Genomic DNA, 56339 nt, shown 5'->3' with positions numbered 1-56339 from the left:
GGCGACTTCGACAGGATCGCGACGCCGTTGAAGCCCTTCTGCCCATGGATGGCGACGTTATAGCCGGCGTCTTCGATTTCGAGCCGAGGAAACGCGTGATCCTCGCATTTCGTCTCCTGCAGGCAGAGCGCGTCGGGCGCGGCGTCGCGCAGAAAGGCGAGAAGCGGCGCCAGACGCTGCCTTACGGAATTGACGTTCCAGGTCGCGATGCGCACGGTCGGCTCCCAGATCACGCTGGATTTTGGCGAATTCGCCCAAATCCAGATGACGTGATCGTTCACATAAATTTAGAGCGCGCTTCGCGCGAAAAACCGGCGTCCACTTTTTCGCAAGCGCGCTCCAGCGCCGCACGCGCGCTAATCCAGACGATAGGCCGCGTGACAGGCGTTGCAGGCTTGCACGACTTGCGACAATTCGGCAAGCGCGGGACGCATGTCGCCGCCGGGACCGATCTTGGCCGCCTCCTGCGCGAATTTGCCGGCCTGCTCGTGCATCGTCATTCCAAGCGCGCGCATCTCGTCGGGCATGTGCCGCGCCATCATGGCGGGCATGTCGCCGAGCGCGCCGCTCTTGGCGTTCGGCTTGCAGGCGGCCGCGCCGGGAGACGCCATGCTCAGTCGCGCATCGGCGATTTTTGCCGCGGCGGCGCCGTCTCCCTTGCCGAGAGCGGCGAGAATCTCGGCGATCGCCTCCGGCGTGTCCGCGCATATGCGAGAGCATTTGCGCGCGCATCGGCGACGGAACATCGACCTCCTGGCGCGTATCGCTCATCTTGGGCGACATTTTCATATGCTCCATGTTCATGTGCTCATGCATCAGTCCGCCCTGGTCATCGTCATCATCGTCTGCGATGGCGGCGGCGGCGAACAACGACAGCCCGCAAGCGGCGGCGAACAGGAATTTTCTGATCATGGCCTCCCCCTCTTTTCGATCACGCGACGCGAGCGTAACGCGCAACATGGCGCCGCGCGCGAGACGAATCGTCACGGCTGCGCGGTGGTCGGCACATTGATGATTTGCCCTGCGCGCAATCGCTTGGGATTCAGCGCCGGATTGGCGGCGGCAATGTCGCGCCAGCGCTTTTCGTCGCCGTAAAGCCGCTTTGCGATCCCGCTCAGCGTGTCGCCGCGGCGCACCTTATAGGTCCGCTCGGCGGCCGGCGGCGGCGACGTTTGCGGCGCGCTTTGCGCCGGAACCGTGTCGCTCTGAACGCTCGAGGCGGCGGGCTCGGATTGCTGCTGCGCCGCCGGCCGTCCATCGACGACGGCAAACTCCCCGTGCAACATGCCCATCCAGCAGCTCCAGGGAATGACGCCTGTCTTTTCCGGCGTGAAGTCGATCGTCTGCAGTCCCGGCTTGATGTCGAATTCGAGATGTAGGGAGGGAACGACGATCCGATGATTGCAGGTGGTCACTTCCGTCGCGTTGATCACCCATTTGACCGGCACGCCGCGCAGCAGCGTGAAGCGGCTGGGCGTGAAACCGTCGCCATTGGCCTCCATCTCGATGGTCTGAGTCTTCGGCGCGGCGGGCGCGTCCTGCAGGGCCTGCGGAAGTTCAATAGGCGCCGGCCGCCAACGCCGCATCAGCGACGCGAGATCGGCGCCTGTGCCGGTGAGAATCAGTCCGCGATTGATCATCACCGCGCCGAGCGCGACGACGATGACGCCGGACGCTGTCAGTAGACGGTGGGTGACGGCGCCTGAGAGCACCGTCGTCAGCGCGCCGAAGGCCAGCATCACCGGGAGGGTTCCAAGGCCGAAGACGAAAAGCGTCTTCGCGCCTTCGATTGGACTGCCTGTCCCCGCCGCCATCACATACATCGCCTGCAACGGGCCGCAGGCGATCATCAGCCCGTTGAGAAGGCCGATGACGAAGGGACGATGACGTCCGCTCGCTTCGCGGCTCACCCAGTTCTGCAGCGGCCGCGGCAGGCCGAGCCGGAAACGGCGCAGCGGCGCAAAGAGCCCAAGCATGTTGAGCCCGAAGATGATGAGGAACCCGCCCGCCGCGACGCCGGCGATTCCGCGCAGCGTCGGCGTGAAGGCGACGAAGGCGCCGAGCCAGCCGAAGACCGCGCCGATCGTCGTATAGGACAGCGTCTTTCCAAAGCCGAATGCGAGATGCGAGAGCCAGGACGAACGCCCGGCGCGCGCGTCGGCCGTGACGTAGCTGACGACGAAGCCGCCGCACATGCCGACGCAGTGAAAGCCGGTCAGCAGCCCCAGGAGAAACAGGAGGCCGAGACTCATGTGCTGGGCGATGTCGGGCTCGCCCTCGGCGCTGATCCAGCGCGTATCGAAGTGAATAAGGGCGGCGAGGGCGGCGAGCGCCGCGACGATGATCGCCAGCCGCACGATGGGCGACCGCCGACGCTGCGCCTCCTCGGTCAGAACGACGCGATAGCCGTTCTGTTCGACGCTATCTCGGATCGCCGCGAAATTGGTCGCATCGCCGTCATAGTCGACGACGACCGTTTCGGTCGGATAGCTCGCCGAAACGCTGCGCACGCCGGCGAGCTTCTTGATCGCCGCTTCGATGACATGTTCACAGCCGTGGCAATGCATGCCGCGGGCGTGAAAGGTGATCGCCGTTTCGTTCATCTAAGGTTGAACGCTCGCCGCTCGGCGTCGAACCGCGACCGGCGCCGCATAGCGCCAGTCGCTCGATGTCTCTTGTCAGCCATCTTACCCGCGCCATGGCCCTGCGCGAAGCGCATTCCGATCCGAACTATTTGCCGAGCGTGTCAATGCCCAGGAGCTTATAGGCCGGGCAGAAATTGATGAAGGCCGTCGCCAGCGGGATCAGGCCGACAAGCCCCCACAAGGTCTTCGGCCCGACAAAAACGAGGCTGAGCAAAACGATTCCGGCCACGATCCGGATGATCCGATCAGTTTTTCCGACATTGGCTTCCATGACTGCCTCCCTTCCCTGCGGCGTCCCGGCAACCTATCGCTTCGCGCGCATTCGCTCAGCGACTAAGTCTCGCTCGGATGCGCGCGCCTATTCTTCTTTCCCGTCTTCGTCCAATTCGAGCCACATGGCGTTGAGAATCGCGAACGCGCAGGCCAGCCCAAGCCCCAGAATCCAAGAAAAATACCACATGCCGCGCTTACTCCCGTTCAATAATAGTAGTCGTCGCCGCGACGGATCGCCGCTTCGGTCACGGCGCCGCGCAGCACGTAGTAGACCCAGCTCGTATAGCTGAGGACGATCGGCAGAAAGACGATCACCGCGATCAGCATCAGCGAGAGGGTGGCCTTGCTGGACGAGGCGTCCCAAACCGTCAGGCTTTGACCCGGGTGAGTCGATGACGGCAGCAGGAACGGAAACATGCTGAAGCCCGCCATCGTCGCCACGCCCGCCACCGAAAGGCTGCTGGCGAGAAGCGCGAAGCGTCGCGACGAGAAGGCGAACGCCAGCGCCGCCAGGAGGGCGCCGACGTAAGCGGCCACGGGAGCGGCGATCATCCACGGATAGGCGCGGTAATTGTCGAGCCAGGCGCCGGTCTCCCGCGTCACCGTCTTCGCCAGCGGATTGGACGGCCCCGCATGGTCGATGGCGCCAGCGATCCTGTATCCTTCGACGCCCAGCATCGTCCACACGCCAGCGGCCGAAATGAGCAGGACGAGCAGGATCGCGGCGAACGCGCCATAATGGCGCGCGCGGACGGCGACGTCGCCCTCGCTCTTTCCGCTGAGCCAGGCGGCGCCCTGCATCACCAGCATCGCCACGCTCACCAGACCGCACAGCAGGGCGAAGGGATTGAGCAGACCGAGGAGGCCGCCCTCATAGGTCGCCCGCAACTGCTGATCGAAATGAAACGGAACGCCTTGCAGAAGATTGCCGAAGGCGACGCCGAAGATCAGCGCGGGAACGAAGCCGGAGATGAAGAAGACCCAGTCCCAGGTCTCGCGCCAGCCGCTCGCCAGCCGCTTGTCGCGAAAGGTGATCGCCACAGGCCGCAGGATCAGGCCGATCAGCACGAGCAGCATCGCAAGGTAGAAGCCCGAGAAGGAGACGGCGTAGAGCGGCGGCCAGGCCGCAAAGACGGCGCCGCCGCCGAGTATGAACCAGACCTGATTCCCCTCCCAAACGGGACCGATCGTGTTGAGCGTCACGCGCCGCTGCGTGTCATTCCGGGCGACAAACGGATGCAGCATGGCGACGCCAATGTCGAAGCCGTCGAAGATGGCGAAGCCCACAAGCAGGACGCCCAGCAGCGCCCACCAGATGAGGCGAAGCGTCATATAATCCAACATCGCTTTCGCCTTTCCTATCGCGTTGGCGCTGGCGCGGGCGCGGGAATTGCCGGCGCGACGGGCGCCTGAGGCTCAGACTCCGAGCGCGGCCCGATGCGGACATATTTGACGATCAGCGCGACATCGATGATGGCGAGCGCGCTGTAGAACAGCACGAAGGCTGCGAGGCTCGCTGCGACGTTGGACGCCGGAACGTTGGAGACGCCGAGGAAGGTCGGCATCGTCGCATCGATGATCCACGGCTGCCGCCCATATTCGGCGACGATCCAACCGAGTTCCGCCGCGACCCATGGCAAGGGCAGGCTATACATGACCAAGCGCAGGAACCAGGGCTTGCCGCAGCGTCGCTGACTGGACAGGTAGAACGCGACGGCGAAGAGCGCGATGAAATAGAAGCCGAGCGCCACCATGATGCGGAAGGACCAGAACAGCACGGGCACGTCGGGGATCGTCGACATCGCCGCTTCGTGGATCTGCGCGTCGGTCGCATTCTCGATATCCGGCCGAATGCGCTTGACGAGCAGCGAATGGCCGACGTCGCGCATCGACGCCTCAAGCTCCGGCGGAACGGCGGCGTTGGGATGGCCGCCTTCTTTCGCGAGCCACGCATAAGCGGGCATGCCGTTGCGGATGCGCTCTTCAGAGCGTTCGACCAACGCCTTCACGCCTTCGACAGGCGTATCGAGCGAGCGCGTGGCGATCAGCCCCAGAACCCAGGGGATCTTGATCTCGAAGCTGGTCGTTTCGCTCTTGAGGTCGGGAAGGCCGAAGAGCGTGAAGGACGCCGGCGGCGGCTCCGTCTCCCACATCGCCTCGATCGCGGCGATCTTCATCTTCTGGTTCTCGCCCGCGGTATAGCCGCTCTCATCGCCGAGCACGACGACCGAAAGCGCGGAGGCGAGCCCGAAGCTCGCGGCGACCGTGAGCGAGCGGCGGGCGATGTCGATGTGACGACGGCGCAAGATGTAATAGGCGCCAATGGACATGACGAACATCGCGCCCGTGACATAGCCGGCGCTGACCGTATGCACGAATTTCGACTGCGCCACAGGATTGAACAACACCTCGGCGAATGAGGTCAGCTCCATGCGCATGGTCTGCGGATTGAACGCAGCGCCGACCGGATTCTGCATCCAGGCGTTTGCGACAAGGATCCACAGTGCGGAGAAATTAGCGCCGAGCGCGACAAGCCAGGTGACGATAAGATGCTGCACCTTGGTCAGGCGCTTCCAGCCAAAGAAGAACAGACCGACGAAGGTCGCCTCGAGGAAGAAGGCCATCAGGCCTTCGATAGCGAGCGGCGCGCCGAAAATGTCGCCGACGTAATGCGAGTAATAGGCCCAGTTGGTGCCGAACTGGAATTCCATGGTGACGCCGGTGGCGACGCCCATGGCGAAGTTGATGCCGAACAGCGTGCCCCAGAACTGCGTCGCGTCGCGCCAGACGGTTCGCCCGGTCATGACATAAACGCTTTCCATGATCGCAAGCAGCAGCGCGAGTCCAAGCGTCAGCGGCACGAAAAGGAAGTGATACATCGCCGTCAGCGCAAATTGCAGGCGCGAGAGGGTGACGACGTCGAGTTCGAACATTTTTGGCTCCTGCCGCTGTCAGCGCGGCGCAGAGGCGGAAATCGCTTCCGCCATCTGCGCCGGCGTCACTTTGATGCGATGGCCTGGACTGAAAAACATCACGTAAAGCGCAATGAGCGCCAGCAGCTTGAAACCGAGCGCAACGGCGATCTCGCGTCCTAACGGCCTTGTCCGCATCGATTTTTCCCTCACCGCATGACCGAGGCGCCCGCTAGGACAGGGCGCGACGCAGCCGCTCGATGCCGAGCAGCTTCATGATGTAACGCTCATAGACCGGCTCACTCTGGCCTTTCCGGACCTTGCGAAGGAAATATCTTTCATAGGCGATCTTCGCGAGATGCACCCAGCGTCCTTCGCTCGACCAGTTGACGTTACGCGGCGGAATCTGCGGTTTAGCGACAAAGGCGACGCCCCGGTCGCCGAAATCCGCCAAGCAAACCGCATTCCATGTGCCTTCTTCCTTGGCTTCGCGGCCCGCGATCAGCGCGACGATATTATGCGCCGTCGCCGTCACCATCGACTCGATCATATAGCCGGTCTTCGGCGTGCCGGTGGGCACCGGCGTCGCCTCGACGGGCGGAATCGCGACGCAGACGCCGACGCCGAACACATTCGGATATTTTGGATTGCGCTGATTCTTGTCGATGACGACAAAGCCGCGCGGATTGACGAGACCCTCGACGCCCATCAGCGCGTCGACGCCCTTGAAGGCGGGCATCATCATCGCGAATTTAAATGGAACCTCGTGTTCTTTCTTGACCTGCCCGTGATCGTCGAGCTCGGCGCATTTGAGCAGTCCAGGTTCGATGGCGGTCGTCTTGGCGTTGACGATCCATTTGATGTCGCGGTCGCGGAACGCGGATTCGAGCATGCCCTTCGTATCGCCGACGCCGCCCAACCCGAGATGGCCGATATAGGGCTCCGACGTGATGTAGGTCATCGGAACCTTGTCGCGTATGCCGCGCCGGCGCAGATCGGTGGAAAGGATCATCGCGTATTCGTATGCCGGACCGAAGCAGGAGACGCCGGGCGCCGCGCCGATGATGATCGGGCCGGGATCCTTGCAGAATTCCTCATAGGCTTTCGACGCGATCTCGGCATGCTGGAGCGTGCAGATCGAATGCGTGTGTCCGCCGTGCGGCCCCAGTCCGGGCAGTTCCTCGAAGGCGAGCTTCGGGCCTGTCGCAATGACGAGATAATCGTAGGCGACGCTCTCGCCATTTTCCAGTTCGAGGCGGTTTTCCTCCGGCACGACGCGCTTGGCGCCCACCGGAACGAATCCGATGCTCTTGCGCTTGAACACTGGCGCGAGCGGCACTTTGAGCTCCTCGGGCTTACGCCATTGCACGGCGAGCCAGGGATTGGACGGCGTGAACTGGAAATTCTCAAGATCCGAAACGACCGTGACCTGATGCTGCTTTTTGGAAAGCCCTTCGCGAATTTCGATCGCGGCGGCGACGCCGCCGATCCCCGCGCCCATGACGACGATGTGAGCCATTCAATCCTCCCATGCGCTTATGCGCGCAAAAAATTTTGCGCTGATGATCGCGCTCGTTGACGACGACATGCACGCTCGCAGCGCGAATGTCCGCGACTTAGTCACGCTGCGCTTCGCAGAGCGAACGCAATGCTGCGAGATTGACGATCTCCGCGCCGCCGCGCGACAATTTTACCCAGCCTGCGCGCTCGAAGGCTTTCAACGTTCGGCCGACGACTTCGCGCGCCGTGCCGAGATCCGCTGCGAGCGCCTGCTGCGTGGCGGCGATCCTGTCGCCGGCGTCGCGCAGCGCAAGAAGCCGTTCGGCCAGGCGAACGTTGATGCGGGTGCAGACGATTTCCTCGATGCGCGACATCAGCGTGGCGAGACGCCGCGAGTAGCCTTCGAACACCAGCGCGCGAAAACCTTCGGAGGCGTTCATCAGCGCGTTGAAACGATCCGCGGCGACGACATAGGCCACCACGTCGGTCTCGGCGACGCCTTCGGCGGCGTAAGCGTCGTCCGAGAGCAGCGAGGCCGTGGTCAGAATGCAGGTTTCATTCGGGCCGACCCGGTAGAGCACGATCTCCCGTCCCGATTCGGTGACCCGCTGCACCCGCACCGAGCCCGAAACGATCAGCGGAAATTGCGCGCACTGATCACCGGGCCGGAACAGCACGGCGCCGCGCGGAATCTGCTTGCGTACGGCGGCGTCGCGCAGAAGCGTCTTGGTTGCGGCGTCAAGGCTCCGCAAGGAAGGCGTTTCGTCGATCCAATCGGACGGCATCGTCTTCTCTTTGTCGCGCGTCTTCTCTTCGTCGCGAATGTCGGCGACCTAAAAGGCTGCGCCCGATTTGGCGCCGAACCGCTTCAGCGCCATCGCCAACGGGCAGAGGCCGGTGAAAGCCGCCTGCAGCAGATTGACGCCGACGAAGGCGGTGAGCAAGAGCCACCACGGACTGAACAATTGCGCCAGCAGCAGGCTCAGGAGAACCACGGTCCCGGCGAAGGCCATAATGATGCGATCAATGCTCATGACGTGAGTTCCTTTGATTTTGCGCGCGTGCGCGGTTTGGCCGGCTTGCCGCACTGTTCGGAGCAAAACATTTCATAGAGCAGCCCGATGATCCGCGAGACGTTTCCGTCCGCCAGGGAATAGTAGATCGTCTGCGACTCGCGGCGGGTCTTGACGAGCTTGTCCTCGCGCAGCCGGGCGAGATGCTGCGACAGCGACGACTGGCTCAATCCGATCGCCTCCTGCAGCTTTGTCACCGACAGTTCGCCTCCGTGCAGCTGGCAGAGCACCATCAGCCGATGGCGGTTGGCCAGCGCCTTGAGAAAGCTTTCGGCCTCCGCAGCTTTCGGCGCGAGCTCAAGCGGTTTTACATTCATGTTATCTAAATTACGAATATCGAATATAAATGTCAAGCGAGCCCGGCGGCGGCCGCGAAGCGGTTTTTTTGTCGCATTCATGCCGGCGGCGACGGCCGGTATATTACACAATTCTAATTTAAGAAGCCGTCCAAGTTGGGACGCATTGCGAAGGGAGGTTGAAATGGTGGAATTCCGTGCGCCGACGCGCCGCGCCTTGATGCTGGTGGCGGCCGCGGCCTTCGCCGGCCTAGGCGCGCCCTCGGCGGCGCAGGCAAGGTCGAGCAAACGCGCCGCAGCCTACCGCGGCGCGCCGAACGGGCGACAAAGCTGCGCCAACTGCTCCTGGTTCAATCCGCCGTCGGGCTGCGGCGTGGTCAGCGGGCCGGTCAGCGCGCGCGGCTGGTGCAATCTTTGGGGGTGACGCGGCCCTACAAACGCCGATTTCGAGGGCGGCCGGCGCCGCCCTCTCGGTTCTCGGGCGCCGGCTATTAAATTCACTATTGCTAATTTATGTTTTCTGCATATAACTGACGGCATGAGACAAATGGGCCGCCTCCTTCTCCCGCCGACGGCGCTTCTTGCCGTTCTCGCATTCTCATTAGGCGCGCAGGCCGGAGAAGTCACGGTCCGGGTCGCCCCGGTCGAGGACCTCAAGGCCGTCGTCGCGTCGGTCGAACCCGCGCATCAGCTGACGGCGCGGGCGCGCATCGGCGGCACCGTGAGTTCGCTCAAGGTCAAGGAAGGCGACGACGTCGCCGGCGGCGCCGAGATCGCCACGGTCGTCGACCAGAAGTTGTTTCTGCAGATGCAGGCGCTCGACCAGCGCATCCGCTCGCAGCAGGCCCAGCGCGACAAGGCGCAGACCGATTTCGACCGCGCCCAGGAGCTTTTCCGGCGCGGCGTCTATACGAAGGCGCTGTTCGATCACGCCAAGACCGCGCTCGACGTCGCCGAGCGCAATCTGGCCGCGCTGCGCTCCGACCGCAGCGTGATCGAACAGCAGGCGGCCGAAGGCTCGGTGCGCGCCCCCGGGCCGGGACGCGTCCTCACCGTTCCGGTCTCCGTCGGCCGCGTCGTGATGCCTGGCGAAACGATCGCCACGATGGCTGAGGACAATTACATCCTGCGCCTGCAATTGCCCGAACGCCACGCGCGCTTCATGCGCGCCGGCGACAAGGTCGAGATCGGCGGCCGCGGCCTGCATGAAGAGGCGGGCGGCGAACGCAAGCAAGGGCGCGTGCGCATCGTCTACCCCGAAATTCAGGGCGGCCGCGTCATCGCCGACGTCGACGTCAAGGGACTGGGCGATTATTTCGTCGGCGAACGCGCCCGCGTCTACGTCACGACAGGCAAACGCAACACGATCATCATCCCGCGCGCCGCCGCCTATCGTCGCGCCGGCGTAGATTTTGTCCGGCTGGCGGACGGCGAAGAAATCGTCGTTCAGCTTGGCGAGCCGCGCGGCGATGGCGTCGAGATTCTTTCCGGTCTTCAGGACGGCGACGTGGTGGCGACGCCATGAGCGAAGAGTTCCATCCCGGCATTTCGGGAACGCTGACCCGCGTCTTCATCAATTCGCCGCTGACGCCGCTGCTGCTCTTGGCCTCGATTTTCGTCGGGCTGATCGCGCTGCGCTCGCTGCCGCGAGAGGAGGAGCCGCAGATCTCCGTTCCGATGGTCGACATCATGGTGTCGGCCAACGGCTACAAGGCGGAGGATGCGATCGAACTCATCACGCGCCCGCTTGAAGACATCATCAAGGGCGTCAACGGCGTCGAGCATGTCTATTCCCAGACGCGCGACGACAATGTGATGGTCACCGCGCGCTTTTACGTGGGCACGTCGCAAGACAACGCCGTTCTGCGCATCCACGACAAGATCCGCGCCAATATCGGCGAGCTGCCGAAAGGCATCCCCGAGCCGCTGGTCGTCGGCCGCGGCATCGACGACGTCGCGATCGTCGTGCTGACGCTGTCGGCGAAGCCCGAGCGCGCCGATCGCTGGACCGACAACGGCCTCTTTCAGGTCGCCGAGGAATTGCAGCATGACCTCACCAAGGTCGACGACGTCGGCTTGAGCTACATCGTCGGCGGCAGCCCCAATCAGATTCGCGTCGAACCCGATCCCGAGCGCCTGTCGCAATATGGCGTGACGCTCAATCAGCTGATCGACAAGCTGAACAACGCCAACCGTTCGTTCCTCGTCGGCGCGTTCCGCGAGGGCAATCGCTCCGTGCCCGTGGCGGCGGGTCAGACGCTGCAGGGCGTCCCCGACATCGGCCAGCTGCTGCTCACCACGAGAGACGGCCGGCCCGTCTATGTAAAGGACGTCGCCGACGTGCGCGTCGGCGCGGCCGAGCCGGACCGGCGCAGCTGGACGATGACGCGCAGCGCCGCTGGCGGCCTCGACAAGCGTCCCGCGGTCAGCATCGCCATCGCCAAGCGCAAGGGCGCCAACGCCGTGGTCGTCGCCGACGAGATCATGCGCCGCCTCGAGGCGGTCAAGGGCCGCATCGTTCCCGAAGACATCGAGATTGCGGTCACGCGCGACTATGGCGAGACGGCCACCGAAAAGGCCAATGAGCTGCTCTTTCATCTCGCGCTCGCGACCGTCTCGATCGTCATTCTCATCGTGGTGATGGTCGGCTGGCGCGAGGGCGTCGTCGTCTTCGTCATCATCCCGACGACCATTCTGCTCACGCTCTTCGCCTCATGGCTGATGGGCTATACGATCAATCGCGTCAGCCTTTTCGCGCTCATCTTCTCGATCGGCATTCTCGTCGACGACGCGATCGTCGTCGTCGAAAACATCGTGCGCCACTGGCAAATGCGCGGCTCGCGCAGTCTGATCGACACGGCCGTCGAGGCGGTGGCCGAGGTCGGCAATCCGACGATCGTCGCGACGCTGACGATCGTCGCCGCGCTGCTGCCGATGATGTTCGTGTCGGGTCTGATGGGGCCGTATATGAGCCCCATTCCCGCGAACGCTTCGCTCGCGATGATCTTCTCCTTCTTCGTCGCCATGACGATTACGCCATGGCTCCTGCTCAAGATCGCGGGCAAGCGCTTCGCGCAGGAAGGCGGCGACGGCGTCGATCACGCGCATGAGCGCGGCGTTATGGGCAATTTCTACGCACGCGTTGCGACGCCGCTGTTGAAAGGCCGAAAGCGCTCCCAATGGTTTCTGACGATCGTTGGCGTCGCGACGCTTCTCTCGATGGGGCTGTTCGTGACGAAGACCGTACGCGTGAAGCTGCTGCCCTTCGACAACAAGTCGGAGATTGCGGTGGTCGTCGATCTGCCGCGCGGCGCTTCGCTCGAAGAAACCGATCGGGTGCTGACGGCGGCGGCGGAACGCCTCAAGGACATTCCGGAACTCACCTCCATTCAATCCTATGCGGGAACCGCCGCGCCCTTCAACTTCAACGGCCTTGTGCGGCACTACTATGTGCGCAAGGCGCCGGAGATGGGCGATCTGGCGATCAATCTGCAGCCGAAGGGCGAACGCAGCCGCGCGAGCCACGACATCGCCCTCGATATTCGCAAGAGGCTTAAAGACCTGCCTGCGCCCGAGCACACCGCGATCAAAGTCGTCGAGGTGCCGCCGGGCCCGCCCGTCCTGTCGACGCTGCTCGCCGAAGTCTACGGTCCGGACCCGCAATCGCGGCGCGATCTCGCGACGAAAGTGCGCAAGGCGTTCGACGCGGTCGATTTCGTCGTCGATACCGACGACAGCTTCGGCCAGCGCGCCGAACGCCTGCGCTTCGAGATCGATCAGGAGGCGCTCGAATATCACGGCGTCGAGGAGCGCGCCGTCTATGACACGATCGGCGCGCTGGTCGGCGGCGTGAAGATCGGCTTTTCGCAAAAGGGCGGCGGCGCCAAGCCCGTCGACATTTCCGTGGCGCTGCCGCGCTCGGCGATGACGCCCGGCGAGAAGATCCTGTCGACGCCGCTTCCCGCCGGCGGCACCGTCCGCCAGGGCGCCAATGTCGAGCTCGGCGATGTCGTCAAGGCGACCCGCGAACTCGGCTCCTACCCGATCTTCCGCCATAACGGCCGCTTCGCCGAAATGGTCAGCGCCGAGGTCGCCGGACGTTTCGAAGCGCCGATCTACGGCATGCTCGCGGTCGAAAACGAGATCGCCAAGATGGACTGGGGACCCTCAGGTCCGCCGACGATCAAATATCATGGACAGCCGCTCGACGATTCGCAGCCGACGCTGCTCTGGGACGGCGAGTGGGAAGTGACCTATGTCACCTTCCGCGACATGGGCGCAGCCTTCATGGTGGCGCTGCTCGCCATCTATCTTCTCGTCGTCGCGCAGTTCGGCTCGTTCAAACTGCCGCTCGTCATTCTTGCGCCGGTGCCGCTCACGCTGCCCGGCATCGTCATCGGACATCTCTTGTTCAACGCCGCCTTCACCGCCACTTCGATGATCGGCTTCATCGCGCTCGCCGGCATCGTCGTACGCAATTCGATCCTGCTCGTCGACTTCATCCGGCATCTGCGGGCGCGCGGCATGACGTTGCGCGCGGCGCTGATCGAAGCTGGCGCGGTGCGCTTCAAGCCGATCTTTCTCACCGCCGCGGCGGCGATCATCGGCGCCGCCTTCATCCTGACCGATCCGATCTTTCAGGGACTCGCGATTTCGCTGGTCTTTGGCCTTGCCTCGTCGACGGCGTTGACGCTGCTCGTCATTCCCGCGATCTATGTCGTCCTGCGCGACGATGAAACGCCAAGGAGGGCCTCATGACCGAAGACTGGACGGAGCTCGTCAAGAAGCTTTCCGCCGACATCCGCGAATTGCGCGTCGGCGCGCCAGAGGCGATGAAGGCCTTTTCGACGATGGCGATATCTGCCGGCGCGCAAGGCGCGCTCGACTCGAAGACAAAGGAACTGATCGCGCTCGCGATCGGCGTCGCAGTGCGTTGCGACGATTGCATCGCCTTCCACGCCAAGGCCGCGTCGCAGCGCGGCGCGACGCGCGAGGAGGTGATGGAGACGCTCGCCATGAGCATCTATATGGGCGCCGGACCGTCGGTGATGTACGCGAGCCACGCGCTCGCCGCCTTCTCCCAGTTCGACGCCGAAAAGCAAGCCTGAGAAGAAAGGAACGGAAAATGGCTCTGGGCTCTCTCCTGTCGAAACTCGCTGGCGGCGGCGCGCCGACCATCGAGCATGACGATTTCTGCCGCGTCGTCGCGGACAAGTCCTGCGCCGTCGTCGACGTTCGCGAGCCGCACGAATATGGCGCGGGCCATGTGCCGGGCGCGACGAACATGCCGTTGTCGAGCTTCGATCCGACCAAGCTTCCGAAGGGCGACGTCGTTCTCATCTGCCAGGCGGGCGGCCGATCGGCCAAGGCGCTTGCGCAGGCGCAAAACGTCGGCCGCAAAGACATTCGCCATTATGCGCCGGGCACCGGCGGCTGGCGCGCCCGCGGCGGCGCGGTGGAGTGACGCGCCGCGCAGCTCGCTGCGCCTGTCGTCCCCGACGCGCATGGCGCGATCGGGGATCCAGCGCGCAGCCGATCATGAATTTCACGATCGCCTCGGCGCAGCGAAACGATCGGGATCGCGCGGAGGCGCTTACGCGGCCTTGCCGAGCTTCGTCGCTTCGGCGACCTCGTTGATCTTGCCGGTCTTCACATCATAGATGTAGCCGTAGATCGGGATGTTCTTCGGCACCAGCGGATGCGAACGGATGCGCGCAACGTCCTGCGCGACGCTTTCCTCCTGATTCTTGATCGTGTGCCACTTGATGAAGTGGCCGGCTGAGCAGCCGCCGCCATGTTGCGGGTTCGACCAGTCCTTGCCGTCGAAACTCGCCGTGGCGAGATTGTCGTCCAGCAGGCCGCTCATGATCTCGTCGCAGAACAGCTCCATGCCGCAATTGGTGTGGTGAATGACGAACCACTCCTTGGTGCCGAGCAGCTTGTGCGAAATGACGAGAGAACGAATCGCGTCGTCCGACGCGCGACCGCCGGCGTTCCGCACCACATGCGCATCGCCTTCCGACAGTCCGGCGTATTTCGCCGGATCGAGACGCGCGTCCATGCAGGTGAGGATCGCGAAGCCGCGCGCCGGAGGCAGCGCAAGCTCGCTCTTCTTTCCGAAATCGGCCGCGTAAGCATTGTTCGCGGCGACAACTTCGTTCACGATCTGGCTTGCCATGTCTCTCTCCCTTGTTGCGTTTGTTGCTTCGATATTTTTTGACCTGCCTCAACATTGAAGCGCTTCAGCTTTCATTTCAAGCACAGGGAGCGCGCGATCTTCGTGACATAGTCGCTTGACGCTCAGCGATGTATATTTCGAGAACGTTGGCGCTGATACGATATAACGTTTGCGCTGACGCGTTCGCCCCTGAAGGAGATGGTTGTTAGGAATGTCTGATCACGCGCATCTGTTCCCTGGTTTCGCTTCGCATTGGATCGACGCGCCGGTTGGAAAAATATTCGCCCGGGTCCGCGGCGAGGGCCGTCCCGTGGTTCTGTTGCATGGGTTCGGCGAGACGCATGTCGCCTGGCGCAAGATCGCGCCGGCGCTCGCCAAACGTTTCACCGTCGTGGCGATGGATCTGCGCGGCTATGGCTGGTCGTCGGCGCCGGCGAGCGAAAAGGGCGCGCAATACGCCAAGCGGGAGATGGCCGCCGATGTCGTGGCGGTCATGGAGTCGCTCGGCTACGTGCGCTTCGCCCTCGTCGGGCATGACCGGGGCGCGCGCGTCGGCCAGCGCCTTGCGCTCGATCAGCCCGGACGGCTGGAGAAGCTCGCGCTCGTCAATATCGCGCCCGTCGACGACAATTTCGGCGACGGAGATTTGCAGCGGGTCGGACGCGCGCGCTTCCTTGCGGCAGAGGCGCCCAAGCCGGAAGAGCTGATCGGGCTCGATCCGATCGGCTTTCTCGACGATGCGCTGATGAACGCGACGAAAGCGAAGTCGCTGGACGCGTTTGGAGCGGAGGCGCTCGCCGCCTACCGCCAGGCCTTCAACGATCCCGCGCGCATTCACGCCTTCTGCGAGGATTTTCGCGCCGGCGCGACCATCGATCGCGAGCATCTTGCCGACGACAAGGCGGAAGGTAAGAAGCTCGCTGCGCCAACGCTCATCATCGCGGGGGATGCGGCCTTCCCCGCGCATGGCCCGTCGCTGCTCGCGGCGTGGCGCGAATGGGGCGACGACATCGCCGAGGCGCGCGTCGATTCCGGCCTCTATCCGATGGAGGAGGCGCCGGCGGAGACGCTCGCCGCCTTGGAGGCGTTCCTGTGAGCCTGTATCGCGGGAAAACCGTCGCGCTTGCGCTCGGCGGCGGCGGCGCCCGCGGACTTGCGCATATCAGCGTGCTGCAAGCGCTGGACGACATGGGCGTGCGGCCCGTCGCCATCGCCGGCGCCTCGATCGGCGCGATCATCGGCGCAGCCTATGCGGCAGGCCATACCGGCGCGGAGCTGCGCGCCCACACTCAGGCCATGCTCCAGAACCGGATCGGACTTGCGCGCCGGCTGCTGCATGCGCGGGCGCGCGGACGGAAGCGGCTTCTTTCCCGCGTCGCCCACCCGCTGCTGTTCGACGGCGAGCGTTTTCTGCAGGCCTTTTGGCCCGAAGGCATGCCGGAGCGTTTCGAAGATCTGCGCATTCCGCTGCAGGTCGTCGCGACCGATTTTCGCCGCCGCGTCGAGGCCGTGTTCGCCACAGGGCCTCTGCGCCCCGCGGTCGCGGGCTCTATGGCGATCCCGGGCATTGTGCGCGCCGCCCAGAGCGATCACGGCTATTTCGTCGATGGCGGATTGGTCAACCCGCTCCCCTACGATCATCTCTGGGGGCTCGCCGACATCGTCATCGCCGTCGACGTCTCCGGCAATTTCGGCGTCGAGACCGGCAAGGGGCCCCCGTCCGCCTTTGAGACGATGATCGTCGCGAGCCAGATCATGATGAACGCGATCAGTTCGCGGATGATCGCCGAACGGCCGCCGGATGTCCTGATCCGGCCCGAGGTGCATCAATATCTCGCGCTCGATCTGTTCAAGGCGTCGCGCATTTTCACCGCCGGCGACGCCTGCGGCGACACGCTGCGCCACGGCTTGGCGCAGGCGGCGCTGCGGTTGGAGGCTCGGAGCAGGATCGTTTGATGCGGATCGCAAATGCGACTCGCTTCAAACGTGACTTCTGCTCCATCCCCTAAAACCAGGGCGCGCTTGCCGCGAAAAACCGGATTCCGCTTTCGCAACGCGCTCTAACGTCGCGCCTGAAAGAAGTCCTGCAGAAGCTGCGCCGCCTCGCTCTCGCGAATGCCGCCGTAAATCTCGGGCCGATGATGGCAGGTCGGCTGCGCGAAGAATCGCGGCCCATGCTCCACCCCGCCGCCTTTCGGATCGCTCGCCGCATAATAGAGCCGGCGGATTCGGGCGAAGCTGATCGCCGCCGCGCACATGGCGCAGGGCTCGAGCGTCACATAGAGGTCGCAGTCCACGAGCCGCTCCGATCCCAACGCGGCGCAGGCCTCGCGGATCGCGAGCATCTCGGCATGCGCGGTCGGATCGCGATCGCGCAGCGTGCGGTTGCCCGCCGCGGCGACGACCTCGCCACTGCGGGCAACCGCCGCGCCGACCGGGACTTCGCCCGCGGCCACGGCGGCGCGCGCCTGCTCGAAGGCGACGCTGAAAGGATCCTTCCCGTTCATTCCTCGCTCTTTAGCAATCGCGCTTCAAAGCGCGCCTGCCGCCTGCTATCAGAACCCATGAAACAAAAGAACCACAATGATAGACCGGCGCAAAAAAGCGGCGACCGGCCGCTGCGCCGTCGCGCCAGGGAAGCGCCGGTGCCGCCGCGCGAAAAGGCCTTCGAGGGCGAGCGGATCGCCAAGATCATGGCGCGCGCCGGAGTCTGTTCGCGCCGCGACGCCGAGCGCTGGATCGCCGAAGGCCGCGTCGCCGTCAACGGACGCGCGCTGACCAGTCCCGCGTTTAACGCGCAGGACAGCGACAAGATCACGATCGACGGCGCGCCGATGCAGGCGCGCGAGCGCACGCGGCTCTTTCTCTTCCACAAGCCCCCAGGCTACGTCACCACGGCGCGCGACGAAGAAGGCCGCCCCACGGTGTTCTCTTTTCTTGACGAGCGCCACCCAGATCTTCCGCGGCTGGTCAGCGTCGGACGGCTGGACATCAACACCGAAGGACTGCTGCTGCTCACCAATGACGGCGGTCTGGCGCGCACGCTGGAATTGCCGGCGACCGGCTGGACGCGACGCTATCGCGTGCGGGCGCATGGCGCGATCGATCAGGCGCGGCTCGATTCGCTGCGCGACGGCGTGACGATCGACAGCGTCAATTACGCGCCGATCGAAGCGCGGCTCGAACGCGAGCAGGGCGCCAACGCCTGGATCGCGATGAGTCTCACCGAAGGCAAGAACCGCGAGATCAAGCGCGTCATGGCGCATCTGGGGCTCGACGTCACGCGGCTCATTCGCGTGTCCTACGGCCCGTTCCAGCTCGGCGATCTGGCGGAAGGCGCCGTTGAGGAAGTCCGACTGAAAACGCTGCGCGAGCAGCTGGGCAAATCGCTCGCCGAACTCGCCGGCGCCGATTTCGCCACGCCGCTGCGCGAGACGGCGCCGGCGGAACAGCAGGAGATGCGCGAACGCCTCGCGAAACGATCGCGCAAACATGTCTCGACGCTGCGCAAGGAGCGCGACGAGCGGCGCGACGCCGGACCGCGCGCGCGCGTGACGCGCGGCGCCGTCGCCGACCGCAAGGGTCGCGCCGTTTCCGTGGAGCGGGTGACGCCGGTTGGACGTAAGGCGCAAGATGAAAATCAGTCGCGCAACGCGCGGCGGTTCGAATCGATGCGCGGCGACGGCCGCCCGCAACAGACAAGGGCGCGATCCGAGCGTCCGCCGACGGAAAGCCGGCCGCGCGCCGAACGCTTCCTTCGCGACGAGGCGCCCCGACAGGAGCGGGCCGCGCCCGGGTCGCGCCGACCGCCGCGCGCGGAGGAACGCAACGCCGCCGCAAGACCTCCGCGATCGGCGAGCGCGGGTCGGGGATACGAAAGACGCGAGGAACGTCCAGCCGACGCACGGCGATTCCAAAAGCGGGCGGACGACGGCGCGCGTGGTCGCGAAAATCATCGGGCGGCGGAACGGGGCGACGCGCGTTCCGACGCACGCCCGCCGCGGAACGCAAGCGGCGCGACGCGACGGGATGCGCGCGGCGCCAGCGCGACGCGCCAGGAGCGCCCGCGGCAATTTGACAAGCCCCGCAACGTCGAGCGCGAATTTTCGGCCGGCGGCCGCCGAGGCGGCGCAGGCAAATCTGATCGGACTCGCGCCGCCGGAGACGCGCGGTCTTCGCGAAGCCCCGGACCGCACAGGGCCGCCGGCAAAGGTTCGCGCGGCGGACCAGGCAAAGGTCCCGCCGGCGGCCGAGGCCGTCCGCAAAAAGGACCGCCGAAGGGGCCGCGCAAACCCCGTGGCGCATAGGCCATGCGCATCGTCGGCGGCGCGCTGCGCGGTCGGGCGCTTTTCGCGCCGCGCTCCCAGGCGATCCGACCCACCTCCGAGCGGTTGCGCGAATCCGTGTTCGACATTCTTGCGCATCGCTTCGACGATCCGGTTTCGGGCGCGAATGTCGTCGATCTCTTCGCCGGCGCAGGCGCGCTCGGCCTCGAAGCCCTGTCGCGCGGCGCGGCGCGCGCGCTCTTCGTCGACGACGGCGTCGAAGCGCGCGCCCTGTTGCGCGCCAATATCGAAGCGCTTGGACTGGGCGGCGTCACTCGGATCTTCCGCCGTGACGCCGTAAAGCTCGGGGACGCGCCGCCGGGCGAACAGTTTTCGCTCGCCTTTCTCGATCCGCCCTATGGCAAGGATCTCGGGACGCCTGCGCTGATCGCGCTCGTCGGCGGCGGTTGGCTGGCGCCGGGCGCGATCGTGGTCATCGAAGAAAGCGCAAAGGCGCGGATTGATTTGCCGCCGCCTTTGCTGCGCGAAGACGAGCGCCGCTACGGCGACACGCAATTCGTCTTCGCGCGCTATGACGCTTAGCGCTCAGGAGCGCCGTCGCGCGCCTCACTCGAAGGCGACCTGAACTTTCGTCACCGCGCGATCGAAGGCGCCCGTCGGCAAATAGCATAACGCATTTGTCGCGAGTGGCGCTTCCTTGCAGTGATCGTGATCGGTCGTCCATGCGTAGCCGGCCCGCTCCATACAGCCCAGAATGTATTTGCGAATCAGGTGATTTGGATCGAGGCGGCGATTTTCGGGATAGGCCGACTCGCCGTCCAGCTCGCAGGCCGACGTCTGAATCTGTTGCGCTTTGAAGAAGGACGAACTGGATCCGATCAATCCGGCTTCGGCTCCGACGACCATCGCCATTCCGCCGAACAACGCCGTGACGGCCGTCAGTTTGTTTGCCTTAAACTGCACGTCGAGGAGTGAAAGCACGCCGAAGGTCGCCAATGCGACTCCGACGAAGATCAGCACGAGAATCATGACCCATTCTCCACTATGAGAGTAGTTGCGTGGCGCCGTCGCATGCGCGACGGACATGCTTCATGAATGCGGCAGGCGGCGCCGGCGCATCGCCGATCCTTGTGTTTTTCTTCGACGCGCAGCGTTGAAGAAAGCCATGCGGATGCGGCTCATTGAATGGATTGTGTGTGTCGAACGCGCCCGGGTCTGCGACTTAGTCACCAGCCGTCAAAGCTTGGCCGCGACCCCAAAAAATGCGCTCAGAGTTTTTTCTTCAGTTCATAGAGCGCCGCGATCGCTTCGCGCGGCGTCAGCTGATCCGGATCGATCTCTTTCAGCGCTTCGCGCAGCGCATCCTTCGACGCCGGCGCCTCGGCGAGCCGCGCAAACAGCGGCAGATCGTCGATCAATGTTTCGACCGGCGCGCGACGATCGGCCGCCTCCAGCTCTGCGAGAATCGCATGGGCGCGCGCAACGACGCTCGCCGGCAAACCCGCGAGCTGCGCGACATGCACGCCATAGGAACGGTCCGCGGCGCCTTTGATCACTTCATGCAGGAACACCACGTCGCCGGCGTGATCCGTCACCTTCATCGTCAGATTGACGAGGCGCGGCAGTCTCTTGGCAAGCTGCGTCAGCTCATGGAAATGCGTCGCGAAGATCGCGCGCGAACGATTCGCTTCATGCAGATGCTCGATCGTCGCCCAGGCGATCGACAGCCCGTCGAATGTCGCCGTGCCGCGCCCAATCTCGTCGAGAATGACCAGTGAACGCTGCGTCGCGCAGTTCAGGATCGCCGCGGTTTCGACCATCTCGACCATGAAGGTCGAACGCCCGCGCGCGAGATCGTCCGAGGCGCCGACGCGAGAGAAAAGCCTGTCGATGACGCCGATGCGCGCCGACTGCGCCGGGACGTAAGATCCCGTCTGCGCCAGGAGCGCGATGAGCGCGTTCTGACGCAGATAGGTCGACTTGCCCGCCATATTCGGCCCGGTGACGACCGCGATGCGGCCGCCGTCCGCGGCGCCGAGCTCGCAGTCGTTTGCAGCGAAGGCTCTGCCTTGCGTCTGAAGTGACGCTTCGACCACAGGGTGACGCCCGCCGACAATTTTGAAGTCAAGCGATGCGTCGATCGACGGGCGCGTCCAGCCGCGCTTCTCTGCGACCTCGGCCAGCGCGCCGAATAAATCGAGTCGCGCGAAAGCCTCGGCGAGACGCTGCAGATCGTCGACGCGCGCGCACACTTCGCCGACCAGCGCGTCGAAGATCGCCAATTCGCGCGCAAGCGCGCGATCCGCCGCCGAAGCGATCTTCGCTTCCAGTTCGACGAGTTCCCGCGTCGAAAAACGCATGGCGTCGGCCATTGTCTGACGATGCGTGAAGGTCGCGTCAAACGGCGGCCGCAGCAGCTTTTCGCCATGCGCCAGAGAAACTTCGAGAAAGAAGCCGAGAAAATTATTGTGCTTGATCTTCAGCTTCGTTTCGGTGAGCTCGGCATAGCGTCTCTGCAGCTCAGCGATCACCTTGCGGCTTGCGTCGCGCAATTGTCGCGCATCGTCGAGTTCGGCGTCGCGGCCCTCGCCGATGAAATCGCCATTGCGCTTGTCGAGCGGCAATTCGTCTTTCAAGTTTGCGAGTATTCTGTCGGCGAGCGCGACATCCGCCTGTGAGAGCGTTTGAGCTTCCGCCGCCACTTTCGACGGAGATTCGCGCTGCGCGAAAAGACGCGCGATGTCCCGCGCCTCTCGAAGCATGACGCCGACGCTTGCAAGATCGCGCGGACCGCCGCGCTGCAGCGACAGCCTCGAAAGGGCGCGCGAAAGGTCCGGCGCGCGTGCGAGCTTGGCGCGAAGCGCGTTGCGCAGATCGGGCGCGTCGAGAAAGAACGTCACGGCGTCGAGACGCGCCGCAATGACTTGCGCGTCCGTCAGAGGCGCCGCAATCCGCTCGGCCAACAGCCTGGCGCCGGCGGGCGTGACGGTGAAATCAACGACCGAGAGCAAAGACCCCTCGCGCGCGCCGGACAGCGTCCGCGTCAGTTCGAGGTTGGCGCGGGTCGCCACGTCAATCTCGAGCGTCGTCAGCGCGCGCAGGCTCATTGGGCGCGACAGCGCCGGCCGCTGTCCCTTTTGCGTGCGTTCGACGTAAAGAATCGCGGTTGCGGCGGCGGCGAGCTCGCCGTCGCTCAGGGCGCTGAAACCGTCGAGCGTCGCGACAGCGTAGAATTCCTTGAGACGTCGCGCGGCGTCGACGCCGTCGCCAATGTCTCGGCCGATCGGCGCGACGGGAACGCCCGCCGCGTCAATAAGCGCCGAAAGCGACGCATCCCGGCAAAGCGCGTCGGCGGCGACGATTTCGCGAGGCTCAAGGCGCGCGATCTCGGCGCCGAGCGCCGTTTCCTCGCGCTCACAGACCGTGAAAGCGCCTGTCGAAATGTCGACGCTGGCGAGGCCGTAACGCCAGCGGCCGTCTTCTCCGCGCATGCGCGCGATCGCCAGAAAGGCGTTGTGTCGCGCCGGATCGAGCAGCGCGTCTTCGGTGATCGTGCCCGGCGTGACAAGCCGGACGACGTCGCGCCGCACGACCGATTTCGCGCCGCGTTTTTTCGCTTCCGCCGGATCTTCGATCTGTTCGCAGACGGCGACGCGATGGCCGAGCGCAATGAGTTTCTGCAGATAGTCGTTCGCGCGCTCCACCGGCACGCCGCACATCGGAATGTCTTCGCCAAGATGCTTGCCGCGTTTGGTGAGCATGATGCCGAGCGCGCGCGACGCGATCTGCGCGTCTTCGAAGAACAGCTCGTAGAAATCGCCCATCCTGTAAAAAAGCAGACTGTCGGCGTTCGCCGCCTTGATCTCGATATATTGCGCGATCATCGGCGTCGCCCGCGCCGGCGCCTTGTCGCCAGGGTTTGGAATTGGAGCGGGCGGGGCGTGTTTCATCGGCGGCAGTGTAGCGGCCGCGCCGCCCGGGCGCCACGCGCCGCACGCGTTCGCATGTGGACGACGCGCCCGCCCGCGCCTAGAGTCCTGGTTGAAGATCGGTGACTTCGATGATTCACATCGGCCGCCCTGTCGTAATCGCCGCATTCGCCGCTTGGCTGTGTCCCGCCGCCGTTGGCGCGGAGCGCGTGGTGCCGGAATCGCCGACCCCCTGGAGCGTTTCGCCGCCCGCCTTTTCGCAATCCGACGCACGCGCAAACGTCAGTGGAATCGCCTGCGCGGCGGACGCGCCCGACACATGCCTCCTCGTGGCCGACGAAGGCGACAAGGCTGTTTTCGTTCGATTGCAGGAAGGCGGATTGGCGGCGATCGGCGCGCCCTTCGTTCTGCCTGTCGCCTCCGGGGAGTTTGACGCGGAGGGGGCGGCGGCCGACGGCAGGTTTTTCTACATCGCCGGGTCGCATTCGGTGAAGCGAAAGAGCTGCAGGGATCACCCCGCCAACCGAGTCGTGCTGCGATTCGACCTCGATCCCGTGACGCGCGCGCCGCACGCCATCGCGTCCAGCGGCGAACTTTGGAGGATCCTCGCGGGTCTGCCGGAATTCGCCGGTCACGCCGGCCCTCAGGCGTGCCTCGGCGACAATCCTCCGGAAGCACGGCGGGACCTGAGAGGAAAGCAGGGAGTCAACATCGAGGGCGTCGCGGCCAGGGACGGACGCCTCTATTTTGGCTTTCGCGGTCCCGCGATCAATGGCGAGGCGTTGATTGTAGGCGTCGACGCGAACGCGCTCTTCGAAGGCGGCGACCCGACGCCAAGCGTGGCGCGCATCCGCGTCGGCGACAAGCGCGCGATCCGCGATCTGACGATCGCCGAAGATGCGCTCTTGGCGCTTGTCGGTCCAGATTACGACGAAGCTCCGCGGAATTATTCGATCTTCCGAATTGAAAGACCTTATCAAGGCGCCGCGCAAACACGCGAACTTGCGATTCTCGACCTGGACAACGCGCCGCGCGACGGGACCAACAGGCCGATCAAGCCGGAAGCCATCGGCATGCTCAATGCGACGCCGGAGCGCTACCGCTTGCTGGTGCTCTCGGACGGCGGCGCGGACGGCGCGCCGCTGGTCTTCGACATCCCCCGCGCGCCATAGGAAAAACCCCGGAAGACCGATCTTCCGGGGTTTTCGATTTTAGCGCCAGAGCGCCAACAGGATAATGATCGGGAGAGGCACGCCGATCATCCAGAGCAAGACAGACCGAAACATTTTGGACCTCCAGCTAGAAGCGGGACAGCGCCGCGACGCCGATGTTTTGATCGCGATGACGGCCGCCGAGCGTTGCGCCGAACCAGGCCGCGACGGCGCCGATCAGCATGGTCGCCGCGGAAAGAAACGCGAGAACGATTCCGGTTTTGCGCGCCGTCTCCGCCGCCTCCTTCGCCTTGGCGTGATCTTCGCGCAGCCGCTCGGCGGTCAGATCGACGCGCCTTTCCGCCGCGTCCGGCGCAAGACCGGTGCGCGAAGCGAGAACATTGACGAGATAGGCGCGATCTTCTCCGGTGAGGTCGCCCGTCGCCATGCCGCGCGCGACGATGCGCGTCACAATCTCGCGCGGATAGTCGGCGGGCATGTTGACGCCTCTGGCGTTGACGTCGCCATCGCCGCGCAACAGAAAGTCGACGCGTTCGTCGACAGGATTGAGCGTGGACGCCAGCGCTGACGTTTCGGCGCCGGCGCCTCCATCTGAAGCCGCCGCCGAAACGCCCGTCTTCGCCAGCTGGAAGATGGAGACGCCGGTGACAAGGGCGATGATCACAAGCGACGAGGCCCAGAGCACCAGGCCATGCGCGCCGTCGCGAATCTCCGCCTCCTCCTCGGAAAGATCGGTCACGCGTCGCCGCAACCGTCCTGCGACGTAGCCGCCGAGCGCGAAGCTCGACACCACGACCCACAGCACCCACAGCGTCAGCGCGATCAGATGAACCGCCAGCGATCCGCCCTCATATGTCGACGTCAACGACAGTCCGATGGCCGAACCAAAGGTGCCCATGACGAAGGAAATCGCGCCCGCGACCATCGCGCCCGCGATGATAGCTGGCCAGTCCGTGTTGGTCGTGCGGCCTGACATCTCCCGCGCCGTCGACATTGCGGCGGTTTCGGCGCGCGTTGGCCTGAGGTCCAATCCGGTTTGCACAAAATCGGTCATCTTTGTCTCCCTCAGCGCAGACCAAGAAACGACAGGATCGCCATGATGACGACGATAAGTCCGACGAGGTAGATGATGCCGTTCATAGAAACCTCCGAAGCCAGCACGTTTGTTGGCAAACCAATACTGAGCAGCGGCCTGTCGAGCCGCGCATGGTTCTAAAACTCGAACGCTTGGCCATTGTTCCGCGACAGCTTGGCGCGCCGGCGTCACGTCCGAGGCGCTTGTGAACGCGACTATGCTCCGGTTATGGTCGGTTTGCTGCAACGCAGCAGCACTGGCCGAAAAGGGACCGAAATGGCCGACGACATGGCGAACGCCCGCGCGACGAGCAATCGGGCGGAAGGAGAACAGCGCGCGACGATTTCAGACAAGGAAGCGCTGCTGTTTCATACGCGCGGCCGGCCCGGCAAACTTGCGGTCGTCGCCTCGAAGCCCATGGCGACCCAGCGCGATCTTTCGCTGGCCTATTCGCCGGGCGTCGCCGCGCCGGTGCTCGCGATCGCCAAGGATCCTTCCGCGGCCTTCGACTATACGACGCGCGGCAACATGGTCGCCGTCATCACCAACGGCACGGCCATCCTCGGCCTCGGCGATCTCGGCGCGCTTGCGGCAAAGCCGGTGATGGAGGGCAAGGCCGCGCTGTTCAAGCGATTCGCCGACATCGATTCGATCGATCTCGAGATCGACGCAAAGGACGTCGACGCATTCGTCAACGCCGTGCGTTATCTCGGCCCGTCGTTCGGCGGAATCAATCTCGAAGACATCAAGGCGCCTGAGTGTTTCGTCATCGAGGAGCGGCTGCGCGACCTCATGGACATTCCGGTCTTTCACGACGATCAGCATGGCACGGCGATCATCTCCTCCGCCGGCATTCTCAACGCGCTGCTGCTGACCGGCCGCGACATCCGGGAAGCGAAACTCGTCTGTAACGGCGCCGGCGCGGCCGGCATCGCCTGTCTGGATCTGGCGAAAGCGCTCGGATTCGATCCGCGCAACGTGATCTTGTGCGACACCAAGGGCGTTGTCTATCGCGGCCGGCAGGAAGGCATGAACCAGTGGAAGAGCGCGCACGCCGTCGACACGTCAGCGCGCACGCTCGCCGAAGCGCTGGAAGGCGCCGACATCTTCTATGGCCTGTCCGTCAAGGGGGCCTTGACGCCGAAGATGCTTCTCAGCATGGCGGACAATCCGATCGTCTTCGCCATGGCCAATCCGGATCCCGAGATCACGCCGGAAGAAGCGCGCGCCACGCGCGCCGACGTGATCATCGCCACCGGTCGCTCCGACTATCCCAACCAGGTCAATAATGTTCTCGGGTTTCCCTACATATTCCGTGGGGCGCTCGACGTTCGCGCGCGCACGATCAACATGGAGATGAAGATCGCGGCGACGCTGGCGCTGGCGGAACTCGCGCGCGAGGACGTCCCCGACGAGGTTGCGAACGCCTATCGCGGCGCCCGTCCGCGCTTTGGACGCGAATATCTGATCCCGGCGCCGTTCGATCCGCGTCTTATCTCGGTCGTGCCGCCCGCGGTGGCGCTCGCGGCGATGGACACCGCCGTCGCGCGTCGCCCGATCGTCGACATGCAAGCCTATCGCGCCGAACTTTCGGCGCGCCGCGATCCGATCGCGGGTCTCATGCAGACGATCCACGAACGCGTGCGTCGCGATCCGAAGCGCGTCGTCTTCGCCGAGGGCGAAGAGGAGCAGGTCATTCGCGCCGCGCTTTCATTCGTTCATCAGGGGTTCGGACGCGCCGTGCTTGTAGGCCGAGAGGATCGCGTCAAAGAAGCCGCGGCCAACGCCGGCCTCGAACTGGCGCCCGAGATCGAAATCCACAACGCCAAGCTTTCCCAACGCAACGCGGTCTATGCGCAATTCCTCTTCGAGCGCCTGCAGCGCAAGGGGCTTCTGATGCGCGACTGCCAGCGGCTCATCAACCAGGATCGCAATCATTTCGCCGCGGCGATGGTGGCGCAGGGCGACGCCGACGCCATGGTCACCGGCGTGACCCGCAATTTCTCGCATGCGCTGGAAGACGTGCGCCGCGTCGTCGACGCCAAGCCTGGGCACCGCGTCATCGGCGCGTCGCTCATTCTCGCGAATGGCCGCATCGTCGTCGTGGCCGACACGGCGATCACCGAAATGCCGGACGCCGAGGAGCTGGCCGAGATCGCCATCGAGGCCGCGGGCGTGGCGCGCCGCATCGGCCTCGAGCCGCGGGTCGCCATGCTGGCCTTCTCGACCTTCGGCTACCCGCCGGGCGAACGCACCGCCCGGGTGCATCAGGCGGTGAAGGTTCTGGACCAGCGGCGGGTGGATTTTGAATATGAGGGCGAGATGGGCGCCGACATCGCCCTGAATAAGGAGCTGATGAGCGCCTATCCGTTTTCGCGCCTCACCGACACGGCGAATGTTCTTGTCATGCCAGCGTTTCATTCGGCGGCTATTTCGACGAAAATGTTACAGGAACTGGGCGGCGCGACCGTTCTCGGCCCGCTGATTGTCGGACTCGACAAACCGATCCAAATCGTCCAACTCGGCGCGACGGACACTGACATCGTCAATATGGCGGCGCTCGCCGCCTTTGGCGTCGGAGGATGATCCGCTTTTGCGTGAGAGAATGAACCGCTCGCGTCGGCGCGCGGGATCGATTTCGTCCTTTGGACTGGAAACGGGCTATTTTAGCGACGCGGCGTGCGTTCTGCTCCCGGCGGCGACGCCCCTGTGTCCTGAGCATGGGAAGACCGGCGCGTCCTGCGGCGGTCAGCAAAGAGGCGATTGATGAACATTACGATGATTGGCTCGGGCTATGTGGGTCTGGTCTCGGGCGCCTGTTTCGCCGACTTCGGCCACAACGTCATTTGCGTCGACGCGGACGCGAGCAAGATCGAGCGGCTGAAGGCGGGGGTCATCCCGATCTACGAGCCCGGCCTCGACGAACTCGTCGCCAATAACGTCGAACAGAACCGCCTGTCCTTCACCACCGAACTCGAACCGTCGGTTCGCGGCGCAGACGCCGTTTTCATCGCCGTGGGCACGCCTTCGCGTCGCGGCGACGGCCATGCGGATCTGTCCTTCGTCTACGCCGCCGCGCAAACCATCGCCAAGGCGCTCGAAGGATTCACCGTCGTCGTCAACAAATCGACCGTCCCCGTCGGCACCGGCGACGAGGTCGAACGCATCATTCGCGAGGTGAATCCGGACGCCGATTTCACCGTCGTGTCCAATCCCGAATTCCTGCGCGAAGGCGCGGCGATCGAGGATTTCAAGCGCCCCGACCGCGTCGTGATCGGGGTCGAAGATCCGCGCGCCCGCGATGTGATGGAGGAAATCTATCGGCCGCTGTCCCTGAACGCGCCGCCGCTGGTCTTCGTCGGCCGCCGCACGTCGGAACTCACCAAATATGCGGCTAACGCATTTCTCGCGACCAAGATCACCTTCATCAACGAGATCGCCGATCTGTGCGAGAAAGTCGGCGCCGACGTGCAGGAGGTCGCGCGCGGAATCGGGCTCGACAAGCGCATCGGCGCGAAGTTCCTGCACGCCGGGCCTGGCTATGGCGGCTCCTGCTTTCCGAAGGATACGCTGGCGCTGATCAAGACCGGACAGGACGAGGGCGCGAGCTTGCGCATCGTCGAAACGGTGGTCGCGGTCAACGACGCGCGCAAGCGGGCGATGGCGCGCAAGGTCATCCATGCGCTCGGCGGCTCGGTGCGCGGCAAGAAGATCGCGCTGCTGGGGCTGGCCTTCAAGCCCAACACCGACGACATGCGCGACGCGCCGTCCCTCGCCATCGTCGCCTCGCTGGCCGGAGACGGCGCGCAGGTGCACGCCTATGATCCGGAAAGCATGACGCAGGCGCGTCCGCTGATGCCGGAGGTCACCTTCCACGACAACGCCTATTCGGCGCTGGACGGCGCCGACGCGCTGGCGATCGTCACCGAATGGGACGCCTTTCGCGCGCTCGATCTCGACCGGGTGAAGAGTCTGTTGAAGCAGCCGATCATCGTCGACCTGCGCAACGTCTATCGTCCCGGCGACGTGCGCAAGCGCGGCTTCACTTATGTCAGCGTCGGGAGGGTGTGAGCGGGGAAGGTCGATTGTGCCTCTCGCATGGCTCGACGACCATTCGCTTGCCCGGGTACGTGTTGATTAGTCCCCAAGTCGCCATTTTGGCGCGAGACGATCGTTCCCTTTGCACTTCACGTTTTGGCAATACGTCTTCGACGTGAGCGGATACAATACCAGAGCACCCATCACAATTATCAACAAGACGTCGATCTCGTTCGGTCCTGCCCTTCTTGCGGCTTGCGCCACTTTCGAACCGTCGTCTGTTTGGTTCGGTTTGCGTTCTCTTTTATCCGTCTGGGCTTGGTGTCCAGAGCGCTTCTGCAACTGAAATCGTAAAAACAAAGTTGCTCCAGTTAGAAACAAGAGCGGGAAATGCCACACGTCCAGTTGGTCAGTGACTGACCGCCAAACGCCGTCCATAATTGCCCTTTCGAGAGACGCCAAGATACGCTTGCACTAACACGAGCTTTAATAATAACCGAGCGGCGGTCAACTAGTCTGCGCACGCCGGGATTCGAACGTGTCGCGCCTACTGCGCGGCGAGCTTGATCTCGGGATAGCTGCATTTCTCGTCGCTCTTCTCCTCGACATGGAGATGCGACGGCGGCTCGACGAAGGGGATGCCCAGCGTCTGCCAGACGTCGACGAGCGATTCGACGAGGTTTGCGATATGCGCATGCGTGTGCCGCGGCGTCGGCGTGACGCGCAGCCGCTCGCCGCCCTTGGCCACCGTCGGATAGTTGATCGGCTGGATATAGATCGAGTGACGATCGAGCAGCATGTCGCTCGCGGCTTTGCAGAGCTCGGCGTTGCGCACCATCACCGGCACGATATGCGAGCCGTTTTCCAGCACCGGCAGGCCGGCGGCGGCGAGCGCATGTTTGGTGATGTGCGACGCGCGTTGATGCGCCGCGCGCAGATCGGGCCGGCGCTTGAGCAGACGCACGGCGGCGCAGGCGGCGGCGGCGACCGCCGGCGGCAGCGCCGTCGTGAAGATGAAGGAGGCGGCATAGGACCGGATGGCGTCGATCACGACGGCGTCGCCGGCGATATAGCCGCCCATCGTGCCGAAGCCCTTGGCGAGCGTGCCCTCGATCACATTGACGCGGTTCATGACGCCTTCGCGCTCGCAAATGCCGCCGCCGCGCGCGCCATACATGCCGACCGCATGCACTTCGTCGACATAGGTCATCGCGCCGTAGCGCTCGGCGAGGGCGACGATCTCCGCCACCGGCGCAATATTGCCGTTCATCGAATAGAGGCTTTCGAAGACGACGAGCTTGGGACGAACGCCCGCCTCGATCAGCAGTTCTTCGAGATGCGCGAGATCGTTGTGGCGGAAAATCTTCTTCTCCGCGCGCGAACGCTTCACGCCTTCGATCATCGAATTATGATTCGAGGCGTCGGAGAGGATGACGCAGTTGGGCAGAAGGTCGGCGATGGTCGAGATCGCCGCCAGATTGGAGATCCAGCCCGAGGTGAAGACGAGCGCCGCCTCCTTGCCGTGCAGGTCGGCGAGTTCATGCTCGAGTTCGACGATGGCGTGGCTCGTGCCGGAGATGTTGCGGGTGCCGCCCGCGCCGGCGCCGACCCTGGAAGCGGTGTCGATCATCGCGGCGATCACGTCCGGGTGCTGGCCCATGCCGAGATAGTCGTTGGAGCACCAGATCGTCACCGGCTCGACCGAGCCGTCCTCGCGGTGCCAGTTCGCCAGCGGAAAAGCTTCGACGTCGCGCTCCAGATGCGCAAAGACGCGATAGCGGCGCTCGTCTTTCAGACGGGAGACGGCGGCCTCGAAGTAACGCCGATAGACCATGCTCCAACCCTTTGATTTTTTGCTTGTGCCGGAGTCCGACGACTGGGTCCCGTCCTGCCCGTCGCTTAGTTTGGACGTTTTCTTACATAGCCGATCCGCGCCCGGAATGCGAGTGGCCGAATGACGCGCCTGAGGCTCTTTTCTTGCGCTGCGCCGGGCCACTGAGGAAGAAAATAATGGCGCCACGAACCGTCACGAACCGTCATGAACCTTCTTGGCGTCCATCCGCAGGACGCCCGCGCGCCCGCCGTCAGCGAGGCTTTATCTGGAGCGGGGTTGCTTTATGACATGACCCACAGCCTCGCGTGGGGTATCGGACATGCCGGGAGTGCGCATGACGGCGATGAAGCTCTATACGAAAAAAGGCGACCGGGGCCAGACGAGCCTCTTCTCGGGCCGGCGGGCCGCGAAATTCGATCCGCGCGTGGCCGCGGTCGGCGATCTCGACGAATTGTCGGCGAGCCTCGGCCTCGCGCGCGTCGTCTTTCCGGACGCCGGAGATCTTTTGTGCAGCGCACAAAAGGCGCTCTACAGGATCAGCGCCATCGTCAGCGCGGAAGGACGGCGGATCGATATCGTCGTTGACGACGCCGAGATCGCGGCGCTCGAAGCCGAGATCGATCGCGCGACGGACGCTCTGCCGCCATTGCGCGATTTCATCTATCCGGGAGAGGCGGAGGCGAGCGCGCGCCTTCATATGGCTCGCGCTATCGCCCGGCGCGCCGAGCGCAGCATCGCCGCGCTCGAGGAGCCGCCGGCGCCCGAGAATGTTCTCGCCTATCTCAATCGCTTCAGCGATCTGTTGTTCGCGCTCGCGCGCCTCGCGGATCAGCAAAGCGGACACGCGGACCGGATGTTGGGAGACTAAAGCCTCCACGAGCCGCGAAGGCGGCCTCGCGCCGCCCATCATCGACCTTCATCCGGGGTGAGAAGCGCCAACGGCGCCTCGCCCCATCGATCGCTCGATCTTCATTCCGCCTGCCGGATAGCCGGCGGCGTCCAGCGGCCGTCAAGGGCCTGCGGCTTCGGCGCATAAAGTCGCATCGTGATGTTTTCGCTTCCGCTCGCCGGAGAAGGAAGCCAGTTGGACTCCTTTTCGGCTCCCGGATTCGCGTTCTGGATATAGAGATCAAGCGAGCCGTCAGCATTGTATTTCAGCGGATCAGCGTCGCCGAGAGCGAAGCGGTTCAGCGGATTCGCGACTGGAAAGCCCTTGTCGTCGTATAGAGTGATCGACCAGAAGGCGTCGACCGGCGGCAGTTCGGCTTTCGTGAAATGTAGGAGGTATTTCTCCTCGCCCTTGAGCGCCTTGCCGTCGCTGTCGGCGAGATTGAGGGGGTAGATCGCGTCCTCGGGCTGGTTCGCGCCAAGTCCAACCTGCGCGATGATGGCGCGTTTCAAATAGTAGTTTCCATAGACGCCCATCGTATCGGTATTCATCTGCCACCCGTTCACGACGCGCGCCAGCGTCGGCGTCTTTTCCTTCATCAGCGCAAGCCCATCTTGGCTCGCCTTCTCAAGCGCGCGCTTCACGACAGGATCGGCCGACTCGAAATTGAAGCTTTTCCCGGGTTCGATGCCGATGCGCTTTAGTCGCGCGATTTGCGACCAATCCGTCACATGAGGCGCGTTGGTTTTCATCAGTTCGGCGGCATAGGAGAAAAATTTGCCAGCCGGCATGGCGTCGACCTGCTCGACCGGCGGCGTCTTCATGTCGACGTTTGGATCGATCTTTGCCGCCACGGACTTCGGCGGCTTGCGCCAACGCGAAAGGGGGGTGAGCTGATAGCCGTCCTGAACGCTGTGGACGGCGTCATAATCTTTGGGTCCGTTCGTCTGCGTGCGCCCGATGACCCAGGCATAGGGCGTCGGCGCGTCGATCCTCTCGACGCCGGCAGGGAGCCGCCCCTTCCAATTCTGCGGGACAATGGCGAAATTGCCGGCGCTCGTGCCGGTCGTGCGCTTACCGGGAACGGCGAAGACGTCGGTCCACATGTCGAGCAACGGCAGCAGGTAGTAGCGCCCCTTCGTGTCTGGCGTCGAAAGGATGATCGGCTCCTTGGTCAAATCGAACCAGGCGATGGAGTAGAGCGTGTCGAAATTGGGCCGCACGACATCCCGAAACTCCGCTGTCGGAAACGTCCGCGCATGGTGGAATTCGTTCATCGGTCCTGCGCCGGGCTTCTTTCCCGCTTCGATGTTGGTCATGACCCTTCGCGTCACGTCCATGCTGATCAGCGGATAAAGATAGAGATAGGCCTCCTTGCCGATCTCATAAGCTTCCTGTTCGGTGATCGGGTCGGCGGCGGCAAGGGCGGCGTGCTGAAACGCAATCGATCCCAGCCCCAGAGCCGCTATGACGACAATCTGATTTCCGAAATGACGCACCGGCCGCCTCCATCTTCTTGATGCCGAGAACGAGCGCAACAGCCCTCGGTCGCGTCACGATATTATCCGCTTTCTCGCTGAGAAGGGAAACGACGGCGGCTTCGGTGCGCGCTCGCGCGCCTCGCGGGTCAGCAAGCGGACACGCGGACCGCATGTTGGGAGACTGAGGGGGCTCGAGCGGCGGCCGCTTCGCGCCTGAAAACGCGCGAAAGGACCTATTTTTCATGCACCGCATCAATGATGCGGCGCAATCGAGAAGATGCGCCTTATCCGAACAGGCGCGCGCCGCTGGATCCGTGCGGCGTAAGCGATTTCAACTCGTCGAGCTCGCCGCGCGAAATCCGAAAAAAGCCTCGTCCGCCAGCGCGCGTCTGATAGCGATCGCCAACGCGCGCGCAAAGCAGTTTGAACCATTCGTCTTTGGTCAGTCCGTCCGGACATTCGGCGATTTCCCACACGCGGGCGTCCGGCCAGAACCGTGCGTGAATAATGACTGAGTTCGAGGCGGGCAATGACACTGCCGTTTCGCAAGGATTGTTCGAATTATCATTCGCCATCGCTTTTCCTTTCAGTTCTTCGTTGCAATTCGCCTACTTCAACTTTGCGCCTGCGCGCACGCGTCGATCATCGCGCGCCGATCCTTGTGAGATCTCTGCGCGACTCTCGGCGTAGGTTCGGAACCACAGGCTCCGCAGCGACAGATGAAGGGCTGTAGAGGCGGGAATTATAGGCGCGGCGAAAAATCGAGTGAGGCCGACCGCGGGCGCGGCATCGCTATATAACAAGAATACATAACGACTGCAACTCGGATGAGTCGCCCGAGGCGCAGCCCAAAATTGAGCCTTGCGGCTGGCGTTCACGCCGCCGTCGACAAGGCGTCTTCAAACGGGAAGGGCCGAGAAGAGCAGTCCGGCCCTTCTCGGCGGCCGCTACGCGCCTAAACGGGACGCGAGGCGAAAGCTTTCACGGTCGGGCGATGCGCCGCCGCCGCGCCAGCCGCGTTCAAGATCATCAGCGCCGCAAAGCCGCAGAGATTGACGAAGATGAGACGACCGGCGCGGTGAAATGATCAACGCCGAGCCCGGTCGCCGCGGTGACCGCCAACACCAGGCTCTCATAGACGACGAAGGCCGCTAGGAACGCGGCGAATCCGCCCGCGAATCCCTGGAAGCGGCGGGCAAGCAGGCCAGCGCTTTCACAAGAGAGCAAAGCGATGACGCCAAGCGCGCCGCCCCAGAAGAGCGTCATCGGGTCCGTCGGATACTGCAGGAAGAAAAAGCCGACAGCCTGATTGGCGAACCAGACCGCGCCCGTCAGCAGCAGAGCTGCGCGACGCGTGGCTGTAAGCGCCGCCACGGCGGCGAATCCCGCAAGAGGAACCGCGCAGGTCAGCGCGACGCTCGACAGAACGCTTGCGCCGACGAGCGTCGCCGCCCAAAGCGCGAAACGGCGATCGGACGAAATCATGGACAGCGGCATTGTCATATCAGTCTCCTTTCAAATGAACGCCGGCCGCAGCCGGCCTTTCGTCCCGCGGCGCGGGCGACGAAACGGCGCAAGCCTCAGGCATATTTGAAGCGGCTTGCCGAGCGATCGATCGGATCGGGTGCGTGAAGGCCGAACCAGCGCGCGCGTAACTTGTCCCAGAGCGCGAGCCGCGACCAATCCGGCTCTTTGAGAAACCTGTCGGTCTTCGGCTCGAGGAAAGGATTGGGCAGCAGCACGGTGATCTGCTGTTCATCGGCGCCGTTGAACAACTGCAGCCCCCACGACATCGGCACGCATGTCGATCCGAGCCTGCGATAGAGTTCGGCGCGCGATGTGCGCCGCCGCGTCGCGAGTTCGGGAGACGTCGGCCGACTCCGCGGCCCCTTGTTCTCGCCGATGCAGACATGAAAATGCGTGACGCCGAAGGCGACCGTGAGATAGCCGTCGAGCAGCCTGATGCGCGTCGGCGGCCGGTTGGCGTGGATTTCCCACGCCGCGCCCTGAACGATCGGCCCGAAGACGATCTCGTTCCAGTGGTTCTCGAAGAGATCGCGCATGAGTTCTTCGAGACTCGCCGCGTCGGTCGGTAGCGAGAAGACGTCGAGCGCCGCGCCATCCGGCTCGACGATGCGGCGCGGCGTCATGCCTGGCGTTCGGTCTGCGTTCGTTTGCATATCGGTCTCCCTCGTCACCAGGCGTATTTCACGCCGCCATAGAAGGCGCGCGCCGTCGTCGAATAATTGTAGACCTCCTCATAGAGCGCATTGTTGAGGTTCTCGATGCGCGCGTGCAGCGTCAGCGAGTCGGTCAGCTTGTAATTCGCGAAGAGATCGAGCCGCACGTAAGGCGCAAGCATCACGCGCTTGTTGAAGATGAAATCCACGTCATGCGTGGAGCCGACGATATTCGCCCGCGCTTCGACCTCTAAGCCGGGGAGGCCGGTGTAAATGAGCGACCACATCCCCTTGTGACGCGGACGGCGCAGAAGCGTGCGGCCGGCGTAGATGCTGTCCGTGTCGTCATCGAGATTGCGCGCGGACAGAAACGTGTAGCTTCCTCGCGCGAGCAGAGCGCCCGGAACGAGCGCCGCTTCGCCGGAGAATTCGACGCCGCGCGTGTCGGCGCGGCCGACGTTGAAGTAACAGCCGAAGATCTGCGTCGCCGTGCAACTCTCGGCCTTTCCGAACTGCACCAGATTCGTGTAGCGATTGGCGAAGACCGAAACGGAGGCCGTGGCGAGGCCGCCGAAAAGGCTCTGATCGATTCCGGCGTCAAAGCCGAGCACGCGTTCGGGCGCGAGCGTCGGGTCGCCGTATTGGCTGAATCTCTGATAGAGCGACGCGGTCTTTGCGCCCGTGGCGGCGGAGCCGCGCAGCCGCATGCCGATCTCGTCGATGCGGAAATTCGCCATCATGCGCCAGGTGAGAAAGGTTTGGTTCTTGCTCACCGCATCGGCGCGGCCGCCATAGGAAATGTCGAGCCGATCAAACAGCGTGAATTGATGCTGCGCATAGCCGGACCATGTCGTCTGGACGGCCTGCGTCGGCGTGAAATCATCGACGATCCAGGCCTCGCGGGAATTTTGCGCCGTCTCGGTTTCGACGCGCGCGCCGATAGTCGCGAGACCAAGCGGGCCGAGCGCCACATCGCTCTGATATTCGACGCCGCGCCGTCCGCCGAGATAGCCGAAGCGGCAGTTCTGCGAAATGTAGGTCAGCGTGTCGAAACAGGCTTCCGTCGCCCAGACGTCGCGGTTTCCTCGATTTCCGTAAAGCGTCAGCCTGTTGCGCAGGGTCTTGTCGAACAGATCGGCGCCGAGCCGCACATAGCCCTGCATGAAGGTCGCGTGATGATGATTGAAGGGATCGAACACGCTCCAAGGATTGAAGGCGTAAGGATTGTCGTAGCGGATCGCGCTGTCGTAACCGGCGAGGCCCGCCTCGATCCGCGCGTCTTCGGTGAAGTCATAGCCGATGCGCCCGGTGACCCCGACATTGTTCGTCGGATCGTCGGCTGGAAGCGGCGGCAGCGGCGTCGTCTGATCGCCGATCACGATGGGCCGCTGCTGACGATAGCCGTAGCGCGGGAAACCATCGGCATGAAGGCCGGAGATCGAGAGCGCATAGGCGCCCTTCCCGTCGGCGCCCGAGATCGACGCGCGCGACGACGACGTTCCATAGGAGCCGCCCTCCGACATGATCCAGCCTTGCGGCGCGCCCTTGCCGCGGCGCGTGATGATATTGATCACGCCGCCCATCGCGTCCGAGCCGTAAAGCGCCGACTGCGGGCCGCGCAGCACTTCGATCCGCTCGATGTCGGTCGGAAGCAGCCGGCCGAAATCGACGGAGCCGTCCGTGCTCGTCGGATCGCCGATGCGAATGCCGTCGATGAGCACGAGCGTCTGGCCGGGCGTCGAGCCGCGCAAGGCGACGGAGGTCTGCGTTCCAGGTCCGCCATTCGAATAGACGTCCAGCCCCGGCACGCCGCGCAGCACGTCGTTGAAGCCGAGCGACCCGCGCTTCTGGATGTCGCGCGCGTGAATGACGCTGACCGAGGCGCCGGTGCTGGCCACCGGCTGCTCGACGCGCGTCGGCGTGACGACGGTTTGATCCTCGATCGCGGCGCCGGGCGAACCCGGTTCCGCCGGGCCCACCGGGCCGACGTCGATGACCGGCAGGGATTGCTGGGCGAAAGCGCTGGAAACGGAGAATGACAGGGACAGCAGAAACGCGCCGCGCAAGGCGGTCGTTGGATTGCGGGAAGACATAGCTGGACTCGCAGCGAACGTGGGCCGTCACTGCGAAAGGTCTCCGCCCGTACGCCGATCAGGCGAGAGGCTTCGGCCGCATCGGTGCACCCCGCCCGACGCTTTCGCGCGTGACCACGAAGCGACGGCAGGTCTCCTGGCTCGCGGGTTGTCGCCTTAGACCGCCTTCCCAGAGCATTTCGCTCCAGTGGCTGATTGGTCTTCGGCTCGCCGCTTACAGTTGCGGGGGCAGCCGCGGAATCGCGCGCCGAAAGGCGCGCTCACCGCATTCCCATTTTGATCCCGTTGGGAACCGTCTGTCGCAAAATAGACGGCCGATTGTTCTGCGAGTCAAGCGCCTCGCCTGAGCATTACGTTAAGAAATGGACGGCTGAACCGTTCTTAGGTGCAACTTGCTCCCTTTCATCGGGACGACGAAGCAGTCTGGAACGATTGACCTGCTCTTCGGTCCGACGAAAATCCTCGGCGTCTTTTGAAAAACGGGGGTTATTTTTTAACTCGTTAATTGAGTCCTGAATCTGCGCGCGAAGCCATCCAGGTTGAAATCTGGGTGTCTCGTGCATTGACGCCTCCCTGGTTTGTGTACACGCTGATTCGGTTGATCCTACGCTCAGCGATTCCCACTGAAAAGTTAACAATTAGGGCATTGTGCCAATGTCGCGTTCACCAGATCCTTTTCAACTGAACGAGGACTACCCCGACTTGATTTTTGGCTTAGTCGGCGCGATCGGCGTAGACTTACTTTTTGTTGAACAGACGCTGAAAGACTACCTTAACGGGTTCTCCTATGTCGTACACGACATCCGCATATCAGCGCTTATGCGAGAAATAGAGTGCGGAGATCAAGTCGACGAAAGCTCGTTATTCAACGCCTATAATTCAAAGATGGACTATGCTAACCGCCTTCGTGAGCGTTTCGACAACGCGATTTTAGCAGCTTTAGCAATTGCCGCGATCAAAGAAGCACGTGAAAAATCTGGAACAGCGACTGTTGGAAAGGCGTTTGTCATTCGTCAACTGAAGAATCCGGACGAAGTCAGGTTGCTTCGTTCGGTTTACGGAAAGCAGTTCATCCAGATCTCGATTTATGGCGCTCCCTCTGCAAGGAAAGAAAATCTTTCTTCCGAAATCAGAATAGACTCAAACGGCGTAGTTGAAGCGGCCGAAGCTGAAAAGCTAGCGGGCAAGCTCATGGCCAGAGATGAAAAAGAGCAATTAGAGTATGGGCAGGCGTTGAGGGATGTTTTTCCGTTAGGAGACATTTTTGTAGATACTGGCGACAAGAATAATGCTGCTAGATCGATCGAGCGGTTTCTTAACGCACTTTTCGGAAGCAACGAAATATCGCCGACCCCCGAGGAATATGGAATGTACCTCGCGAAATCGGCTTCGCTGAGGTCACTGGATCTCTCGAGGCAGGTCGGAGCAGCTATTTTCTCGCAGGACAACACGGTTATCAGTCTTGGATCAAACGAAGTTCCTAAGCCAGGAGGGGGCACTTATTGGCCCTCCGATGTTGACTCTCGGGATTTTCGTAGAGGCTACGATCCTAATGAACTAAATAAAAGAGAGGTTTTTGCGGACCTTATAAAACGGCTCTTGGAGGATAGGTTTCTCAGCACTGAGTTGCTCGATCTCAACACACCCCATTTGGTCGTGGAAAAATTGCTAGATTCAAGTGAGGGCACGAAGTACAAAGAGTCTCGGGTGATGGATATAATTGAGTACGGTCGAATAATTCACGCGGAGATGTCTGCAATTTGCGATGCAGCTCGAAATGGCCGTAGTATCAAAGACGGGGTGCTTTATTCCACCACGTTTCCTTGCCATCTCTGTGCAAAACATATTGTTGCAAGCGGGATAGCCGAAGTTGTTTATTTAGAGCCGTACCCAAAGAGTTACGCATTAAACCTTCACTCAGACTCGATTAGCCTTACCGACGAAATGGATAAGGTTCGGTTTCGTCCATTTATGGGCATCGCGCCAACGCGGTATCGCGACCTGTTCGAGAAAGGCAAGAGGAAGACTCGCGAAGGCCGGGCGATGAAATGGCAGTCCGATAAGAGGCGCCCCTCCATAAGCTACATGTTCTCGCCTTCAAGCCTAGCTGAGCCGTATGTTCTGGTCGAACTCTCGAAACTAATCCACGACCGAAAGCAAGACGTCTGAGAGGATTACGCCGCCGCGAGCGCGTGCAACACGCGCGCCCAGGAGCGCGCGCCCTTGTGAAACGAGGTGTAGGAATATTTTTCGTTCGGCGAATGAATGCGGTCGTCGTCATGCGCGAAACCGATCATCAGCGAATCCATATTGAGGTCGCGCTTGAAGGCGCCGACGATCGGGATCGAGCCGCCGCAACCGGCGAGCACGGCCTCCTTGCCCCATTCCTCCAGAAGCGCGCGCCGCGCGCGATTGAGCGCCTCCGAGCCAAAGGGGAGCTGCAACGCGTTCGACGCGCCATGCGAGATGAATTCGGCCTTGGCGTCCGCCGGCAGGCGCTCGCGCACGAAACTGTGGAAACTGTCCAGGATCGCCTTCGCGTCCTGCTTGCCGACAAGACGAAACGAAAATTTCGCGGACGCCTGCGCCGGCAGCACCGTCTTCGACCCTGCGCCGGTGTAGCCGCCGATGATTCCGTTCACGTCGCAGGTCGGCCGCGCCCAGATTTGCTCCATCACGCCGCGGCCGGCTTCGCCGCCGACGCGCGTCAGGCCGATGTCCGACAGCCATTTGCCTTCGTCGAAGTCGATGACGCGCCATTGCTCGGCGACGTCCTCCGGAATCTCCGGCACGGCGGCGTAGAAGCCAGGCAGCGTCACCTTGCCCTCGTCGTCATGCAGATCGGCGATGATGTTGGCCAGCACATGAATCGGGTTCAGCACCGGGCCGCCGAACATGCCGGAATGCAGGTCGCGGTTTGGCCCTTTGATGATCACCTCTTCGAGAGCGAGTCCGCGCAGCATCACCGTGATCGCCGGCGTCGACGCGTTCCACATGCTGGTGTCGCAAACGAGCGCGAGATCGGGCGCCGAGAGTTCGTCCTTGTTCGTCGCGAGAAAGCCCGGCAGCGAAGGCGATCCCGTCTCCTCTTCGCCCTCGAACAGAAACGTCACATTGCAGGGCAGCCCGCCATTCGCCTCGAAGGCGCGGCACGCTTCGACGAAGGTCATCAGCTGGCCCTTGTCGTCGGAGGCGCCGCGGGCGACGATGTCCTTGCCGTCCTTGCCGTCGGCGAGATGCGGCGCGAATGGCTCGGTCTCCCATAATTCCGCCGGATCCGGCGGCTGCACGTCGTAATGGCCGTAAAACAGCACATGCGGCGCATCCTTGCGCTTCGCCTTTGCGTGGCCGACGACGATCGGATGGCCGGGCGTCTCGCGCAGCTCGGCGTCGTAGCCGAGGCCGTTCAGCTCATCCTTGAGCCAGTTCGCCGCCTGCAGACATTTCGCCGCATAGGCCGGATCGGTCGAAATCGAAGGAATGCGCAAGAGATCGAACAGGCGTTCTCTCGAAGCGTCGAGATTGGCGTCTATCGTGTTGAGGACGGCGTCGATCGTGGCCATGAATTGCGCTCCTGGTCAGGAGCCGACCCTAGTGCCTATGCATGGCGAGGGGAAGACGCGGCCCCTCACGTCATAGCCGCGCGCCTCGCGGCCCGCCGCGAGGCATGGCGCCTCTTCGCCGTGAATGGCCGGCTCACGGCCGGCGATGACGCAAGGGAACGCTCACGCATTGGGCGCGAGCATATTCTCCGGACGCACGATCTCGTCGAATTCGGCTTCCGTGACTTTTCCGGACGCGAGCGCCTCTTCCTTCAGACTCGTGCCGTTCTTATGCGCGGCGCGCGCGATCTTCGAGGCCGCGTCATAGCCGATCTTCGGCGCGAGCGCCGTGACCAGCATGAGCGAGCGGTCGAGGAAACGCTTGATGCTCGCTTCGTCAGCCTCAATGCCGTCGACGCAGCGCGCGACGAAACTGTTCATTCCGTCAGCCAGCAAAATGACCGACTCGAGCAGCGCGAAGCCGACGATCGGCTTCATCACATTGAGCTCCAGATGGCCTTGCGTGGCGGCGAAGGTGATCGTCGCATTGTTGCCGAAGACGCGCGCGCAGACCATCGTCAGCGATTCGACCTGCGTCGGATTGACCTTGCCCGGCATGATCGACGAGCCGGGCTCGTTCTCCGGAAGCCTCAGCTCCCCGAAACCGGCGCGCGGCCCGGAGCCGAGCAGGCGAATGTCGCTGGCGATCTTATAGACGCCCGCAGCCAGCGCATTGAGCGCGCCATGGGCGAAGACCACCGCGTCATGACTCGCGAGCGCCTCGAATTTGTTTGGCGCCGAAACGAACGGCAGTCCCGTCTGCTCGGCGATGTCGGCGGCGACTTCTTCGCCGAAGCCCTTGAAGGTGTTGACGCCGGTGCCGACCGCCGTGCCGCCCTGCGCAAGCTGCAACAGGCCGGCGAGAGTCGCTCTGATCCGCGCCGCCGCGCCTTCAGCCTGCGCCGCATAGCCGGAGAATTCCTGGCCGAGCGTCACAGGCGTGGCGTCCTGCAGGTGAGTGCGGCCGATCTTGGTGATATCGGCGAATTGCACCGCCTTGGCGTTCAGCGCGATATGCAGGCGCTCGACGGCGGGAATCAGATGTCCGGCGATCGTCGTGGCGCCGGCGATGTGAATGGCGGTCGGAAAACTATCGTTCGACGACTGGCCGAGATTAACGTGATCATTGGGATGAACCGGCGATTTCGCGCCGCGCGGCGCGCCGAGCATTTCATTGGCGCGATTGGCGATGACCTCATTGACGTTCATATTCGTCTGGGTGCCGGAGCCGGTCTGCCAGACGACGAGCGGAAAATGGTCGTCGAGCTTGCCGTCGATGACTTCGCGCGCCGCGGCGGCGATCGCGTCAGCGATCTTGGGGTCCAGCAGCCCTTTCCTGGCGTTGACCTTTGCGGCGGCGAGCTTGATGCGCGCTAGCGCGTGCACGATCTCGATCGGCATGAGATCGCCGCCGATCGGAAAATTCTCGCGCGAACGTTCGGTCTGGGCGCCCCAATAGGCCCAGGTCGGCACGGCGATATTGCCAAAGGAGTCGCGTTCAATTCTCTGATCGTCGGTCATCAGCTCGCTCGCATGGAAAGGCGCGTTGCGCGCGCTTCCCTATGCGGCATTTCCGACCAGCGTTCAATCGCGCGAGGCTTCCGTCAGCTGCTCGGCGGCGGACCATTCGCGCGACCCGCCCGCCGGCGGCGACGCCATCAGCTCGGAAAGCCGATTGCGGGCGCGGTTCACCCGGCTTTTCATCGTGCCCGCCGCGCAGCCGCAGATTTCCGCGGCTTCCTCATAGGACATGCCGGAAGCGGCCACGAGAATCAGCGCTTCGCGCTGGTCGAGCGGCAGTTTCTGCATGGCGTCGCGGAAGTCGAGAAAATCCATATGCGCATGCTGCGATTCCGGCGCGATCAGCCGCCCGGCGATGATCCCGTCCGGATCGGGCGCCTCGCGCCGGCGCTTGCGATATTCGCTGTAGTATATGTTGCGCAGAATCGTGAACAGCCAGGCGGTGAGATTGGTGCCTTCCGCGAAGGTCGCGAGGCTGCCCCAGGCCTTGACCAGCGTCTCCTGCACGAGATCGTCGGCGCGATCCGAATTGCCGCAGATCGACACCGCGAAGGCGCGCAAGCTCGGGATGGCCGAGATCAGCTCAGCCTTCAATCCCTGTCCCGCTGAATGCGCTTCCTGGCCTGCCGTCACTCACTCTTCCTCGGCGCGCTTGACGTCGCCGGGGAGGATAGCACATTCGTTTCGAGTTGGTTCAAAAGTTTCAGAAACCGATCCGGGACCGGCTGAGACACGACATCGTCGTATAAGTTACGGAGTTCCTTGCCAATCGAGTCCTGGAATTCCACCACACGCTGTCCTTGCACACGCTGTCCTTGGGTTGTTTTTTTTGCGCCGCAGCGCGGCTCCCCTACTCCTCGGCGACCTTCGCCGAATTCGTCACGAGTCATCACCCATCCTGCAAACGTCTCCAGCCTACGAGGACCCGGCCTAGGAGAATACCGCCCGTCGCTCGCGAAAGCATCGTCGTCTGCTTTCGCGCGCGCTACTATATTCTCCGGATTCTTGTTCCCCATGGAGCCCTCTATTTTAATATGCATGATTTCTGGAGCCGCCGCGTTATAGTGCGCCGCAAGGACGATATGCAAAACGCGCCGATCAAGGATTGGTTCCCTAAAATGCCGAGCGGTTTTGACGTATTGTCCAAGTTTTGAATCTGCTTAGCCCGCACTCGTCTCCTTTTGGGAGGCTCGAAGCTGCTGGAGTTGTAAGACATGTCGGCGACAAAGGAAATTTCTGCTCATATTCCCTATTTGAGACGCTTTGCGCGCGCGTTGGTCGGCGATCGGGAGGGCGGCGACGCCTATGTGCTGGCCACTCTCGAGACCGTCGTCGCGGAACCGGGCCGCATCGCCAATGCCGAAGATCTGCGCGTCGCTGTTTACCGTCTGTTCCTCGACATCTGGGCGGCCTCGCCCATCAACGCCCATATCGACCGCTCGGGCGCGTTGGAGGAAAGCGGCCGGCGCAACCTCGAAGCTATTTCGCTGAAGCCGCGCATCGCCTTTCTGCTCCACGCCCTCGAAGGGTTCGATCTCGACCAGATTGGGCAGACTCTCAATGTTTCGGAGCTCGAGGCCGGCGCGCTGATCGAGGCCGCAAATGAGGAGATCGCCGACCAGATCGCGACCGATGTATTGATCATCGAAGACGAACCGCTGATTGCGCACGACCTTAGAAGCATTGTCGAGGAGCTGGGCCACCGGGTCGTCGGCATGCCGCGCACCCATGCGGAGGCCGTCGCAGCCATTGAAGAAAGCCATCCGGGACTGATTCTCGCCGACATTCAGCTCGCCGACGGCAGTTCAGGATTGGACGCCGTCAATGAAATCCTCGGCTCGCTGTCCATCCCGGTGATCTTCGTCACCGCCTATCCCGAGCGGTTTCTCACCGGCGAGCCGCCGGAGCCGGCGTTCCTGATCGCCAAACCGTTTAACGTCGAGAGTCTGAAAGCCGTGATCAGCCAGGCGCTTTTTTTCGAACGGCGCGCCGGGCGCCGCGAGCAGATCGCGCCGCGGGTCGGCATGTGAAATCATTGATGCCATTCTGATTTTATTGTTTCCAAGGCCCGATTCCACTCCCCCGGACCATTGCCGGGAGCCCCCAGATAAATCGCCACGGCATAGAAACATTGGCCGCTGCGGCGCGTTATAGCCCAAGGCGCTGGGGGAATTTGAGTGAGGCGGCCCATGGAGGAGATCAAGAAATCCAGTCGCGGCTTCGCGTCTATGGATCCCGAAAAGCAGCGCGCGATTGCGCGCAAAGGCGGCCAGAGCGTTCCTGACGAAAAACGTAGTTTTTCGCAAAATCCTGATCTTGCGGCCCGCGCAGGGCGCAAGGGCGGTCAGAGCGTGAATCCGGCGAAACGAAGCTTCTCCCGCGACCATGCGCTCGCGTCGGAAGCCGGTCGAAAGGGCGGTCACGCCTCCCACGGGGGCGGAGCCCAGAAACGCAGCGCGCCGCTCTAAGGAGCGGCGTTCACTATGCCGCAAACGGCTTCGAGCGCTGTGCGATGAGCGAATAAAGCGCGTCGTCGTCGCGCGTCGCGCGCAGAGTCGCCACGAGGCCCTGATCCCTCAGCATCCGGGCGGCGCAAGCGAGCGCCTTGAGATGGTCGGCGCCCGACGTCTCCGGCGTCAAAATCATGAACACCAGATCGACCGGCGTGCCGTCGAGAGAGCCGAATTCGACCGCACGGTCCAGCCGGCCGAAAATCCCGTAAATGCCCTTCAGCTTTGAAAGCTTGCCGTGCGGAATCGCGATGCCTTCGCCGATTCCCGTCGAGCCGAGCCGTTCGCGATGAAGAAGCGCATCGAAAATTTCGCGCGCCGGGAGGCCGCAGATCTTCGCCGCCTTGTCGCTGAGCTCCTGGAGAAGATGCTTCTTCGTCGTCGCCTTCAGCGAGGCGCACACCGAATCCGGCGAAACCAAGTCCGTTGGCCGCATGCGACGATCATCCTGCTCTCATTGGAGGTCTAGGGCCGCCGAAGGCTTTGACCATCCTTGAAATTCCCGCCGTCTCGCCATTCCGCCAAAACTCGAAGCGATATGGGAATTTGGCAAGATATATGCCGAGGGGGCCCGCATTATGGCCGCCTACGACGTTTTTTCCGTCAACGCGCATCGCTTTCGGTTTCGGGCGTGTCGATCCAGCCGATATTCTCGTCGCCGCGCCGATAGACGACATTCACCCGCCCGGTGTTGGCGTGCCGGAACACAATGACAGGCGCGCCGGTGAGATCGAGATTGAGCACCGCCGCCGAGACCGACAGCCGCCGCAACTGGGTGGTCGATTCGGCGATGATCGCCGGGCTGAACTCCGCCGGCGCCTCTCGTTCCTGATCGGGCGCCTCCAGCACGTGATAGGCGACGACCTCGTCCTGGCCGCCGTCGCCATGACCATGCTCATGATGGCTCTTGAGCCGATCCTTGTAGCGGCGCAGGCGTTTCTCGATGCGTTCCGCCGCCTGATCGAAACAGGCGTACGGCTCCTGCGCGCGGCCGTCGGCCTGCAAAACGATTCCCGAGGCGAGATGCAGGCTGCAATCGGCGCGATAGCCCGAGCCTTCCGGCGAAATGGTGACATGCCCGGTGACCTGGCCATCAAAATATTTCGCCGCGGCCGCCTCGAGCTTCTCCGTCACATGGAGGCGAAGCGCGTCGCCGATGTTGAGGTTTTTGCCGGAGACCCTGAGAGACATTTTCCAACCCAAACTTTCGTTGCGAGCGAAGTTTCGGCCGCGGCAAGGAACGGCTGCGCCGCTTCGCGTCGCCGTCCAACCAACCGCACAATGCGCCCTGTCCGCCCTTGAACTCCGCCTGAGACGTCGGCGAATCGCCGACAGTCTCGCCAAAGTGCGGAAATCGCGCGCAGCGTTAAAAGCCCTAGCGCCCGAAGTCAATGGAGTCCTCAGGCGCGCAGGAACGCGTTTTCCGCAGCCAACCATAAGACAATTAATGGGTTGTCGCACGGGCCTGGGCAAGCTTGGCGCGACGGCGATCGACCGAAGACGGAATTCGCAAACTGTCCCGATATTTCGCGACCGTGCGCCGGGCGATGTCGATGTCGTTCGCCTTCAGCCGCTCCACGATGGCGTCGTCGGACAGAATATCGTCGGGCGTCTCCCGATCGATCATCTGCTTGATGCGAAAACGCACCGCCTCGGCGGAATGCGCGGCGCCGCCGCTCGTCGTCGCGATCGAGGCGGAGAAGAAATATTTGAGTTCGAAGACGCCGCGCGGCGTCATCATATATTTGTTCGACGTCACCCGCGACACCGTCGATTCATGCATGCCGATGGCGTCGGCGACCGTGCGCAGATTCAGCGGACGCAGATGTTCGACGCCATGCGTGAGAAAGGCGTCTTGGAGCCGCACGATTTCAGACGCCACGCGCAGAATGGTGCGGGCTCTCTGCTCGAGGCTCTTGGTCAGCCAGTTGGCGTTCTGCAGACAATTCGAAATGAAGCTCTTGTCCGCGGCGCCGACGGCGCCGGCGCTGACCTGCGCCGCATAGCTATGATTGACGAGCACGCGCGGCAGCGCGTCCGAATTGAGTTCGACGCGCCAGCCGCCGTCCGCCGCCGCCCGCACGATCACGTCGGCGACCAGCGGCTGGATCGGCGCGCCGCCGAACGCCCGACCCGGCTTGGGCTCGAGCCGGCGCAGCTCCGCTGCCATGTCGACGATGTCCTCATGGTCGACGCCGCAGATCTTGGCGAGCTGCGCGAAATCGCGGCGCGCGACGAGCGCGAGATTGGCCACGAACGCCTGCATCGCCGGATCGTATCGATCGCGCTCCTTGAGCTGGATGGCGAGGCATTCCGCGAGGTCGCGGGCGCCGACGCCGGAAGGGTCGAAGGTCTGGATCGTGGCCAGCACGCGTTCGGCCTCCGCGCTGTCGGCTTCGAGACGCGCGGCGATTTCGCCGAGATCCTCGCGCAGATAGCCGCTCTCGTCGATTCCGTCGATGATCGCCTGACCGATGATGCGATGACGCGGATCAGGGCAGGCGAGCGCCAGCTGTTCGGCGAGATGTTCGTGGAGGTTGCGCTGATCGGCGACATAGGCCTCGAGATTGGGCGCTTCGCCGTCGGTCGATCCGCCGCCCGCCGCGCCGGTCCAGGACGTCGCCGACAGGCCGGCGCCCTCCAGGGCCTCGTCCCGCGGCCGCTCGCCGATCGTCGGGCCCTCGGCCTCGAAGGCGTTGCTCATGTCGGCGCCGAGATCGGCGGAGAGCGTCGCCGAGTCGACGGCGAGATCCTGGCGCGCCCAATCGCCCTCCTGCGGCCCTTCCAAACCCTCTGCTGGGCCCGACTCGTCACGCGGCGACGCATCCGGCGCCTCGAGGCCGACGTCGCCCTCCTGCGCCTCGAGCAGCGGATTGCGCTCGAGTTCCTCATGCAAAAAGGCGGAAAGCTCCAAATTTGAGAACTGCAACAGCTTGATCGCCTGAAGCAGCTGCGGCGTCATCACCAGGGCCTGGCCCTGACGCATCATTAATTTGGTGGAAATCGCCATCTTCGCCCGGCCTACTCGAACGCCATTGACCGCCTGTGCGCGGCCCGGTTTTTGCTTATATCACTTTGGCCGAGCGCGCACAGGGCCAAAAAAACAGCGCGCCGGCGAGCAGAACGCCCAAGCATTAATCACAGGTTTTTGATCGAAAAGAATCGTCCGGCGCATGTTCCCGGGCGACCGCCTGACATTGGCCTGCCAGGACGGGCGCGGCCGCCCCTTCGGCATAACAAGGCTCGCCGGCGCTCGCGAACGCAACGCTTCGCGCGCTACATGCGGAAATCTTCGCCAAGATAGATGCGCCTGACGTCCGGATTGGCGACAATCTCCTCGGGCGACCCTTCGGTCAGCACATGGCCGTTGTAGATGATGTAGGCGCGGTCGGTGAGGCCCAAGGTCTCGCGGACGCTGTGATCGGTGATGAGCACGCCAATGCCGCGCGCCTTCAAATGCCGGACGAGGTCCTGGATGCCGCCGACGGCGATCGGGTCGATGCCCGCGAAAGGCTCGTCGAGCAGCATGAAGGAGGGATGGCCGGCGAGCGCGCGGGCGATCTCGCAGCGACGCCGTTCGCCGCCGGAAAGCGCCACGGCGGGCGTGTGGCGCATGCGGGTGAGACGGAATTCTTCGAGGAGCGCGTCGAGCTCCTCCTCCCGCTTCTTGACGTCGGGCTGGGTGATCTCGAGCACCGCGCGGATATTGTCCTCGACCGAGAGGCCGCGAAACACCGAGGCCTCCTGCGGCAGATAGCCGATCCCGAGCCGGGCGCGGCGATACATCGGCAACGGCGTCACGTCATAGCCGTCGAGCGAGATCACGCCCCGGTCGGGCTTCACCAATCCGGTGATCATGTAAAAAACGGTGGTCTTGCCCGCGCCATTCGGCCCCAGCAGGCCGACCGCCTCGCCGCGCGCGACATGCAGGCTCACGTCTTCCACCACCCGCCGCGCCTTGTAAGACTTCGCCAGATTGTGGACCGACAGCAGGCCCTGGCCGTCCATTCCGGCCGGCTCATGATAGGCGGCGCGCGGTTCGAAGGCGGCCTCTCCCTGTTCAGCGGCCGGCGCAGGTCCCCAGAAATCCCTGTCGCGCGCCGCTGCTTCGGCGTTGGCGCCTATATTTTGGGCGCCTGCGTCGAGCCATTGGCGTTCGGCGATTTCGTCAGGCTTGCGCGACCGCCCGACGCCCTGAGCGAGCCGCGCCAGCGACTGGCCGGCGGCGCGAAAACGCGTCGAAAGGGCGGAAAGATAGCTCAAGCGCGCCTTGTCCGTCGCTCTGGAGGTCCAGGGTTTCGAAGCGACGCTCCCTGCCGAGGAGCCTCTCGCCGCCGCGTCAGGGGTGCTCTATCCCATAAGCGTCGCTTCGGAAACATCGGCCTGTCGCCGCACTGCGGCGCCGCCCGACCTGCGGTCAAGCCCAAGGGCGCTTCGCCGCCGCCTGTTTCTCATATTCGTCGATCTTGGCCGCCTTTTGAAGGGTCAGACCGATGTCGTCGAGCCCGTTCAACAGACAGTGCTTGCGAAACGGGTCGATGTCGAACTTGATCACGCCGCCGTCAGGACCGCGGATCTCCTGCGCCGCGAGGTCGATGGTCAGCGTGGCGTTGGCCCCGCGCTTCGCGTCGTCCATCAATTTATCGAGTTCGGCCTCGCCGACCATGATCGGCAAAATGCCGTTCTTGAAGCAGTTGTTGTAGAAAATGTCGGCGAAACTCGTCGAAATGACGCAGCGGACGCCGAAATCGAGCAGCGCCCAGGGGGCGTGTTCGCGCGACGAGCCACAGCCGAAATTGTCGCCGGCGACGAGAATGCTGGCGGTGCGGTAGGCCGGCTGGTTCAGCACGAAATCGGGATTTTCGGAGCCGTCGTCCCGATAGCGCATCTCCGAAAACAGCCCCTTGCCGAGGCCGGTGCGCTGAATGGTTTTGAGATATTGCTTGGGGATGATCATGTCCGTGTCGACATTCAGGATCGGCAGCGGCGCGGCGACTCCGGTCAGCGTGGTGAATTTATCCATGATTCTTTCATGTGACGCGAGAAAGGCTAGCGCCATTTACCAAATCGGCGCAGGGAGGCAAAGCGCGGCGCGGGCGCCCGGCTGGACGCGGATCGCCGCCCGTGTCATGTCGGACGCCCGGTAAGGACTGTAGACGTCTGGAACGCCCGGCGCGAACGCGTTCCGCCCCTCGCATTTTCACGAAAGCTTCTGCTAAAGGTGTTTAAGCGAAGCTGAAGTCCGAACGATCCGGCCATGACGCTGCACGGTTTGCTCATCGAAGCGATCGGCTATCTCGCCGCGGCGGCGAGCGTGTTCGTCTATGTGTCGAACACCATGATCCCGCTGCGCATCGGGGCGATCCTGGCCAATGCGCTGTTCGCCCTATATTTCTTCCTCAAGGGCCTCTACCCGCTTTTCGCGCTCAACGCCTTTCTCGTCCCGGTCAACATGCTGCGGCTGCGGCAGATGCAGCGCCTCGTCCAGGACATTCGCGCCGCCGCCTCGGAGGATTTCGATTTCGAATGGCTGCGCCCCTATATGAAGCCGCTCAAACTGTCCGAAGGCTTCGTCCTGCACCGCAAGGGCGACCTGTCGGAGGAAGCCTATCTTCTGGTGCACGGCGACATCCATCTGCGCGAGCCGGACGTCACGCTGAAACCGGGCGCGCTGTTTGGCGAGATGGGCATGTTCACCAGTGAAAACCGCCGCACCGCCACCGCCGTCGCCGCGACCGACGTCGAACTTCTCTGCGTGCGCTACGACGATCTGCTGCAGCTTGCGGCGCAAAATCCGCAATTCGGCTTCTACCTGATGCGGCTCATGGTTCAGCGCATGCAGCACAATGTGGAGATCGCCCGCACGGGCAAGGGGTGACGCGGATCCCTGCGACATTCGACGGGCGTCATGCCCGCGCGTGTCGCGGGCGTCGACGCTCCGACGCGCGCCAACGTTCCTCAAAACGCTCGTAGATTTCTCCTCGGCTTCGCCATAAGGACGTGGACGGCCGGGACAAGCCCGGCCATGACGGTCCGGATTGCCGAAGGCGCAGACGGAGAAATGAATGTCGCACAAGATCTACCCCGTCCCGGACGACTGGAAAAAGACCGCGCGCATCGACGAAGAGAGCTATCGCCGCCAGTATGAGCGATCGGTCAGGGACCCGGACGGCTTCTGGGGCGAACAGGCGCAGCGCATCGACTGGATCACGCCCTTCACCAAAGTGAAGCGGACGAGTTTCGACACGCATAATGTTTCGATCCGCTGGTTCGAAGACGGCACGACCAATGTCGCGATGAACTGCATCGACCGGCATCTGCCGGAACGCGCCAACAAGACCGCAATCATCTGGGAAGGCGACGATCCTTCCGTCTCGCGCCATATCACCTACGCCGAGCTGCATGAGGAGGTCTGCCGCTTCGCCAATGTGCTCAAGAAGCACGGCGTCAAGAAAGGCGATCGCGTCACCATCTATCTGCCGATGATCCCCGAGGCGGCGTTCGCCATGCTCGCCTGCGCGCGCATCGGCGCGATTCATTCGGTGGTCTTCGGCGGCTTCTCGCCGGATTCGCTCGCCGGACGCATCGCCGACGCTGAATCAAGCGTCATCGTCACCGCCGACGAAGGCCTGCGCGGCGGCAAGAAAATTCCGCTGAAAGCCAATGTCGACGCGGCGCTCGACAAGGTCTCCGCGAAGGCGGTCATCGTCGTGACGCGCACCGGCGCCGATGTCGACATGCAGCCCGGCCGCGACTTTCGCTATGAGGAAGAGGCGGCGCGCGTGCACGCCGATTGTCCCTATGCCGAGATGGACGCGGAAGATCCGCTGTTCATCCTCTACACGTCGGGTTCGACCGGCAAGCCGAAGGGCGCGCTGCATACGACCGGCGGCTATCTCGTTTACACATCGCTCACGCATGAGCTCGTCTTCGATTATCGCGAAGGCGACGTCTATTGGTGCACCGCCGACGTCGGCTGGGTGACCGGCCACAGCTATATTCTCTATGGCCCGCTTGCGAACGGCGCGACGACGCTGATGTTCGAAGGCGTGCCGAACTATCCGAGCATGTCGCGCTTCTGGGAGATCGTCGACAAGCACAAGGTCGATATTTTCTACACGGCGCCGACCGCCATTCGCGCGCTGATGGCGGCGGGCGAAGCGCCGGTGAACAAGACCAGCCGCAAGTCGCTGCGCCTGCTCGGCTCGGTCGGCGAGCCGATCAATCCGGAAGCGTGGGAATGGTATCACCGCGTCGTCGGCGACGGCCGTTGCCCGATCGTCGACACCTGGTGGCAGACGGAGACGGGCGGCGTGCTGATCTCGCCGCTGCCCGGCGCGATCGATCTCAAGCCCGGCTCGGCGACGCGTCCCTTCTTCGGCGTCGCGCCGGAGATCGTCGATCAGGCCGGCAATGTTCTCGAAGGCCAATGCGAAGGCCTGCTGGTCATCGCCGATTCATGGCCCGGACAGATGCGCACCGTGTATGGCGATCACGAGCGTTTCGCGCAGACCTATTTCTCCGCATATCCCGGCAAATATTTCACCGGCGACGGCGCCAGGCGCGATTCCGACGGCTATTACTGGATCACCGGCCGCGTCGACGACGTCATCAATGTTTCGGGCCATCGCCTCGGCACGGCGGAAGTCGAGAGCGCGCTCGTCGCGCATGGGAAAGTGGCGGAGGCGGCGGTCGTCGGCTATCCGCACGACATCAAGGGCCAGGGCATCTACGCCTATGTCACGCTGAACCAGGGCGTGACGCCGAGCGAACATCTGCGCAAGGAGCTGGTGCATTGGGTGCGCCACGAAATCGGGCCGATCGCAACGCCCGACATCGTTCAGTTCGCGCCCGGCCTGCCGAAGACCCGCTCGGGCAAGATTATGCGGCGCATCTTGCGCAAGATCGCCGAAGGCGAATTCGGCGCGCTGGGCGACACCTCGACGCTCGCCGATCCGAGCGTGGTGGAGGAACTGGTGAAAGAGAGGCCAAAACCTATTCACTGACTCGTAGGTAGGATTTAGCGATGGGCGTTTTCTTGCACGGTTTAAAACTGCAGTTTTATCGAGGGATCGGAGATCAGATCCAGACGATGCATCCATTCAAGCGATTCAATTTTTTTATCGGATCGAATAATTCTGGGAAATCTACTGTTCTAAATTTTATCTCGAAACATTTATCTGAATATCCAGGAAGAGAAGGTACAAAAGCAACCCAGCTGGATTCGCTTGATAGACACTTGGGTTCCAGCCAGGGGGCATTGAGTGCCTGTCTTGCGGTTCCATCGGCGCAATTCCGGGACATCGTACTTGCAGGCTTGCCTCCTCATCTGGTCCATCGAGACAATCTATCAGACCTCATCAACAAATTAATCGCCTATTTCGATGAAGATGGCGCAATTTGGCTTAAAATCCCGATTCCCGCATCGACGGGGGCTTATGCGCCGCCGGCTTTTGATTTCGACAAATCAGTTGACGCTCAAATTGGACTGACTGTTATGTCCAAAGGGGAGTGGCAATCTCTCTGGTCTTCCCTGACGGCGAAAAGCGCCGGTGGGTATGAACAGCACTGGCTCCCCGAAGCTGTTCGAGCGCTAAACTCGCGAGCACAGGTCCGATTGCCTCAAGCAGGTCTAATTCCCGCGATTCGGCAAATAGGTCCAAAGGATCAAGACTATTCCGATCTTAGCGGACAGGGTCTGATAAATCGCTTAGCCACCCTTCAGAACCCTGATTACGATAGACCACAAGACAAGGCGGTCTTTGAAAAAATCAACCAAATGTTGGTGGATGTGAGCGGAGAGAAGTCCGCGCAGATCAATATCCCTCATAACCGTGAACATATCCTAGTGGAAATGAATGGAAAGAAATTGCCTCTTTCCGCGCTTGGAACGGGAATTCACGAGGTAATTGTCATTGCCGCCGCCTGCATCTCACATGAAAATATGATAATATGTATTGAAGAACCGGAGCTTCACCTTCATCCAATATTGCAGAGAAAGCTCATTTCCTATTTGCAGAATTATACTTCAAATCAGTATTTTATTGCAACCCACTCGGCCTGCTTTATCGATACTCCTGAGTCCGCGGTATTCCACGTCAGCAATGACGGAACGAACACCCAGATTATAGAAACAACTCTAAAGCGTGAACGCTTCGGAATATGCGTTGACTCGGATATAAGGCTTCAGATCTGCTTCAAGCAAACGCAGTAGTTTGGGTCGAAGGGCCATCTGACAGAATCTATCTTAAACATTGGATAGCGTCGCTCGATGAAGAACTCGTCGAAGGCATCCATTACTCAATTATGTTTTACGGTGGTAGACTGCTCAGCCATTTGTCGGGTGACGACATGGAATCTGATGAAGAGGTTGAGCAATTTGTAAATCTAATGGCCTTAAACCGAAATAGCGCCATTCTGATCGATAGCGACAAGAGCTCCGAATCTGACGCTTTGAATCAAACTAAGACGCGCATAATTGACGAATTCTCCAGATCGAAGGGACCCCCCTGGGTTACAGCAGGGCGGGAAATTGAAAATTATATTCCGTATCAAGCGCTGCAGAATGCGGTGAAGCAAGTTCATTCTGGAGTTTACGGTGGGCCCCATAAGGATGGTCCCTTCGAACATGCGTTGTACTTCAAGCGAACAGATAGCGACGGTCCCTCGAGTGAAGCGCTCGTGCAGAAAGTCGACAAAGTGCGGGTAGCGCAATGCGTATGTGAGACTTCTGCAGACCTTTCACCCCTCGATCTTCGAGTTCGCATTGTTGAACTGATTACCTTCATACGAAAGGCCAACGGTCTAGAGGTTCATCTAATTAGTTGAATTGGCCACACCCGTTATGGACGGCCTTAAGCAGTCCGATATGCGGACGCTCCAGCTGCTCTGCTTCGGCAAGAAATGGAAGCTATCTGGAAAGGCTGGCGACGGGGATTTCCATCGAAACCAGTAGGCCTTCGATCCGCCATGCGTAGGATAGCTCGCCTTCGAAGTGGCTGACGATCGTCGACTGCGACAATCGCTGCCGAAGCCGCTGCTCTCCGGCGTTCGCGCGATCGGCGGTCCGCCACGCTCCGGCTAGGACAGGACGAGCTGCTCCCCTTTAATGCGCCAAGAAAACTCAACAACGCCTCCGTCTGATTTGAGAGCGCCGTATTTCGCCGCATTGGTCGCGAGTTCATGAAGCACCAGCGCAAGGCCGTTCGTGGCGCACTCGCCTAACGAAATGGAAGAAGCTTTCGCGACGAAGTGACTTCTCGCGTCGGGCGCGCGGACATCGTCGCCTCCGTGCGGAACCGCACAGCCGCGCGGCGTTGCGCGCCATAAGTCAGTCACGTCTTGCAATCGCAAGATGAGCGTTTGCCGCGAACGTTCGCATTCGCAGCCGACGTTGTGGACCTCGTATCAGGAGAAACGTCATGAAGACTGCAGTGTTTCTTGCCGCCGCCATTGCGGCGGGTTCTCTGAGCGTCGGCGCCAACGCCGCGCCGATGGACGCTTCGCTGAAGGCGCCGGATGGGTCTGTCCAGAACGCCACCCTCTCCTGGCGCTGCGGCAAGAAGAACCCGGCGTCCTGGGGCACGTTCGGCAACGGCTGCCTCAAGCAAAAGAAAAATTGGGGCAAGGGCAGATCGTCGTCCAAGCCCGGCGCCGTCCGTCGCTCGTCCGACTATCGCTCTTAAGGCGCGAGGGCGTGTTCGCGACGTTTCGCAAGACGCCTAGCCTAGAGTATCCGTTATGCGCAAGGAGCGTCTTCGGCCCAGGGACGGTTTTTTCGTAAGAGGGCGTTGGCAAGGACGACGAGCTTGCGCATTACGGCGGTGATGGCGACTTTGGCGGGCTTTCCGGC

At 62.9% G+C, this 56339-nt stretch carries 51 protein-coding genes, 1 pseudogene and 1 riboswitch (1 of these 53 running past the window's edge); of the genes and pseudogenes, 19 read left to right on the top strand and 33 right to left on the bottom strand.

Annotated features, from left to right (window positions below; translation table 11 throughout):
* The 12 genes from xth to AB7F41_RS04115 form a co-directional block, all read right to left on the bottom strand.
* On the bottom strand, positions 1-215 hold the beginning of the coding sequence (gene xth, locus AB7F41_RS04170) for an exodeoxyribonuclease III (protein ID WP_428381538.1). It extends 571 nt beyond the left edge of the window; only the first 215 of its 786 coding nucleotides appear in the window; it begins with the start codon at positions 213-215; the stop codon falls past the left edge of the window.
* A 141-nt stretch (positions 216-356) separates the two neighbouring features.
* On the bottom strand, positions 357-746 hold the full coding sequence (locus AB7F41_RS04165) for a hypothetical protein (protein WP_428381434.1): 390 nt from the start codon (positions 744-746) through the stop codon (positions 357-359).
* Positions 747-983: 237 nt separating this feature from the next.
* Positions 984-2603, bottom strand: a complete 1620-nt coding sequence (locus AB7F41_RS04160; RefSeq protein WP_428381432.1) for a sulfite exporter TauE/SafE family protein — start codon at positions 2601-2603, stop codon at positions 984-986.
* 127 nt (positions 2604-2730) lie between these two features.
* Positions 2731-2916, bottom strand: a complete 186-nt coding sequence (locus AB7F41_RS04155) for a YgaP family membrane protein (protein ID WP_428381431.1) — start codon at positions 2914-2916, stop codon at positions 2731-2733.
* An 87-nt stretch (positions 2917-3003) separates the two neighbouring features.
* Complete coding sequence (gene cydX / locus AB7F41_RS04150; protein ID WP_428381429.1) at positions 3004-3105, bottom strand: cytochrome bd-I oxidase subunit CydX; 102 nt, start codon at positions 3103-3105, stop codon at positions 3004-3006.
* Positions 3106-3122: 17 nt separating this feature from the next.
* Complete coding sequence (gene cydB / locus AB7F41_RS04145) at positions 3123-4262, bottom strand: cytochrome d ubiquinol oxidase subunit II (RefSeq protein ID WP_428381427.1); 1140 nt, start codon at positions 4260-4262, stop codon at positions 3123-3125.
* 14 nt (positions 4263-4276) lie between these two features.
* Positions 4277-5851: a cytochrome ubiquinol oxidase subunit I gene (locus tag AB7F41_RS04140; RefSeq protein ID WP_428381425.1), complete on the bottom strand. Its 1575-nt coding sequence runs from the start codon at positions 5849-5851 to the stop codon at positions 4277-4279.
* An 18-nt stretch (positions 5852-5869) separates the two neighbouring features.
* A complete protein-coding gene (gene cydP / locus AB7F41_RS04135) occupies positions 5870-6028 on the bottom strand; it encodes a cytochrome oxidase putative small subunit CydP (protein WP_428381423.1) in 159 nt (52 codons plus the stop codon).
* Between the two features lie 34 nt (positions 6029-6062).
* Positions 6063-7349, bottom strand: coding sequence for an NAD(P)/FAD-dependent oxidoreductase (locus AB7F41_RS04130; protein ID WP_428381421.1), 1287 nt, complete (start codon positions 7347-7349; stop codon positions 6063-6065).
* A gap of 97 nt (positions 7350-7446) precedes the next feature.
* A complete protein-coding gene (locus tag AB7F41_RS04125) occupies positions 7447-8115 on the bottom strand; it encodes a Crp/Fnr family transcriptional regulator (RefSeq protein WP_428381419.1) in 669 nt (222 codons plus the stop codon).
* 48 nt (positions 8116-8163) lie between these two features.
* A complete protein-coding gene (locus AB7F41_RS04120) occupies positions 8164-8364 on the bottom strand; it encodes a YgaP family membrane protein (protein ID WP_428381417.1) in 201 nt (66 codons plus the stop codon).
* Positions 8361-8720: an ArsR/SmtB family transcription factor gene (locus AB7F41_RS04115; protein WP_428381537.1), complete on the bottom strand. Its 360-nt coding sequence runs from the start codon at positions 8718-8720 to the stop codon at positions 8361-8363. Before AB7F41_RS04115 ends, AB7F41_RS04120 begins: the two co-directional genes overlap by 4 nt.
* Positions 8721-9246: 526 nt before the next feature.
* On the opposite strand from AB7F41_RS04115, the gene AB7F41_RS04110 reads away from it, so the two are divergent.
* The 4 genes from AB7F41_RS04110 to AB7F41_RS04095 are packed head-to-tail and all read left to right on the top strand — an operon-like array spanning position 9247 to position 14163.
* Positions 9247-10224 carry an efflux RND transporter periplasmic adaptor subunit gene (locus AB7F41_RS04110; protein ID WP_428381415.1) on the top strand — a complete coding sequence of 326 codons (978 nt, stop codon included), beginning with the start codon at positions 9247-9249 and terminating at the stop codon, positions 10222-10224.
* On the top strand, positions 10221-13457 hold the full coding sequence (locus AB7F41_RS04105) for an efflux RND transporter permease subunit (RefSeq protein ID WP_428381413.1): 3237 nt from the start codon (positions 10221-10223) through the stop codon (positions 13455-13457). The genes AB7F41_RS04110 and AB7F41_RS04105 overlap by 4 nt, the downstream gene beginning before the upstream one ends.
* Complete coding sequence (locus AB7F41_RS04100) at positions 13454-13807, top strand: carboxymuconolactone decarboxylase family protein (protein ID WP_428381411.1); 354 nt, start codon at positions 13454-13456, stop codon at positions 13805-13807. The genes AB7F41_RS04105 and AB7F41_RS04100 overlap by 4 nt, the downstream gene beginning before the upstream one ends.
* Positions 13808-13824: 17 nt before the next feature.
* Positions 13825-14163, top strand: coding sequence for a rhodanese-like domain-containing protein (locus tag AB7F41_RS04095; RefSeq protein ID WP_428381409.1), 339 nt, complete (start codon positions 13825-13827; stop codon positions 14161-14163).
* 129 nt (positions 14164-14292) lie between these two features.
* Here the strand turns inward: AB7F41_RS04095 and AB7F41_RS04090 are convergent, their stop codons facing one another.
* A complete protein-coding gene (locus AB7F41_RS04090) occupies positions 14293-14877 on the bottom strand; it encodes a beta-class carbonic anhydrase (RefSeq protein ID WP_428381407.1) in 585 nt (194 codons plus the stop codon).
* Positions 14878-15088: 211 nt separating this feature from the next.
* Between AB7F41_RS04090 and AB7F41_RS04085 the strand changes: the two genes are divergently transcribed.
* Both AB7F41_RS04085 and AB7F41_RS04080 read left to right on the top strand, forming a co-directional pair.
* A complete protein-coding gene (locus AB7F41_RS04085) occupies positions 15089-15973 on the top strand; it encodes an alpha/beta fold hydrolase (protein ID WP_428381405.1) in 885 nt (294 codons plus the stop codon).
* Positions 15970-16833, top strand: coding sequence for a patatin-like phospholipase family protein (locus AB7F41_RS04080; protein ID WP_428381403.1), 864 nt, complete (start codon positions 15970-15972; stop codon positions 16831-16833). The genes AB7F41_RS04085 and AB7F41_RS04080 overlap by 4 nt, the downstream gene beginning before the upstream one ends.
* Before the next feature lie 104 nt (positions 16834-16937).
* Here the strand turns inward: AB7F41_RS04080 and AB7F41_RS04075 are convergent, their stop codons facing one another.
* A complete protein-coding gene (locus AB7F41_RS04075) occupies positions 16938-17384 on the bottom strand; it encodes a nucleoside deaminase (protein ID WP_428381401.1) in 447 nt (148 codons plus the stop codon).
* Between the two features lie 57 nt (positions 17385-17441).
* Between AB7F41_RS04075 and AB7F41_RS04070 the strand changes: the two genes are divergently transcribed.
* Together AB7F41_RS04070 and rsmD are read left to right on the top strand one after the other, a co-directional pair.
* Entirely contained in the window at positions 17442-19184 is a 1743-nt protein-coding gene (locus AB7F41_RS04070; protein WP_428406444.1) for a pseudouridine synthase, read from the top strand.
* Between the two features lie 3 nt (positions 19185-19187).
* A complete protein-coding gene (rsmD, locus tag AB7F41_RS04065; protein ID WP_428381397.1) occupies positions 19188-19745 on the top strand; it encodes a 16S rRNA (guanine(966)-N(2))-methyltransferase RsmD in 558 nt (185 codons plus the stop codon).
* Positions 19746-19769: 24 nt separating this feature from the next.
* Here rsmD and AB7F41_RS04060 read toward each other — a convergent pair whose 3' ends face one another.
* Both AB7F41_RS04060 and mutS read right to left on the bottom strand, forming a co-directional pair.
* Positions 19770-20192 carry a hypothetical protein gene (locus AB7F41_RS04060; RefSeq protein WP_428381395.1) on the bottom strand — a complete coding sequence of 141 codons (423 nt, stop codon included), beginning with the start codon at positions 20190-20192 and terminating at the stop codon, positions 19770-19772.
* A gap of 239 nt (positions 20193-20431) precedes the next feature.
* A complete protein-coding gene (mutS, locus tag AB7F41_RS04055) occupies positions 20432-23113 on the bottom strand; it encodes a DNA mismatch repair protein MutS (protein ID WP_428381393.1) in 2682 nt (893 codons plus the stop codon).
* A 191-nt stretch (positions 23114-23304) separates the two neighbouring features.
* Here mutS and AB7F41_RS04050 point away from each other — a divergent pair, with 191 nt between their 5' ends.
* On the top strand, positions 23305-24264 hold the full coding sequence (locus tag AB7F41_RS04050; RefSeq protein ID WP_428381391.1) for a DUF3616 domain-containing protein: 960 nt from the start codon (positions 23305-23307) through the stop codon (positions 24262-24264).
* 127 nt (positions 24265-24391) lie between these two features.
* Here the strand turns inward: AB7F41_RS04050 and AB7F41_RS04045 are convergent, their stop codons facing one another.
* Positions 24392-25318 carry a hypothetical protein gene (locus AB7F41_RS04045; RefSeq protein ID WP_428381389.1) on the bottom strand — a complete coding sequence of 309 codons (927 nt, stop codon included), beginning with the start codon at positions 25316-25318 and terminating at the stop codon, positions 24392-24394.
* A gap of 309 nt (positions 25319-25627) precedes the next feature.
* Here AB7F41_RS04045 and AB7F41_RS04040 point away from each other — a divergent pair, with 309 nt between their 5' ends.
* The gene (locus AB7F41_RS04040) at positions 25628-27925 is read left to right on the top strand and encodes an NADP-dependent malic enzyme (protein WP_428381536.1); all 2298 of its coding nucleotides are present in this window, start codon (positions 25628-25630) and stop codon (positions 27923-27925) included.
* Positions 27926-28105: 180 nt separating this feature from the next.
* Complete coding sequence (locus AB7F41_RS04035; protein ID WP_428381387.1) at positions 28106-29410, top strand: UDP-glucose dehydrogenase family protein; 1305 nt, start codon at positions 28106-28108, stop codon at positions 29408-29410.
* Between the two features lie 514 nt (positions 29411-29924).
* Here AB7F41_RS04035 and hemA read toward each other — a convergent pair.
* Complete coding sequence (gene hemA / locus AB7F41_RS04030; protein ID WP_428381385.1) at positions 29925-31211, bottom strand: 5-aminolevulinate synthase; 1287 nt, start codon at positions 31209-31211, stop codon at positions 29925-29927.
* A 334-nt stretch (positions 31212-31545) separates the two neighbouring features.
* Here hemA and AB7F41_RS04025 point away from each other — a divergent pair, with 334 nt between their 5' ends.
* Positions 31546-32079: a cob(I)yrinic acid a,c-diamide adenosyltransferase gene (locus AB7F41_RS04025; RefSeq protein ID WP_428381383.1), complete on the top strand. Its 534-nt coding sequence runs from the start codon at positions 31546-31548 to the stop codon at positions 32077-32079.
* Between the two features lie 101 nt (positions 32080-32180).
* Here the strand turns inward: AB7F41_RS04025 and AB7F41_RS04020 are convergent, their stop codons facing one another.
* The 5 genes from AB7F41_RS04020 to AB7F41_RS04000 form a co-directional block, all read right to left on the bottom strand.
* Entirely contained in the window at positions 32181-33599 is a 1419-nt protein-coding gene (locus tag AB7F41_RS04020) for a DUF1254 domain-containing protein (RefSeq protein WP_428381381.1), read from the bottom strand.
* A gap of 266 nt (positions 33600-33865) precedes the next feature.
* Positions 33866-34117, bottom strand: coding sequence for a hypothetical protein (locus AB7F41_RS04015; RefSeq protein WP_428381379.1), 252 nt, complete (start codon positions 34115-34117; stop codon positions 33866-33868).
* Positions 34118-34610: 493 nt separating this feature from the next.
* The gene (locus AB7F41_RS04010) at positions 34611-35084 is read right to left on the bottom strand and encodes a hypothetical protein (protein ID WP_428381377.1); all 474 of its coding nucleotides are present in this window, start codon (positions 35082-35084) and stop codon (positions 34611-34613) included.
* 77 nt (positions 35085-35161) lie between these two features.
* Positions 35162-35761 carry a DUF7676 family protein gene (locus tag AB7F41_RS04005; protein ID WP_428381375.1) on the bottom strand — a complete coding sequence of 200 codons (600 nt, stop codon included), beginning with the start codon at positions 35759-35761 and terminating at the stop codon, positions 35162-35164.
* 14 nt (positions 35762-35775) lie between these two features.
* Entirely contained in the window at positions 35776-37854 is a 2079-nt protein-coding gene (locus AB7F41_RS04000; RefSeq protein ID WP_428381373.1) for a TonB-dependent receptor plug domain-containing protein, read from the bottom strand.
* A gap of 109 nt (positions 37855-37963) precedes the next feature.
* A riboswitch (cobalamin riboswitch) is annotated at positions 37964-38165 on the bottom strand.
* 343 nt (positions 38166-38508) lie between these two features.
* On the opposite strand from AB7F41_RS04000, the gene AB7F41_RS03995 reads away from it, so the two are divergent.
* Positions 38509-40023, top strand: a complete 1515-nt coding sequence (locus tag AB7F41_RS03995; RefSeq protein WP_428381371.1) for an anti-phage dCTP deaminase — start codon at positions 38509-38511, stop codon at positions 40021-40023.
* A gap of 5 nt (positions 40024-40028) precedes the next feature.
* Here the strand turns inward: AB7F41_RS03995 and AB7F41_RS03990 are convergent, their stop codons facing one another.
* From AB7F41_RS03990 to AB7F41_RS03975, 4 genes are all read right to left on the bottom strand, one after another.
* Positions 40029-41417, bottom strand: coding sequence for a M20/M25/M40 family metallo-hydrolase (locus tag AB7F41_RS03990; protein WP_428381369.1), 1389 nt, complete (start codon positions 41415-41417; stop codon positions 40029-40031).
* A gap of 162 nt (positions 41418-41579) precedes the next feature.
* The gene (gene fumC / locus AB7F41_RS03985) at positions 41580-42977 is read right to left on the bottom strand and encodes a class II fumarate hydratase (RefSeq protein ID WP_428381368.1); all 1398 of its coding nucleotides are present in this window, start codon (positions 42975-42977) and stop codon (positions 41580-41582) included.
* A 63-nt stretch (positions 42978-43040) separates the two neighbouring features.
* The gene (locus tag AB7F41_RS03980; protein WP_428381367.1) at positions 43041-43610 is read right to left on the bottom strand and encodes a sigma-70 family RNA polymerase sigma factor; all 570 of its coding nucleotides are present in this window, start codon (positions 43608-43610) and stop codon (positions 43041-43043) included.
* Positions 43607-43867 (bottom strand): NepR family anti-sigma factor, encoded by a 261-nt coding sequence (locus AB7F41_RS03975; RefSeq protein WP_428381366.1) that lies wholly within the window; start codon positions 43865-43867, stop codon positions 43607-43609. The genes AB7F41_RS03980 and AB7F41_RS03975 overlap by 4 nt, the downstream gene beginning before the upstream one ends.
* A gap of 324 nt (positions 43868-44191) precedes the next feature.
* Between AB7F41_RS03975 and AB7F41_RS03970 the strand changes: the two genes are divergently transcribed.
* Positions 44192-45007, top strand: coding sequence for a response regulator (locus tag AB7F41_RS03970; RefSeq protein ID WP_428381364.1), 816 nt, complete (start codon positions 44192-44194; stop codon positions 45005-45007).
* Between the two features lie 159 nt (positions 45008-45166).
* Positions 45167-45445, top strand: a complete 279-nt coding sequence (locus AB7F41_RS03965) for a KGG domain-containing protein (protein WP_428381362.1) — start codon at positions 45167-45169, stop codon at positions 45443-45445.
* Positions 45446-45458: 13 nt separating this feature from the next.
* Here the strand turns inward: AB7F41_RS03965 and AB7F41_RS03960 are convergent, their stop codons facing one another.
* The 5 genes from AB7F41_RS03960 to leuD form a co-directional block, all read right to left on the bottom strand.
* A complete protein-coding gene (locus AB7F41_RS03960; protein ID WP_428381360.1) occupies positions 45459-45923 on the bottom strand; it encodes a PTS sugar transporter subunit IIA in 465 nt (154 codons plus the stop codon).
* Positions 45924-46090: 167 nt separating this feature from the next.
* Positions 46091-46678, bottom strand: coding sequence for a ribosome hibernation-promoting factor, HPF/YfiA family (gene hpf, locus AB7F41_RS03955; RefSeq protein WP_428381358.1), 588 nt, complete (start codon positions 46676-46678; stop codon positions 46091-46093).
* Between the two features lie 253 nt (positions 46679-46931).
* Positions 46932-48497, bottom strand: coding sequence for an RNA polymerase factor sigma-54 (gene rpoN / locus AB7F41_RS03950; RefSeq protein ID WP_428381356.1), 1566 nt, complete (start codon positions 48495-48497; stop codon positions 46932-46934).
* Positions 48498-48763: 266 nt separating this feature from the next.
* The gene (gene lptB, locus AB7F41_RS03945) at positions 48764-49750 is read right to left on the bottom strand and encodes an LPS export ABC transporter ATP-binding protein (protein WP_428381354.1); all 987 of its coding nucleotides are present in this window, start codon (positions 49748-49750) and stop codon (positions 48764-48766) included.
* 154 nt (positions 49751-49904) lie between these two features.
* Positions 49905-50510 carry a 3-isopropylmalate dehydratase small subunit gene (gene leuD / locus AB7F41_RS03940; RefSeq protein WP_428381352.1) on the bottom strand — a complete coding sequence of 202 codons (606 nt, stop codon included), beginning with the start codon at positions 50508-50510 and terminating at the stop codon, positions 49905-49907.
* Between the two features lie 234 nt (positions 50511-50744).
* Between leuD and AB7F41_RS03935 the strand changes: the two genes are divergently transcribed.
* The 4 genes from AB7F41_RS03935 (at position 50745) to AB7F41_RS03920 (ending at position 56172) form a co-directional block, all read left to right on the top strand.
* Entirely contained in the window at positions 50745-51365 is a 621-nt protein-coding gene (locus tag AB7F41_RS03935; RefSeq protein ID WP_428381350.1) for a Crp/Fnr family transcriptional regulator, read from the top strand.
* 187 nt (positions 51366-51552) lie between these two features.
* Complete coding sequence (acs, locus tag AB7F41_RS03930; protein WP_428381348.1) at positions 51553-53493, top strand: acetate--CoA ligase; 1941 nt, start codon at positions 51553-51555, stop codon at positions 53491-53493.
* A 20-nt stretch (positions 53494-53513) separates the two neighbouring features.
* Positions 53514-54701, top strand: coding sequence for an ATP-dependent nuclease (locus AB7F41_RS03925; RefSeq protein ID WP_428381346.1), 1188 nt, complete (start codon positions 53514-53516; stop codon positions 54699-54701).
* A gap of 1207 nt (positions 54702-55908) precedes the next feature.
* The gene (locus AB7F41_RS03920) at positions 55909-56172 is read left to right on the top strand and encodes a hypothetical protein (RefSeq protein ID WP_428381344.1); all 264 of its coding nucleotides are present in this window, start codon (positions 55909-55911) and stop codon (positions 56170-56172) included.
* A gap of 53 nt (positions 56173-56225) precedes the next feature.
* Here the strand turns inward: AB7F41_RS03920 and AB7F41_RS03915 are convergent.
* Positions 56226-56339: pseudogene (locus AB7F41_RS03915) on the bottom strand (IS110 family transposase); the annotation flags it as partial.

Origin of the sequence: Methylocystis sp. (assembly GCF_050251305.1) — a bacterium.
GTDB lineage: Bacteria > Pseudomonadota > Alphaproteobacteria > Rhizobiales > Beijerinckiaceae > Methylocystis.
This window is presented reverse-complemented; position numbering and strand designations above follow the sequence as displayed.

Excerpts from the sequence above, each read along its gene's own strand:
- AB7F41_RS04165 (WP_428381434.1), bottom strand. The coding sequence starts at position 746 with ATGTTCCGTCGCCGATGCGCGCGCAAATGCTCTCGCATATGCGCGGAC.
- AB7F41_RS04160 (WP_428381432.1), bottom strand. The coding sequence starts at position 2,603 with ATGAACGAAACGGCGATCACCTTTCACGCCCGCGGCATGCATTGCCAC.
- AB7F41_RS04155 (WP_428381431.1), bottom strand. The coding sequence starts at position 2,916 with ATGGAAGCCAATGTCGGAAAAACTGATCGGATCATCCGGATCGTGGCC.
- cydX (WP_428381429.1), bottom strand. The coding sequence starts at position 3,105 with ATGTGGTATTTTTCTTGGATTCTGGGGCTTGGGCTGGCCTGCGCGTTC.
- cydB (WP_428381427.1), bottom strand. The coding sequence starts at position 4,262 with ATGTTGGATTATATGACGCTTCGCCTCATCTGGTGGGCGCTGCTGGGC.
- AB7F41_RS04140 (WP_428381425.1), bottom strand. The coding sequence starts at position 5,851 with ATGTTCGAACTCGACGTCGTCACCCTCTCGCGCCTGCAATTTGCGCTG.
- cydP (WP_428381423.1), bottom strand. The coding sequence starts at position 6,028 with ATGCGGACAAGGCCGTTAGGACGCGAGATCGCCGTTGCGCTCGGTTTC.
- AB7F41_RS04130 (WP_428381421.1), bottom strand. The coding sequence starts at position 7,349 with ATGGCTCACATCGTCGTCATGGGCGCGGGGATCGGCGGCGTCGCCGCC.
- AB7F41_RS04125 (WP_428381419.1), bottom strand. The coding sequence starts at position 8,115 with ATGCCGTCCGATTGGATCGACGAAACGCCTTCCTTGCGGAGCCTTGAC.
- AB7F41_RS04120 (WP_428381417.1), bottom strand. The coding sequence starts at position 8,364 with ATGAGCATTGATCGCATCATTATGGCCTTCGCCGGGACCGTGGTTCTC.
- AB7F41_RS04115 (WP_428381537.1), bottom strand. The coding sequence starts at position 8,720 with ATGAATGTAAAACCGCTTGAGCTCGCGCCGAAAGCTGCGGAGGCCGAA.
- AB7F41_RS04110 (WP_428381415.1), top strand. The coding sequence starts at position 9,247 with ATGGGCCGCCTCCTTCTCCCGCCGACGGCGCTTCTTGCCGTTCTCGCA.
- AB7F41_RS04105 (WP_428381413.1), top strand. The coding sequence starts at position 10,221 with ATGAGCGAAGAGTTCCATCCCGGCATTTCGGGAACGCTGACCCGCGTC.
- AB7F41_RS04100 (WP_428381411.1), top strand. The coding sequence starts at position 13,454 with ATGACCGAAGACTGGACGGAGCTCGTCAAGAAGCTTTCCGCCGACATC.
- AB7F41_RS04095 (WP_428381409.1), top strand. The coding sequence starts at position 13,825 with ATGGCTCTGGGCTCTCTCCTGTCGAAACTCGCTGGCGGCGGCGCGCCG.
- AB7F41_RS04090 (WP_428381407.1), bottom strand. The coding sequence starts at position 14,877 with ATGGCAAGCCAGATCGTGAACGAAGTTGTCGCCGCGAACAATGCTTAC.
- AB7F41_RS04085 (WP_428381405.1), top strand. The coding sequence starts at position 15,089 with ATGTCTGATCACGCGCATCTGTTCCCTGGTTTCGCTTCGCATTGGATC.
- AB7F41_RS04075 (WP_428381401.1), bottom strand. The coding sequence starts at position 17,384 with ATGAACGGGAAGGATCCTTTCAGCGTCGCCTTCGAGCAGGCGCGCGCC.
- AB7F41_RS04070 (WP_428406444.1), top strand. The coding sequence starts at position 17,442 with ATGAAACAAAAGAACCACAATGATAGACCGGCGCAAAAAAGCGGCGAC.
- rsmD (WP_428381397.1), top strand. The coding sequence starts at position 19,188 with ATGCGCATCGTCGGCGGCGCGCTGCGCGGTCGGGCGCTTTTCGCGCCG.
- AB7F41_RS04060 (WP_428381395.1), bottom strand. The coding sequence starts at position 20,192 with ATGATTCTCGTGCTGATCTTCGTCGGAGTCGCATTGGCGACCTTCGGC.
- mutS (WP_428381393.1), bottom strand. The coding sequence starts at position 23,113 with ATGAAACACGCCCCGCCCGCTCCAATTCCAAACCCTGGCGACAAGGCG.
- AB7F41_RS04045 (WP_428381389.1), bottom strand. The coding sequence starts at position 25,318 with ATGACCGATTTTGTGCAAACCGGATTGGACCTCAGGCCAACGCGCGCC.
- AB7F41_RS04040 (WP_428381536.1), top strand. The coding sequence starts at position 25,628 with ATGGCGAACGCCCGCGCGACGAGCAATCGGGCGGAAGGAGAACAGCGC.
- AB7F41_RS04035 (WP_428381387.1), top strand. The coding sequence starts at position 28,106 with ATGAACATTACGATGATTGGCTCGGGCTATGTGGGTCTGGTCTCGGGC.
- hemA (WP_428381385.1), bottom strand. The coding sequence starts at position 31,211 with ATGGTCTATCGGCGTTACTTCGAGGCCGCCGTCTCCCGTCTGAAAGAC.
- AB7F41_RS04025 (WP_428381383.1), top strand. The coding sequence starts at position 31,546 with ATGACGGCGATGAAGCTCTATACGAAAAAAGGCGACCGGGGCCAGACG.
- AB7F41_RS04010 (WP_428381377.1), bottom strand. The coding sequence starts at position 35,084 with ATGACAATGCCGCTGTCCATGATTTCGTCCGATCGCCGTTTCGCGCTT.
- AB7F41_RS04005 (WP_428381375.1), bottom strand. The coding sequence starts at position 35,761 with ATGCAAACGAACGCAGACCGAACGCCAGGCATGACGCCGCGCCGCATC.
- AB7F41_RS04000 (WP_428381373.1), bottom strand. The coding sequence starts at position 37,854 with ATGTCTTCCCGCAATCCAACGACCGCCTTGCGCGGCGCGTTTCTGCTG.
- AB7F41_RS03995 (WP_428381371.1), top strand. The coding sequence starts at position 38,509 with ATGTCGCGTTCACCAGATCCTTTTCAACTGAACGAGGACTACCCCGAC.
- AB7F41_RS03990 (WP_428381369.1), bottom strand. The coding sequence starts at position 41,417 with ATGGCCACGATCGACGCCGTCCTCAACACGATAGACGCCAATCTCGAC.
- fumC (WP_428381368.1), bottom strand. The coding sequence starts at position 42,977 with ATGACCGACGATCAGAGAATTGAACGCGACTCCTTTGGCAATATCGCC.
- AB7F41_RS03975 (WP_428381366.1), bottom strand. The coding sequence starts at position 43,867 with ATGACTCGTGACGAATTCGGCGAAGGTCGCCGAGGAGTAGGGGAGCCG.
- AB7F41_RS03970 (WP_428381364.1), top strand. The coding sequence starts at position 44,192 with ATGTCGGCGACAAAGGAAATTTCTGCTCATATTCCCTATTTGAGACGC.
- AB7F41_RS03965 (WP_428381362.1), top strand. The coding sequence starts at position 45,167 with ATGGAGGAGATCAAGAAATCCAGTCGCGGCTTCGCGTCTATGGATCCC.
- AB7F41_RS03960 (WP_428381360.1), bottom strand. The coding sequence starts at position 45,923 with ATGCGGCCAACGGACTTGGTTTCGCCGGATTCGGTGTGCGCCTCGCTG.
- hpf (WP_428381358.1), bottom strand. The coding sequence starts at position 46,678 with ATGTCTCTCAGGGTCTCCGGCAAAAACCTCAACATCGGCGACGCGCTT.
- rpoN (WP_428381356.1), bottom strand. The coding sequence starts at position 48,497 with ATGGCGATTTCCACCAAATTAATGATGCGTCAGGGCCAGGCCCTGGTG.
- leuD (WP_428381352.1), bottom strand. The coding sequence starts at position 50,510 with ATGGATAAATTCACCACGCTGACCGGAGTCGCCGCGCCGCTGCCGATC.
- AB7F41_RS03935 (WP_428381350.1), top strand. The coding sequence starts at position 50,745 with ATGACGCTGCACGGTTTGCTCATCGAAGCGATCGGCTATCTCGCCGCG.
- acs (WP_428381348.1), top strand. The coding sequence starts at position 51,553 with ATGTCGCACAAGATCTACCCCGTCCCGGACGACTGGAAAAAGACCGCG.
- AB7F41_RS03925 (WP_428381346.1), top strand. The coding sequence starts at position 53,514 with ATGGGCGTTTTCTTGCACGGTTTAAAACTGCAGTTTTATCGAGGGATC.
- AB7F41_RS03920 (WP_428381344.1), top strand. The coding sequence starts at position 55,909 with ATGAAGACTGCAGTGTTTCTTGCCGCCGCCATTGCGGCGGGTTCTCTG.